Annotated in this window: 43 protein-coding genes, 1 tRNA gene and 1 pseudogene; 32 read left to right on the forward strand and 13 right to left on the reverse strand. The window is 60.3% G+C overall.

Annotated elements, in window-relative coordinates; translation table 11 throughout:
* Positions 1 to 192: 192 nt before the first annotated feature.
* Complete coding sequence (locus AC5RTT_RS08975; protein WP_009358190.1) at positions 193 to 798, reverse strand: ANTAR domain-containing response regulator; 606 nt, start codon at positions 796 to 798, stop codon at positions 193 to 195.
* A 202-nt stretch (positions 799 to 1,000) separates the two neighbouring features.
* Between AC5RTT_RS08975 and AC5RTT_RS08980 the strand changes: the two genes are divergently transcribed.
* The 10 genes from AC5RTT_RS08980 (at position 1,001) to AC5RTT_RS09025 (ending at position 8,125) form a co-directional block, all read left to right on the forward strand.
* Positions 1,001 to 1,082 (forward strand) — tRNA-Leu (locus AC5RTT_RS08980).
* An 87-nt stretch (positions 1,083 to 1,169) separates the two neighbouring features.
* On the forward strand, positions 1,170 to 2,057 hold the full coding sequence (locus AC5RTT_RS08985; protein ID WP_494144896.1) for a tyrosine-type recombinase/integrase: 888 nt from the start codon (positions 1,170 to 1,172) through the stop codon (positions 2,055 to 2,057).
* Positions 2,058 to 2,060: 3 nt separating this feature from the next.
* Positions 2,061 to 2,300 carry a tyrosine-type recombinase/integrase gene (locus tag AC5RTT_RS08990; protein WP_494144932.1) on the forward strand — a complete coding sequence of 80 codons (240 nt, stop codon included), beginning with the start codon at positions 2,061 to 2,063 and terminating at the stop codon, positions 2,298 to 2,300.
* 76 nt (positions 2,301 to 2,376) lie between these two features.
* The gene (locus tag AC5RTT_RS08995) at positions 2,377 to 2,649 is read left to right on the forward strand and encodes a hypothetical protein (RefSeq protein ID WP_494144897.1); all 273 of its coding nucleotides are present in this window, start codon (positions 2,377 to 2,379) and stop codon (positions 2,647 to 2,649) included.
* A gap of 179 nt (positions 2,650 to 2,828) precedes the next feature.
* On the forward strand, positions 2,829 to 3,542 hold the full coding sequence (locus tag AC5RTT_RS09000; protein ID WP_494144898.1) for an HNH endonuclease family protein: 714 nt from the start codon (positions 2,829 to 2,831) through the stop codon (positions 3,540 to 3,542).
* A gap of 193 nt (positions 3,543 to 3,735) precedes the next feature.
* The gene (locus AC5RTT_RS09005; protein WP_494144899.1) at positions 3,736 to 4,461 is read left to right on the forward strand and encodes a hypothetical protein; all 726 of its coding nucleotides are present in this window, start codon (positions 3,736 to 3,738) and stop codon (positions 4,459 to 4,461) included.
* 546 nt (positions 4,462 to 5,007) lie between these two features.
* Entirely contained in the window at positions 5,008 to 5,496 is a 489-nt protein-coding gene (locus tag AC5RTT_RS09010; RefSeq protein ID WP_494144900.1) for a hypothetical protein, read from the forward strand.
* Positions 5,493 to 6,530, forward strand: a complete 1,038-nt coding sequence (locus AC5RTT_RS09015) for a hypothetical protein (protein ID WP_494144901.1) — start codon at positions 5,493 to 5,495, stop codon at positions 6,528 to 6,530. Before AC5RTT_RS09010 ends, AC5RTT_RS09015 begins: the two co-directional genes overlap by 4 nt.
* A complete protein-coding gene (locus AC5RTT_RS09020; RefSeq protein ID WP_494144902.1) occupies positions 6,520 to 6,963 on the forward strand; it encodes a hypothetical protein in 444 nt (147 codons plus the stop codon). The genes AC5RTT_RS09015 and AC5RTT_RS09020 overlap by 11 nt, the downstream gene beginning before the upstream one ends.
* Positions 6,950 to 8,125 carry an alpha/beta hydrolase family protein gene (locus AC5RTT_RS09025; protein WP_494144903.1) on the forward strand — a complete coding sequence of 392 codons (1,176 nt, stop codon included), beginning with the start codon at positions 6,950 to 6,952 and terminating at the stop codon, positions 8,123 to 8,125. Before AC5RTT_RS09020 ends, AC5RTT_RS09025 begins: the two co-directional genes overlap by 14 nt.
* Here the strand turns inward: AC5RTT_RS09025 and AC5RTT_RS09030 are convergent.
* Positions 8,017 to 8,355, reverse strand: a complete 339-nt coding sequence (locus tag AC5RTT_RS09030) for a winged helix-turn-helix domain-containing protein (protein ID WP_494144904.1) — start codon at positions 8,353 to 8,355, stop codon at positions 8,017 to 8,019. The genes AC5RTT_RS09025 and AC5RTT_RS09030 overlap by 109 nt on opposite strands.
* A 190-nt stretch (positions 8,356 to 8,545) precedes the next feature.
* Here AC5RTT_RS09030 and AC5RTT_RS09035 point away from each other — a divergent pair, with 190 nt between their 5' ends.
* Positions 8,546 to 9,055, forward strand: a complete 510-nt coding sequence (locus AC5RTT_RS09035; RefSeq protein ID WP_494144905.1) for a hypothetical protein — start codon at positions 8,546 to 8,548, stop codon at positions 9,053 to 9,055.
* A 31-nt stretch (positions 9,056 to 9,086) separates the two neighbouring features.
* Here AC5RTT_RS09035 and AC5RTT_RS09040 read toward each other — a convergent pair whose 3' ends face one another.
* Positions 9,087 to 9,410, reverse strand: coding sequence for an ArsR/SmtB family transcription factor (locus AC5RTT_RS09040; protein ID WP_494144906.1), 324 nt, complete (start codon positions 9,408 to 9,410; stop codon positions 9,087 to 9,089).
* 153 nt (positions 9,411 to 9,563) lie between these two features.
* Positions 9,564 to 9,938, reverse strand: a complete 375-nt coding sequence (locus AC5RTT_RS09045; RefSeq protein ID WP_494144907.1) for a hypothetical protein — start codon at positions 9,936 to 9,938, stop codon at positions 9,564 to 9,566.
* Between the two features lie 1,006 nt (positions 9,939 to 10,944).
* Between AC5RTT_RS09045 and AC5RTT_RS09050 the strand changes: the two genes are divergently transcribed.
* The 3 genes from AC5RTT_RS09050 (at position 10,945) to AC5RTT_RS09060 (ending at position 13,541) form a co-directional block, all read left to right on the forward strand.
* Positions 10,945 to 11,238 (forward strand): hypothetical protein, encoded by a 294-nt coding sequence (locus AC5RTT_RS09050; RefSeq protein ID WP_494144908.1) that lies wholly within the window; start codon positions 10,945 to 10,947, stop codon positions 11,236 to 11,238.
* Between the two features lie 233 nt (positions 11,239 to 11,471).
* On the forward strand, positions 11,472 to 12,359 hold the full coding sequence (locus tag AC5RTT_RS09055; protein ID WP_494144909.1) for a C40 family peptidase: 888 nt from the start codon (positions 11,472 to 11,474) through the stop codon (positions 12,357 to 12,359).
* Between the two features lie 513 nt (positions 12,360 to 12,872).
* Complete coding sequence (locus AC5RTT_RS09060) at positions 12,873 to 13,541, forward strand: hypothetical protein (protein ID WP_494144910.1); 669 nt, start codon at positions 12,873 to 12,875, stop codon at positions 13,539 to 13,541.
* Here the strand turns inward: AC5RTT_RS09060 and AC5RTT_RS09065 are convergent.
* Positions 13,538 to 14,386 (reverse strand): hypothetical protein, encoded by an 849-nt coding sequence (locus tag AC5RTT_RS09065; RefSeq protein WP_494144911.1) that lies wholly within the window; start codon positions 14,384 to 14,386, stop codon positions 13,538 to 13,540. The two genes, AC5RTT_RS09060 and AC5RTT_RS09065, sit on opposite strands and share 4 nt — an antisense overlap.
* Positions 14,387 to 14,466: 80 nt before the next feature.
* Here AC5RTT_RS09065 and AC5RTT_RS09070 point away from each other — a divergent pair, with 80 nt between their 5' ends.
* From AC5RTT_RS09070 to AC5RTT_RS09110, 9 genes are all read left to right on the forward strand, one after another.
* Entirely contained in the window at positions 14,467 to 15,069 is a 603-nt protein-coding gene (locus AC5RTT_RS09070; RefSeq protein ID WP_494144912.1) for a hypothetical protein, read from the forward strand.
* Between the two features lie 1,046 nt (positions 15,070 to 16,115).
* On the forward strand, positions 16,116 to 16,403 hold the full coding sequence (locus AC5RTT_RS09075) for a hypothetical protein (protein WP_056084497.1): 288 nt from the start codon (positions 16,116 to 16,118) through the stop codon (positions 16,401 to 16,403).
* A gap of 3 nt (positions 16,404 to 16,406) precedes the next feature.
* On the forward strand, positions 16,407 to 17,777 hold the full coding sequence (locus tag AC5RTT_RS09080) for a type IV secretion system protein (RefSeq protein WP_494144913.1): 1,371 nt from the start codon (positions 16,407 to 16,409) through the stop codon (positions 17,775 to 17,777).
* Positions 17,770 to 19,266 (forward strand): SCO6880 family protein, encoded by a 1,497-nt coding sequence (locus AC5RTT_RS09085; RefSeq protein ID WP_494144914.1) that lies wholly within the window; start codon positions 17,770 to 17,772, stop codon positions 19,264 to 19,266. Before AC5RTT_RS09080 ends, AC5RTT_RS09085 begins: the two co-directional genes overlap by 8 nt.
* Positions 19,267 to 19,493: 227 nt before the next feature.
* Complete coding sequence (locus AC5RTT_RS09090) at positions 19,494 to 20,708, forward strand: putative type IV secretion/conjugal transfer ATPase (protein WP_494144915.1); 1,215 nt, start codon at positions 19,494 to 19,496, stop codon at positions 20,706 to 20,708.
* Between the two features lie 41 nt (positions 20,709 to 20,749).
* Positions 20,750 to 22,528 carry a type IV secretory system conjugative DNA transfer family protein gene (locus AC5RTT_RS09095; RefSeq protein WP_494144916.1) on the forward strand — a complete coding sequence of 593 codons (1,779 nt, stop codon included), beginning with the start codon at positions 20,750 to 20,752 and terminating at the stop codon, positions 22,526 to 22,528.
* Positions 22,515 to 23,027 (forward strand): hypothetical protein, encoded by a 513-nt coding sequence (locus AC5RTT_RS09100; RefSeq protein ID WP_066285540.1) that lies wholly within the window; start codon positions 22,515 to 22,517, stop codon positions 23,025 to 23,027. Before AC5RTT_RS09095 ends, AC5RTT_RS09100 begins: the two co-directional genes overlap by 14 nt.
* A gap of 117 nt (positions 23,028 to 23,144) precedes the next feature.
* Complete coding sequence (locus AC5RTT_RS09105; RefSeq protein WP_494144917.1) at positions 23,145 to 24,272, forward strand: ArdC-like ssDNA-binding domain-containing protein; 1,128 nt, start codon at positions 23,145 to 23,147, stop codon at positions 24,270 to 24,272.
* A 57-nt stretch (positions 24,273 to 24,329) separates the two neighbouring features.
* The gene (locus AC5RTT_RS09110) at positions 24,330 to 24,833 is read left to right on the forward strand and encodes a single-stranded DNA-binding protein (protein WP_494144918.1); all 504 of its coding nucleotides are present in this window, start codon (positions 24,330 to 24,332) and stop codon (positions 24,831 to 24,833) included.
* A 99-nt stretch (positions 24,834 to 24,932) separates the two neighbouring features.
* On the opposite strand, the gene AC5RTT_RS09115 is transcribed toward AC5RTT_RS09110, so the two are convergent.
* The 4 genes from AC5RTT_RS09115 to mobF all read right to left on the reverse strand — a co-directional run bounded on the left by AC5RTT_RS09115 (position 24,933) and on the right by mobF (position 29,676).
* On the reverse strand, positions 24,933 to 25,076 hold the full coding sequence (locus AC5RTT_RS09115; RefSeq protein ID WP_421093343.1) for a hypothetical protein: 144 nt from the start codon (positions 25,074 to 25,076) through the stop codon (positions 24,933 to 24,935).
* A 95-nt stretch (positions 25,077 to 25,171) separates the two neighbouring features.
* On the reverse strand, positions 25,172 to 25,456 hold the full coding sequence (locus AC5RTT_RS09120) for a hypothetical protein (RefSeq protein WP_494144919.1): 285 nt from the start codon (positions 25,454 to 25,456) through the stop codon (positions 25,172 to 25,174).
* A 65-nt stretch (positions 25,457 to 25,521) separates the two neighbouring features.
* On the reverse strand, positions 25,522 to 26,052 hold the full coding sequence (locus AC5RTT_RS09125) for a hypothetical protein (RefSeq protein WP_494144920.1): 531 nt from the start codon (positions 26,050 to 26,052) through the stop codon (positions 25,522 to 25,524).
* Positions 26,053 to 26,073: 21 nt separating this feature from the next.
* Positions 26,074 to 29,676, reverse strand: a complete 3,603-nt coding sequence (gene mobF / locus AC5RTT_RS09130; RefSeq protein WP_494144921.1) for a MobF family relaxase — start codon at positions 29,674 to 29,676, stop codon at positions 26,074 to 26,076.
* Between the two features lie 83 nt (positions 29,677 to 29,759).
* Here mobF and AC5RTT_RS09135 point away from each other — a divergent pair, with 83 nt between their 5' ends.
* The 8 genes from AC5RTT_RS09135 (at position 29,760) to AC5RTT_RS09170 (ending at position 39,269) form a co-directional block, all read left to right on the forward strand.
* Positions 29,760 to 30,083, forward strand: coding sequence for a hypothetical protein (locus AC5RTT_RS09135; protein WP_494144922.1), 324 nt, complete (start codon positions 29,760 to 29,762; stop codon positions 30,081 to 30,083).
* 1,077 nt (positions 30,084 to 31,160) lie between these two features.
* Positions 31,161 to 32,456 (forward strand): aminotransferase family protein, encoded by a 1,296-nt coding sequence (locus AC5RTT_RS09140; protein ID WP_494144923.1) that lies wholly within the window; start codon positions 31,161 to 31,163, stop codon positions 32,454 to 32,456.
* The gene (locus AC5RTT_RS09145) at positions 32,453 to 33,943 is read left to right on the forward strand and encodes an NAD-dependent succinate-semialdehyde dehydrogenase (RefSeq protein WP_494144924.1); all 1,491 of its coding nucleotides are present in this window, start codon (positions 32,453 to 32,455) and stop codon (positions 33,941 to 33,943) included. The genes AC5RTT_RS09140 and AC5RTT_RS09145 overlap by 4 nt, the downstream gene beginning before the upstream one ends.
* 17 nt (positions 33,944 to 33,960) lie before the next feature.
* Positions 33,961 to 35,079, forward strand: coding sequence for an alanine dehydrogenase (ald, locus tag AC5RTT_RS09150; RefSeq protein WP_494144925.1), 1,119 nt, complete (start codon positions 33,961 to 33,963; stop codon positions 35,077 to 35,079).
* An 892-nt stretch (positions 35,080 to 35,971) separates the two neighbouring features.
* On the forward strand, positions 35,972 to 36,853 hold the full coding sequence (locus tag AC5RTT_RS09155; RefSeq protein ID WP_494144926.1) for a LysR family transcriptional regulator: 882 nt from the start codon (positions 35,972 to 35,974) through the stop codon (positions 36,851 to 36,853).
* Between the two features lie 751 nt (positions 36,854 to 37,604).
* Positions 37,605 to 38,171, forward strand: coding sequence for an SDR family NAD(P)-dependent oxidoreductase (locus AC5RTT_RS09160; protein WP_494144927.1), 567 nt, complete (start codon positions 37,605 to 37,607; stop codon positions 38,169 to 38,171).
* A 64-nt stretch (positions 38,172 to 38,235) separates the two neighbouring features.
* A complete protein-coding gene (locus AC5RTT_RS09165) occupies positions 38,236 to 38,451 on the forward strand; it encodes a hypothetical protein (protein WP_494144928.1) in 216 nt (71 codons plus the stop codon).
* A complete protein-coding gene (locus AC5RTT_RS09170) occupies positions 38,448 to 39,269 on the forward strand; it encodes an LLM class flavin-dependent oxidoreductase (RefSeq protein WP_494144929.1) in 822 nt (273 codons plus the stop codon). Before AC5RTT_RS09165 ends, AC5RTT_RS09170 begins: the two co-directional genes overlap by 4 nt.
* A gap of 478 nt (positions 39,270 to 39,747) precedes the next feature.
* On the opposite strand, the gene AC5RTT_RS09175 is transcribed toward AC5RTT_RS09170, so the two are convergent.
* Positions 39,748 to 40,020, reverse strand: coding sequence for a substrate-binding domain-containing protein (locus tag AC5RTT_RS09175; RefSeq protein WP_494144930.1), 273 nt, complete (start codon positions 40,018 to 40,020; stop codon positions 39,748 to 39,750).
* A 327-nt stretch (positions 40,021 to 40,347) separates the two neighbouring features.
* On the opposite strand from AC5RTT_RS09175, the pseudogene AC5RTT_RS09180 reads away from it, so the two are divergent.
* A pseudogene (locus AC5RTT_RS09180) lies at positions 40,348 to 40,554 on the forward strand (hypothetical protein); the annotation flags it as partial.
* On the opposite strand, the gene AC5RTT_RS09185 reads toward AC5RTT_RS09180, so the two are convergent.
* The 3 genes from AC5RTT_RS09185 to AC5RTT_RS09195 form a co-directional block, all read right to left on the reverse strand.
* A complete protein-coding gene (locus tag AC5RTT_RS09185) occupies positions 40,471 to 40,818 on the reverse strand; it encodes a hypothetical protein (protein ID WP_494144933.1) in 348 nt (115 codons plus the stop codon). The pseudogene AC5RTT_RS09180 and the gene AC5RTT_RS09185 sit on opposite strands and share 84 nt — an antisense overlap.
* A gap of 217 nt (positions 40,819 to 41,035) precedes the next feature.
* Positions 41,036 to 41,227 (reverse strand): hypothetical protein, encoded by a 192-nt coding sequence (locus AC5RTT_RS09190; RefSeq protein WP_494144934.1) that lies wholly within the window; start codon positions 41,225 to 41,227, stop codon positions 41,036 to 41,038.
* A 410-nt stretch (positions 41,228 to 41,637) separates the two neighbouring features.
* Positions 41,638 to 42,168, reverse strand: a complete 531-nt coding sequence (locus AC5RTT_RS09195; protein WP_494144931.1) for a flavin reductase family protein — start codon at positions 42,166 to 42,168, stop codon at positions 41,638 to 41,640.
* Positions 42,169 to 42,336 lie beyond the last annotated feature (168 nt).

Raw genomic sequence — 42,336 nt, forward strand, 5'->3', positions numbered from 1 at the left:
TCACGCTGATCCTCGGACAACGAACTATCTACACGCAAAAACTGCTCCCCGGGAGTTAGAACTGAATTTCTCAGTCCAACTTCCGGGGAGCAGTTCAGTTGGCAGGGGTCCTTTTCGTTGGGCTGCGGGGTGATGCCGGGTGGCAGGAACCCGGCAGGCCGCCGTCGTGCGTTACCTGCCGGGATGCCGAGGTTAGTTGACCTGGTTGATGATGGTCTCGGCCACTTCGCGCATGCTCAGGCGGCGGTCCATGGAGGTCTTCTGGATCCAGCGGAACGCTTCGGGCTCGGTGAGGCCCATCTTGGTGGTGAGGAGGCTCTTGGCGCGCTCCACGAGCTTGCGGGTGGCGAACTGCTCCTGCAGGTCCGAAACTTCGCTTTCGAGGGCCTTGATTTCCTCGTGCCGGGAGAGTGCGATCTCCAGTGCCGGGATGAGGTCGGCCGGGGTGAAGGGCTTCACCACGTAGGCCATGGCGCCGGCGTCGCGGGCCCGCTCCACGAGTTCCTTTTGGCTGAAGGCGGTCAGAAGTACCACGGGGGCGATCCGGGCCTTGACGATTTTTTCTGCTGCGGAGATGCCGTCCATGACGGGCATCTTGACGTCCATCAGGACCAGGTCCGGCTTGAGTTCCTCAGCGAGCTGGACGGCCTTCTCGCCGTTGTCCGCCTCGCCCACGACGTCGTAACCTTCGCCCCGCAGGATCTCAATGATGTCGAGGCGGATGAGGGTCTCATCCTCGGCAACAATGACGCGGCGCGCCGGCTGGGACGTGGGCTTGGACTCCGTCTGTTCAGTCACGGGATCTCCTTGAAAAGGTACGGCGGGACATCACTATCTTAGGTGCCACCGCGGCTGTACTTGGCTTGCATGGTCATCCGCGGCGTCGGCGGCGCGATTCTGGGATTCAGCCTATCTGCATGTAGAGTAATTCCGCGTACGTGAAGCGATCGCGTTGCTCACAGTCAGCTGTGGGCGTACCTTGTTGCTCAACGTATTCCGCGCCCGAGTGGCGGAATTGGCAGACGCGCCGCACTCAAAATGCGGTATCGAAAGGTGTGTGGGTTCGAGTCCCACCTCGGGCACAGTGTTTTCGCAGGTCAGCGGCCACTTTGGACTTTGAGTGTTGACAAAAGCCCCCAAAGTGTTGACAGCGGCGTACCGTTTTTGATGTGGCAAGCATCCGCAAACGCACCAAAAAGGACGGCACGGCGTCCTACATGGTGTTGTGGCGGGACCCGAAGAGCCGCGAGCAGCAGGGCCTGACAGTTGCCAGCCTCCCGGAGGCGGAGACACTCAAACGACTTCTGGACGCCAACGGACAGTCCTTCGAAATCGCGCAGCACGCGATCCTGACGAACGAAAAACGCACGCCGACTGTGGCCGATGTTATCCAGGAGCACATTGATCTTCTGATCCGTCCGTCGACCGGAACCATAAGGACGTACCAGACGATGCTCGAGCTGCACATCCGGCCGGTGATTGGCCATGTTCCCGTGGACAAGCTGGATTATCGGGTGATCGCGCACTGGGTGAAGTCGATGATGGCGAAGGGCAAGGCGCCGAAGACCATCCACAACATTCATGGCCTAATTTCCGCCGCGATGAATACCGCGGAGATGCTCGGCTACATTGCCCGTAACCCGTGCCGTGGTGTGCAGCTGCCGAACATCGAGAAGGCCGAGGATGAGGCCATGTTCCTGACTCACGCCGAGTACAGGCTCATCATGGAGGGGATGGGGGAGCGGTACAAGGCGTTCACCGACTTCCTGGTCATGACCGGAACGCGCTTCGGAGAAGCCACAGCATTGACCGTCGCCGACGTGGACCTGCTCTCGAAACCCCCCACTGCCCGAATCAACAAGGCTTGGAAGCGGGATGGGCAGAACCAGTTCTACGTCGGCGCGACAAAGACGGGTGCCGGCAAAAGAACCATCGGGTTGAATCCCGCCCTGGTGGAGCTGCTGATTCCACTCGTGGCCAGCAGGCCAGGCAAGGATCTGGTGTTCACGACGCCGAAGGGCGGCCGGATCGTCCACAAGCTCTACTGGGACGATTAATGGATACCAGCCGTTCGCACGGCCCAACTTCTTGGGCTTACGAAGACGCCAAGGATCCACGACCTTCGGCACACCCACGCGTCCTGGTTGATCCAAGACGGCGTGCCCCTCTTCACCATCTCGCGCCGCCTCGGGCACGCCTCGACGAGGACCACAGAGCAGGTCTACGGACACTTGATGCCGGAGGCGCTCCAGGCGGGTGCTGACGCCACGGAGAGGTCGGTGACAGCCTTCGATCGGTGAGGCCTCGCCCGTCATGTCGGCAGGTCTTTGTCCTGGCATGAGAGTGGAAACCAACTCGTTCCTCTCGGAGGTTTCCATGGACATCGAATTCTTTGAGCCGGCCGAAGCTGCCGCCCTCATGCGTTGTACAGAGTCGTGGCTGCGCGACGGCGCGACGAGTGGACGCTTTCCCCACGCGTGCTGGGGAAAGGGCAAGATCATCTTCACCTCGGAACACATCCTGGAAATCGCCAGGTTGAGTGAGATCCTCCCCGGCAGCACTGGTTCCTCGCTCTCCGGCACAGGGCCTGTGACGAAGGAAAGGCTCATCGGGACTCGGACCAAAGTCAGACTGGCTACGGCGCGTTGAGTAAGCGTGACGTTTCCCGTGAGGGCGATGGTTCGAACAGTTGAGGCAACCAGTGCACCCGTAGCGGACTCCTCAGAGTACTAATGGCGCGGACGTGTGGCAGGCACCACGGACCCGGTTACCTGCGGCAGGTGGTGGTCAAAGCTAGCGTTGAACAACGACCTGTAACCAGAAGGACCATGAAGACCATCTGTTCTCCCGCCAAAGCCCTGACCGCGATAACCGCGATGATGCTGGCTGGGTCATTAGCAGGTTGTGACGCCGCATCTAACGCTTCCGAACTCATCAAGGCTGCTCCAGACGTCGCCGCCGACGCGCCGGCCCCTGCCGGTGACGCCGCCAAGGCCCTTGTACAGCTGGAGAGCGTTCCGGTGAAGGGTCGCGCCCCGAAGACCGGCTACACCCGGGATGAGTTTGGACCGGCTTGGGCCGATACGGACCGCAACGGCTGCGATACCCGCAACGACATCCTTGCCCGCGACCTGACGAACGAAACGTTCAAGCAAGGCACCAACAACTGTGTAGTCGCTACAGGAACCCTTGCCGACAAGTACACCGGCACTACTATCAAGTTCACCCGCGGCCAGGACACCAGCTCTGATGTCCAGATCGACCACGTCGTCGCGCTCAGCGACGCGTGGCAAAAGGGCGCACAGCAGCTCAGTGTCGACCAGCGTAAGGAACTAGCCAATGACCCGTTGAACTTAATGGCAGCCGATGGCCCCATGAACAGTGCCAAAGGCGACAAAGACGCGGCCTCATGGCTGCCACCGAACAAAGCCTTCCGATGCGAGTACGTCGGCCGCCAAACTGCAGTCAAGGCAAAATACCGCCTCTGGGTCACTCAAGCCGAGCACGACGCAATCAACGGCATATTGAAGGGTTGTGTTTAGGGCTGGCGACAGGGGGCCTCGGAGCCGCCCAAGATCCCAGCCAACAAAAAGCCGGGGCAGTCCACAGCGACAGGAGGAGTTGCCGCTCTACCCATAAGGCCATTGCTAGGATCAGCCCATGCCCATTTATAGATCCCGGTCCAAAGTCGGCCACAAAACGAGGAGTGTAGATAGGAAGAAAACTCCTAGCAGAATGGACTTCCTGCGTATATTGATTCGCAGGTACTCCAGCCGCGAGCAACTAGAAGTGAAAGTCAGGCACGAGAAACGGCGACTCGTTCTACAGAACGTCGGCGAAGGCCTGTTCAAGATTACAGACGTGATCACTCTCCACGGCGGGCGTAACAAGGAGTTTGTTAGTTACGCACCTGGGTCCGCGCACGTTTATCTTTCCGGCAACGACGGACTTCAAGCCCTGAAAGCCACCAAAGAGGTTATCAATTACTTTGACTGGCTCGGCTATTCGAGCGTACGCCTGCTCGAAACTGAACGCGGATCATGGTGGATCCGGTTCAAAGCCTATTGGAGCGGCGAAGAAAGCCAGCAAGTAAGGGCGGCCAGCAAGGAGAAGGCGAACGAGGCGTACCAGTACGCCGAGCAATGGGCCAAGGATGCCTTCGTGAATAGGCAGCAGGCAGAGGTGGCAGCCGTCAATGTGGGCAATATAGTCAACCTCATGGCAACCATTGACGCCGAGGAAGAGGCCGTCTATCACCTCGAGAATTTGCTCATTATCAAGTACATGGAGCCTGGCGGTCGGGCTCGGAAAATTGTGCGTCAACTCAACAAGCTTGAGCAGCGGGCCCTCGAGTCCAACAGCGGCATTTTGAGAGAACCGAAAAACACTATCGCTGATCTGGCACTCTTGGTTTCAGGAGGCAACCCTCTATCAGCGCCTGAGCCGGCCAGTCCTGAGTGACAATCCCGTCGAGAGCGATAGGAAGACCCGCCCCGTATCGGGAGAGGCCTTTCTGTAGGCAGCATTAGAGAATCGACTTCAACTCGTAATGGCTGGATCGAGTGTTCTGCACACCCGCGGCGCTTGGGCAAAGCGCTGCACCGCCAAGGTCATAACCCATTAATTGAGTTAATTGAGTGAAAACACCTGTGCGATCGGATCACTAATAGTAGAGAAGTCAGAGGCTCCCTTTCATCGCTGTCGGCCGACGGCGTCGCTTCGCTTGCTGGGCCTTCTTCAGCCACCACATAAGGGGCGAAAACTAGGCCGAGGGGCTCGGAGGCGCGCCATCTGGGTTTTTCGCGTGTTTTGCTGCGCAGGTGCAGCTCAGAGACTCGACGTGTCTGCGACCAGTCAGGGCCCCACGACACGCAAGGCTTGGGTTCCTAGTGCTCTGGACATGTCCAGAGCAGAGGCGTTGAATTGAAACTGTGGCGCCTGACGCGGCTGCGGTGGCCGCCGTCAATGGCAGTCACAACTTGCTGTCCGCTGCGAGAAGGGGCCGGTATGGACCAGCAAAAATCGCAAGAATATGGGCCAGCTCAGGTGGCGGCCGAGGCATTCGTATCACTGCGGCTACCGAGCCACCTGACTCTAGAGAGGCTCATCGCAATCGTGGCCGCCCGACGACGGCGTCGAATCGAGATCGAAGCCACGCCGATCCTCAACGGGACTTCTGTCTGCGGTCTCTGGCTGTCGACGGATACCCGGGAAATCATTTTGCACGCCGTCACGGACTCAGCACTCCATAGGCAGCAGTTCATCCTTCATGAACTTGGGCATATGATCCTGCGCCATGACGAATTGGGCGTTTCCTCGGACTATGCAGCCAGCCTCTTCCCAAATCTTGATGGGGAGATGGTGTCACGAGCTTTGGCACGGAGCAGCTTCGTCGACGATCTGGAGGCCGCAGCTGAGACTCTCGCGGATCTTCTGGCCGGCGCTATCCGTGACAGCACCTTGGAGCCAAGGTCATTTGAACAGGTTTTCGGGTGATCCAGGCAGCCGCCGCCGCGGTCATTTGGGGCCTCGTGGCGTGCCTCCTACCTGGCGCGCGTACCAGGAAAAACCACAGCATCCTTGTCGCAGCCGTGGCAATCGCAACCGCGCTTTCCTTGAATATCGATGAGATCTACCGCGCAGGCGATCAAGCCCTCGGCGGACGCAATTTCCTGGACCTTTGCGCGAACATCTTGATGGTCGTCGGAATCTACTTCCTTTCCCAGGCAATACTGCGGGCGGCAGAGCTGAACGATGCACCCGTGCGCAGGGACAGCCGTGGCCTCCTACTTCTGGGTTCGGTCTCCGTGGGGCTGGTCCTTGCATTCCTCCGCATTGAAGCACCGGCGTCCTCAACCAAATTCATGTTGGATTACGGGGACCAGCCTGCTGCCGCCCTCTATTCCGCGATCCAGTTTGTTTACATCGGGGTGGTCGTCGGCGTCACCGGGTACGTGTGCTTTAGATTCCGACGGCGGATGGCGGCTTCCCACTTTCGCGTCGCCTTCACCCTCATCGGTATTGGGTGCTTCTTGGCTCTCGTCGTAGTGTTCTCAGTCTTGGGAATGGACCTAGCCCATCTTCTCGGAGACCAGTCGACCATGCAGCAGTTGGCGGCTATCTACGACGCGAGTTTTGTCGGGGCGATGTTGTTCCTGTGTGCTGGACTGGCCCTTCCACCAGTAGCGCGCCGGATCGTTCAACGAACGCAACGGAGGACTCAGGCTGACTTACTCGAAGACCTCACATCCACTTGGGAGAAAGCGACAGCTACCCGCAAGGATGGACGCCTGGCGACGCCCGCTGGAGTCATCGAGCGGGGAGACCCAGAGACGCGGAGGCTTCATCGGATGCTAGTCGAGATCGAGGATGCTCTCCTGATGGATCCGGGTGCTGCTAAGTTGCTGGATGAAGCTGATTTTCAAACTTTGACTCGAACAGAGAATTACCTCGCTTCCCACGGGGACAGGCAGGGTGGTCGATTGGGCATGGCGCGATGGGGGAGGGGGAAGGACCCAAGTGGCAGATGATGCCGTAGAACCCTCAGAATCGCCGCAGACCAGGCTCGCTCGCAAGATCAATCTCTTGCTGGATTTGTATGAGTCCAGAGGTACAGGGCCCTTGTCCTACAGGGAAGTCAGCGAAGCAATGTCTCAACAGGGCACGCCGTTGTCGCGGTCAAGGTGGGCCTACATGCGAAGCGGTGATAGCTCCCTGGCTATGGACCAGGATCTGCTGCAGAACCTCGCGGCATTCTTCGGCGTGGATCGCCGATACCTTCTGGATGACTCAACAGAGATACCCGAACTCGTGGAAGCTCAGCTCAACCTCCTTAGGTCGATGCGTGAAGCTCGCGTCAAGAATTTCGCAGCAAGGCAATTGCAGGACTTGTCTCCCGAGACGCTGGCGCGACTTAAGGAGGTCATTGACAAGCATGTCAGGAGCGAAGATGAAGGCTCCTAAAATGCTGGGCCCTCTCACCATTGCAGCCGTATGCACGTCTTCAGCGACGTTCTTGGGAGCCGCCTACTTTGCGCGCCGGGTGGTGGTGCCGAGCACCACACGACGGGAGGATCTTTCCATCAGGCAAGTCTTTTCCGGCGAGGATGGATCCCTGAGGATTGAACTGCCAGCGACCCCATTAACGAGAGCGCCAGGCCGCTACAGCTTGTGGTTCGGCAACGGCAAGGGCCACGCCTGCATCGGTCCTGTCGTCGACGAAGAGACGAATATGGGAACAGTGATTCGTCTCGTGGAACGGGTCGATTCCGGTGATTTGCACTCTGCCACCGCCGGCATCTGGAGCGGGTACGCGTACTCCAAACCAGAGCAACTGGGCCTGCCTTTTGAGGACGTGGAGATTCAGGTCGACGGCGGCATGGCGCCTGCATGGAAATTCGCGCCCACGTCCGCCGGTCTGATGCCTTCGACATGGGCCATCCACGCGCATGGAATGGGTGGAAAACGCGCCGGCGCCCTTCGCGGTGTTCCTGTTGCGAGCAGACTTGGCTGTACATCGCTGGTCGTGTCCTTCCGGAACGACGGCGAAGCGCCGCCGTCGAACGATTCCCGGTATTCGTTGGGCCAGAATGAGTGGCTGGATGTCGAAGCGGCTATTAGGTACGCCGTGGACCATGGCGCAGAGCGGCTCGTATTGTTTGGATGGTCTCTTGGCGGTTCCATGGCTCTGCGTGCAGCAAACCTCTCAGCCCATTCTGATCGGATCATCGGCCTGGTGCTCGTGGCTCCCGTCCTGGATTGGGCCGAGACTCTGACGTCAAACGGGAGTGCCAGTGGATTGCCCAAAGCTATCGCCAGGGCTGGGCTGAGCATGTTGGGTTCGAATGCGGGCCGCTGGGTCACGGGTCTCACGCAATCCATTGACCTCTCTGCGCTGGACTGGGTTACCCGCGCTGGTGACCTCAAGACGCCGACCCTCATATTGCATGGGATCGACGACAAATCAACACCGGTCGCAGCCTCTGAACGATTTGCAGAGCTACGACCCGACCTCGTTCAGTTGGTTCGCTTCGATGTTCCGGGGCATTCACTCGAGTGGAACGCTGATACCGAGAAGTGGGAGTCGTCCGTTACTCGGTTCCTAAAGTCGCAGCCCGCTGACTGAAACGTGGCCGCAAGGTCCGCAAGCTCCCTTTCGACCATATCCAGCCGCGCTTTATACGTTCCCGAACCCAGGATGACGATGCCTGCCTCGCATAGAAGACTGAGGTGTTTGCGGACAGAGGAAGCAGAAATGGTGAGGGCTGCAGCGACCTCACTGCAGGTCGCCGGGCCATGGGTGATCAAATAGCGAATGAGGCGGCTTCGCGTCCGGTTCATCAAGATGTTCGCCATGGAGACCACCAGGTGACGAGGGAATCTCTTGCAGCCCGCTGTAGACGGGTCTACAGCAGAACGATACGCTCATTTACATACGGATGGAAGGACGAAGCCGCGCTTATTGCATGTGGACTTGGCCAAGGCAATACTGGGCAACAATTAGTGACTCGCTGACGATAGTCATGTCTGGTCTGGGAGGTGAAGCGTGGCTGGAGACGAAGAAGATCACAAAGGCGTGGAACTGTCTCCCCAAGCCGAACTTGCACGCCGCCTAAACCTGCTGCTCGACGTCGTCGTTGCAGAGCGAGGACAACCCGTCACATTTCGCGAAGTTCAGCAAAAGCTGGCGGAGAAGGGCATTAAGCTTTCCAGAGCCCGCTGGTTTTACATGAAGGACGGCACAGGCAGGCTGGTGAGCGATCCGGCGCTACTGGGCGCCCTGTGCGACATCTTCAATGTGGATCCGGCTTATTTGATGGGCAGCGACGCCGGAGATCTGCCCGAGCGAATTGATTCCCAGCTTGAGTTTGTGAAATCTCTCCGCGCTGCGAGGGTGAAGACGTTCGCGGCTCGGACTCTTGGTGACGTGTCGCCCGAGACGCTTCGGGCGATCACAGAGTACTTGAATAAGGACATCAGCCGCCAGCCAGAAGGGGAGAGGGCCGAGGCCAGTCCACAGTTGGACTCGGATGAGGCGCCGGAGCGCGAGGACTAAACGTCGGGTTCATCTTTCCAACCCACTGCGGCTACTTTTCCAGCAGGTACTTAAGGTGAGCGTCGAGCAGTTCCTTGATCCGGACAGGGTTCGCCGTATACCGCGGTGACCGTCCGTGCCTACGTCCAGGCTCGACGTCGACCATCACCACGCCTGCCTCTTCGAGCGCCGCCAGGTGCTTTGCCACGCTAGGATCGCCCGCGCTGACAGCAGCGACGATATCCCCGCGTGTCGCCGGCCCACTGGAACTGAGGAACCGAAGAATCTCGTTTCGCGCCCGGTTGCCGAAGGTTGCGACGGCAGCCTCGACGTCGGCCGACCATGCGGCGTCGTGAGGCTGCGTAATTCTCGGCATAAGGTCATTCTTCCCGAAGGCAGTGCAAAAAGTAAGAACCGCACTCTTGACGATACTTTAATTATCTTCGACAATAATTCCTGTAGCTTCTTCTGGTCGTTGTTGGATCTCCGCATCCACTAACTGGGGTGGCCGTTTGTGCAACTCTGCGAACTAATCGATCTGAACAGTCAAAGCGGTGAAGCCATGGAAATTGAAGCCAAGGCGTATCAATCTACAAAGGGACCAGAGACGGTCGTTGACGTTGATGTCTCCTTGCGAAGCGCACCTCCGCCGGGAGAACCCGTCATCCAGATCGACCGGATCATGGTCGCGGTTGATGGGGTGCACCGTTACGTCACTTCTCGGCTCGCGCGGATCGGGCGATCCTGCGATGTGGACGATGTCATGCAGGACATCCGGGTCGCCGTTTGGGACGGGGTTGCGCGTGGACGCTACCGGGAGCTGCCCGGCATCCCGTTTGAAGCGTGGGTCCAAGGTGTCTGCAATAAGATCTGCGCTGCCCATATCCGGCGCGAGCTTAGCCATCAAACGTTGCCCTTGCTTGTTGACTTCACGACGACGGAAAGCTCACCGGAGCTTCTTGCTGTCGTCCATGCCGGTGCGGCAGGAAACGACGTCGAGAACTATGTTGATCAGGCCTGGGCACACGCCATGCTGGGCCTGGTCCAGCGCAGCGTCAGTAAGGAAACTTGGAGGCTTGCCGTATCCAGCCTTACGGGGCCGAGGCATTACGGACCTCCGTCTCCCAAGGATCGGCGTCGGTGGCATGCCGTAACGGTCGTCGGCAGACGGCCAAAACGATCAACACGGCATTGAACTGCCACCCCGAACCCGGAGTAGGCGTCGACGATCTCTGCCGCTGCGCTGCAAACTGCCTTCCCACAAACGTCCTCCGAAGCGTCGCGGAGACCATAGTCCGTCCGGGGCTGCGAGGACTGGATAGGTCCGTTCAGATGGCTGCTCTTGCCTCTGAGCTCGGCGTCACCGAAAGGTACATTGCGGTCAATATCGGATTCGCCCGGCAGTTGTATCAGGCAGCTTGGCGCGTCCTTCAGCACGAAGTGCATCGACCGGCTCTGTAGGTCTTGGGTTTCAGACATCGGTTTGGACGATGAATTGGTTCCGTAGATTTGGCCGCCGGGAGTTGCTGGCGGCAGGGCTGGTTGCCCTGCTCATGATTGGTGCAGTCTTTCTATCTTGGCCTGCCGAGAGCCCCAGCAGACGGGTCCCACCGACCATTTCCGCAACCGCGCCTTCAAGGGCTCAGCCATCAGGCGCTGCCACTGCACCAGGCAGTACGTCCGGTGTTCTCGACGAGCCGGTCATTACGGCGGAGGCAACGCCGGATGCTTTGCCACGTACCCGCGATTACCGGGCGCTCGCTGTAGCGGCAGCAAAGGGAATCTATAGCTGGGACAGCCGTTCGTCGTCGTACTCGGATATATATGCCAGGGTGCGGTCCTGGTGGGAGTTGCTGCCTGATGGATCCAATCCCTTATCTGTGCTGGTTCGAGAGTTTGAAGGGACAGGCGTGACAGCGGGGACGTTCACCACCCTGGCAGACCGGTCCGCTCGCCGAAGCGGCACCGCTGAATCCCTGCGCTGCGATCTCGAGTTGGCCAAAGTTCAGGAGTATCCGGCCCCGTGGGAAGGCCTTCACGTGTGCACGGTGACGGTGCAAGTTGTGGACGAGTCCAGCAACGGCAGAAGTGCCTATGCGGCACCCGTTACGGTGATGGTCAACTGTCCTCCTGCCACCACCGCTCCATCTGGGCGGTGCGCCATGGTTGCCTTCTACGCAACCGCAGAGAGAATCGTCTACTAGTGGCTGCACTGGTGGCCGTCACAGGCCTCATACGGCGCCGTGCATTGATGAAGGTCGTATCGGCGGCCGCTTTCCTCGCTCTGCTTGTTGGAGCCATGGCATTTGCCGGAGGCGTGGCGGCGCTAACTGGTATGGCGCGCCAATCTGCAGTTGCCTGTATACCAGCGAGATCCGAGGTGGCCCCTGCCCCTAACGTCACTGGTGCCGGCTTGGAAATTCGGAACGCTGGGCGCTTGCTTTACGAGCTGACGCCTCGGCAGGAGAGCGTCGCACGGACATACATCGCGGTCGGCAAGCAGCTTGGAATACCACGCTCCGGGCAGATCATCGCCATCATGATGGCGCTGCAGGAGTCGAGTCTGCGCATGCTCGCGAACCACAGCGTGCCTGCTTCCTTGCATTTCCCGAATGACGGCGTTGGACATGACCACGACTCGATCGGTTCAGCCCAACAGCGTCCGGCGGCGGGCTGGGGGACCGTTGAGCAACTAATGGATGCCTCCTATAACGCGCGTGCCTTCTTCGGCGGGCCGTCGGGACCGAATCGCGGCAGTCCTCGCGGACTGCTGGACGTTCCCGGTTGGCAGACGATGGACAAAGGTCTGGCGGCCCAAGCAGTGCAGGTGTCTGCTTTTCCTGAACTGTATGCACGTTGGGAGCTGGCCGCTACGGCAATCGTGGCTGCTCTTGAGGGTGGCACCGCTCCTGCCTCCTGTACAGATTCCACGCCAGCGCCGCGTCAAGGGGGATCTTCCCGTAACTTGAGCCAGCAGCGTCAGGACATTCTGAGGTTCACGCAGGAAGGTTTAGGGGGCAGATATGTGTGGGGAGGCACTGCCTTTAAAGCCTGGGATTGCTCCGGCTATGTGCAGTGGATCTACAGGCAAGCCGGAATCGAGCTGCCACGAGTAGAACAGTGGCGAGTTGGTGTCCGAACGGAGAACCCCCAGCCAGGAGACCTGGTTGTTCAAAATCCGCAGGGACCCGACAACTGGGGCCACGTCGGCATCTACGCCGGCGACGGCATGATGTGGAGCGCGCTAAACCCCGCAGTGGGAACATTGTTGCATCCGGTGAGCTGGAACCCTGGTGCGGCCTACTTTGACCTATTGAAGGGCTGACGAACTCGTTTCGATTGGCGAGACGCCAAGGCAGGCGGCCTCCGGACGTTCAACCCCTTGCCGCCTGCAGCGCCGTCTTTGGCAGCGCCGCAGGCGGTTTTTGTTGCGCGACTACTGCATTGACGTTCAGATCGAGCGTACGGAGTCTACGTGATGGTAGAGATTCCGAGCCCTGCCGAGCTGGTGGCGTTGGCAGTGAGCGCAGGGGAAAGCACAACGGGCGCTTTGGACATGGTCAGCCTGAGCGCCAAGGACGAGCTTACGAAGGAGTGCTCGAAGGTCCTTCCTGAAGCTAGGAAGGGAAATCCACCGGTCCAGGGGCTTTAGCAGTCTCGGCCCAGAAGTCCTGGCACTTCGAGTCCGGTTTATTGATGGCATAGTCGTTGCGGTGGAGCGTCTGCAACGGTTACTCACCTGCGCGTTGTGCCGTGACGGCGCCCGGTCTGGCCTAACATGAGGAGTCAGCTTTCGGGGGCTCATACGGCGGGCGCCTGCACCGTGAATGAAAGACTTATGATCGATAACTTCAGGCAAGCAATTGAGATCAGATACCAGACGGACAAGACGTGGCAGGTCCTGAAGGCTATCTACAACGAAGTCCAAGACTGCTACGAGAGCATCGAAGGTGCCGAGGTTGGTGAAGAAATCGATTTTCGTGGGCTGAGCCGGGACAACAAGCACTTCAGAAGGAAATCGCTGGAGGAGCTCGAAACTGCATTCCGTGAAAACCATGCGGACATGGTCAGCGTAAATTCGACGATGTACGGCGATCAAATCCGGATCTCTGCAGACTCATATCATCGGGCTGATGGCTCTGTAGTGGTGGAAGTGGCAGTTAAGAGTCACAGTCGGATGCTCACCGAGCGCACCGCAAAGGATTTGTTGCCGAAAATCGTAGAGGCAAGACTACTCAAAAAGTTGGTTCCTGATGCTCACGTGTCCCTGGGCGACATGGAAGTAAGTTCCTCCGATAACGGATACCATCAAGCAGCCTCAAACGCCCAGGGCCAGGCTGTAAAGGGTTTGTCGCCGGCCCCGGCAGCTACAGAACAGCCCACTGCCACGAAAGTCTGGCTGCAAAACAAGTGGCGCGATCATACAGTCAGTTTTCTTATTACGGTTGTCGGGGGCGTCCTCGCCGTGGCCGCGGCGGCATGGCTCGGCTTCGGCGGCGGTGGCTAAGGCGTATTGGCACCACGTCTCAGGTCGCGGATAGCCGCCTCGGCGAGCTTTGAAAATCCAAGATAGACGTGGGTGAGCGAAATCTGAATGGAGTGGAACCGGAACTCCAGAATGGCGCTCAGGGCTGGGTTGCGCTGAATCGCCGAATGGAGTTCCCGGTGATCCCCCCAGTGGATGTACTCGCCATATTGATACAGCTCAATTAACTCCGAGGGCGTAAACAGGTCCTCTGACTGAGGGACGGCTGCGCCAGGGGGCAATTCGGCCTTGAGGACCTTAGTTTGCACTATTTCGTCGAGGGTGAATTTCAACAATTCCGCGCGGGCCCGCTTCCACTGTCGGATTTGGTTTCCTCCGGCTATGGAAAGCGGTGGTCCTTCACGTCCCAAAGCACGGCTGATGATGTTCTTGACCTTTGTATAGCTGGCGAGGTCGTCTGAGTGCAGTTGCCGAAAGCGGACGGCGAAGCCGAGAACTACTTCTTTCGGCGGCATGGTGAAGGAAACTTGGGTTTCCTGCCCTATCCCGCCGCTGAGATTAAGGGTTCTGCCCGCGACAAGCATGCTGAAGCTGGCAAGCTCGCGACAAGTCGCAATGTAGCGGTTGATCGCCGAAAGGTCATCGCTCGTCAGGGGATGAGTCAGCGGTGGAAAGGAAGATGGATCTGGTAACGCGAACGCGTAGTTCAGATTTTTCCATTGCTGCTCGAATACCTCTGGACTCCCGGATAGCTCGGCGTAGGGCGCAGGGAAGGCGAGCTTCAACTCCGATTCACTGGGCGCCACCGATTCAGCTTGGATCGTGTACTTACGCCCACGGCCAGAGGAAGATGTGCTTTGCGACATATGTTGATCGTACCGGCGACTACCTGGGGCCAACGCGCTCAATCCCCGCTGGCAGGGGCCGAACCGTCTAGTCTTGACAGGTGAATATTGGGGCACTTTTTACATCGCCGGATTGGGGTACAGTGCCGGATTGGTTGGCGGCGCTGGGTACCATCTCTGCTGTTTTGCTGGCGCTGCACTTGGCGCGGCGTGATGGCGCGAGACTGGAGACTGAACGCAAAGAAGCCATGGCCGACCGTGAGCTGTTTCGACAGCAGCAAGTGGCTGAGGCTGAAGCAAGAAAAAGAAGTCTGGCCGCTAAAGTCACGGTCGTGGTGAGAAGGACGCCGTCGGGCTTTCATCCCTCAATGGGGGAACCACGGCAGTTTATCGATTGGAGCGTTCACAACAACGGGGACGAGCCGATCTCGATGGTGTCTATCGTGCAGAGGCTGCGTCCGGAGGCCCCGGGCGCAGACAAGGCCGCGACCGAGGTCTGCCATACATGGTCGATGATTGAGCCCGGCGCCCTCCGCGAGTTGCGTAGTAACATCTACCGGGATCCTCAGGACTTTGAGTATCAGCGAGAGGTTCAGTTCACGGATGGAACCGGCCAGAGATGGCAACGTAAGGAGTTTGGAGCGCTGCGACCCATTGAACCGGACGACAACGAAGCGTTGAAAATGGTCATGTTCCCCGCCTGATCTTTTCAGTCCTTTGTGCGCCAAGGGCAACGCAAAGCCCCTCCGCTGAGCCACTGGGGGAGGGCGGGTGAAGGGGCTTTATAGCGCGCCTTTGTGCAAGGCTCGACCCACATCAACGGTTGCGTGAAATCGCCGGCGGAATCATATCAGCATTTGATCCCCAGTATCCACCATCAGCCTCGCCTCACAGAACCTCGCCTCCGGTAGCAACTATGCGGGGAACTAACTTTCTGGTCCGGGGTCTAGACGGTGCCTGGGCCGATACTGTCGGAAACAGCCACCTGAAGCCGGCGCTGCAAAACCCGACGGATCTAGACAGTGATCACGGCCGCCGATTCGCTGTCCGCTCGAGGAAGCCTCCCGGCGGGTATTCCTCTCCCGCTTCAGTGGTTCGTGATGCGGCAGTGCGCTCGTACGTTCAGGCCTACAAATCTGCACCGGCATCCATGATGTGCCCCATTTGAGGGCTGGGCAGATATCTTGACCTCCAAGGCACGCCCATGTAGTGGCCACTCTTCCTCCGGTCCTAGGGTGCGGAGCTCAGACTGAGGAACCGTGTGGTGATCGAATTCATCACTCTCGCCGGGGGCCTTCAGGGCCAAGTATGCGATCGCGACCACCATCGGCACTCATTCTTCGAGCACGAGCGTAGTCTTCGGGCCAGTGGGCCCTTGAGGTAGCGGAAAGACTTCAATGTCCGCGCTTATGGTTGAGGCACTGCAGGAGGCTTCGCCGAGTTGGAAGGTCGCTCGGTTCACCCCACGGGCACTAGCCGGTCCTTCCTCAATGATGCGCTACCTTGCGAAACCTTTTCCAAAAGGTCGCCGGGTGAGACTCTCGCTCACCCCAACCATCAACAAACGAGCGCTCTTACATTTGTGGCGAAAACGATCGGTTGTGAGATTTTCGGGTACTGATCCGTCTCGACGTCGTGACCAAGGCTCAGCCGACAGTTATGCAAAGAAGTCATGTCGTTCGGACTCGCCGTTTCCATGAACCCGTGAGCTCATCTGCTCACTCCATGGAATACAACGGACGGAGCACCAATGTTTTTCGCAGCGGTGGACCCGGGGATTACCCCGAACGCGAGCTTTCCCTTCCTGGAATCGCTCAAACAGATCGGCGGCGGGATCCTCGTCGGCGCCTTCATCATCATCGCCATCGTGGCCATCATCGGTGCCGCGATGCTGCTGGCCGGCAAGCTTAGCCAGTCGTCACGCCTTGCCTCAGGCGGGGGCGTGATCCTCCTTTGGACCGGCCCAGTGGCAGCCATTCTCGGCGGCATCAACGGCTACATCCTCTGGTCGCAGACTGCCTTCCCGCTTGGGTTCTAGCTCATGCCTGTTGAGTGCGACCTCAATGGATGGTGGCCGCCCGGCTGCGGTTTGGTCTCACAAGCGAACGACAACGCCCTGGGCGCAGTCACGTCTCTCTTCGCCAACATCCTCCAGAACATGGCGTCCTGGCTCTGGGCCTTCATTACCGGCGCCTTCTCAGTGTCGGATGTCGACGACTCCCAGTGGCTGTCCATTGAGGGGCTGACGAGCTGGTGGGTGGTCGTCATGATGACGCCGCTCGTCGTCGTGATGATTCTTCAGGTCCTGTCGGGCCTGGTGAGCCAGCAGCCGAGACGCATCGGCCGCGCCATGCTTGGTGGCGCTGCGGCCATTCCACTCGTCGGGGCTGCCGTGTACCTCGTCCGGCAACTGACGCGGGCTAGCGATTTAGCCTCGGCCGCCTTGCTCGAATCGATCGGTTCGGACCCATACCTCGTGTTCATGAGGCTTTTCGGATTTGAACGGGCACCAGAAGGAAGTGGTCGGGAATGGAACTTGGTCTCGCTGGCACCTGGGACGACAGGGGGCCCAGCTGGTGCCGTCGTCGTTACAGTGATGGCAGTTATTGTCGTATGGATCCTCGCCTTCATCCTGATGTGCTCGATGATCTTCCGCTCCTTTGCACTCGTCGTCTTGGCGGCCGTCGCGCCGGTGGCGCTGATGCTTCTGCCCTGGGACAAGACAAAGTCCTGGGCACGCCGCTGGTGCGAGGTGGTCATTGCCCTGGTGTTGGCCAAACCGTTGGCCGCAACAGTTTTGGCCGTAGCGGTCAAGCTTTTTGCCGAGTCCAAGTCTTTTGCGGGCTTGGCCGCAGGAACCGTGGGCATGGCGCTTGCCTGCGGTGCACCTCTCATGGCTCTTCGCTTGGTTAGCTTCGCGGGCGGGGAACTGGCGGCAGCAGCCCAAACGGCCGGTGGCGGCCACGTCCTTTCCAGGAGCAGCAGTGTGGCGGCTCGCCAGATCAGTCGGCAGACAGGTGGTCGCCTGACGCTTGCGGGCCTAGTAAATCGATCCGCCATGACCCGGCCAATCAGCTCAAGCCGCAGCCTCTTCCCCACACAAGTGTTGGCACCCGCTGTACGGTCCGGGATGCCGTCGGCCCACGGTGACAGTGGCCAGTTGGCGTTGAGAACCTGGCCATCAACAGGAGCTCCGAACACCGTGCAGGTGCCCGAGTCGCAGCAGGGCTTGATGCGTATAGATCCTCAAGAACAGGGCGTCACTGCCCCACCCGCTCGGCAGGCCGCACTCGGAGATACAGAACCGCGAGCGCATCCCAACGCAAGCGCACCGGCACCCTCGGGGGTTCGGCCTCCCAAACCCCAACCACCAAGAATCAACTCTCCAAACCTAGGAAACCCACATGTCTGAAGACGCGCGCGCCCTTGAGGCCGTGAAATTCCCGCGGTACGAGCGCCGCGGGTTCTTCCTTGGCCTCAAGTGGTACCAGTTGTTGATAGTCGCAGGGGGCGGCGCGGTTGCCATAGTGGCTTCTGCCAGCAGTGGGCCGGTTGGCCTTTTTTCCTCCGGACCCCTCTGGCTTGGGCTTATGCTGCTCGGGCTCCTCCAGTATTCGCGCATTCCTTATCCCGTATGGGCGAAACAGCTCGCTGTGTTCTTCTACCGGGCGGCGGCAGGACAAACACGGTTCCTTGCAAAGCCCGAAGCTGCGCAATTGGCTGGTCGGCTCGCTCTTCCGGGCGGTCTCGGCAATCTGGAGATCCGAATAACGGCAAGCGGTGAATGCTTCATGGTCGACCGTCACGGCAGGGAGGCAATCGCGGTGTTGCGCTGCAGTACGCGATCCTTTGCACTTCTGGATGCAGATGATAAAGCGTGGGCGGTGCAAGCCTGGTCACGTGTGCAAGCCGGCATGGCTCAACGGCCAGGCGTGGCCAGGATTGCCGTCCAGGATTACACAGTGCCCTATCCGTCGTCGGCGCTCTGGGAGTTCTACAAAGGCAACGCTATACCGGCCCAGGGCGGTGAAAAGGCTGCATGGGGACAACGCGCGTATGAGGACTTGCTCGGTGCAGCCGGATCAACTATGAGCCATGAACTCCTCGTGGCAGTTGTCCTGGATACAAGCAAGGCTCGACGGCGGATCAAGGAGTCGGGCGGGGGACTGCTAGGTCTGGAACACGTCCTGCGGCTGGAAGTTGAGGCGATGAAAACGTCGCTCGGTACTCACAGCGTGAAGGTGGAAGAGTGGATTGGGGAACCGGGACTGCTAGGGATCATCCGTGGCGCATTCGATCCCGCTGCTTTGCCGGCTGCCAAAGCGCCGGTGGCGGCAGCCCCGCCGTCGGACGAGCCGCCAACTAAGGAGATGGATGCCGTCTACCAACACGGCCCCATGGCCGTAGAGGAGCACTGGACCTACCTGCGGACCGACACCGGATTTCACCAGACTTTCTGGATCGCCGAATGGCCGCGCCAGAAAGTCTTCCCCGGCTTCCTGCATCCCCTGATCTATGTGGGCGAATTCCGGCACACGTTCACGGAAGTCATACGGGCAGTGCCTACCGCTGAAGCCCTCCGTGATATCCGCTCCGCTCAGGAGGCCCATGAAACCCGCCGCCGCATCAACGCCCGCTTCGACAGGCCTCTCACCCGTGAGCAAAAGGCCGAGGAAGAAGAAGTGATACAGAGGGAGGAAGAGATCGTCGCCGGCCATGGGGACGTCCGCCCGGCCGCCTACATCACCGTCACGGCGACCTCGCTGGAGGACCTGGCACGGCATCGCCAGGAACTTGAGTCCGCAGCCGCCGGAGCATTCGTTGAACTCCGGCTTCTCTACGGGCAGCAATGGGCCGCGTTTGTCGCCGGCGGCCTGCCGCTTGGAAGGGGACTGCGTTGAATCAGGCATTGAAAAGCTTCGAGTATCTGCCGTCGGGAAAGAACCGAGCGGAACGGAAAGCGCGACGGCGGCCAACGCCGCCCGCTGAAGGGTGGGCGACTGCATTGGTAGGGGACAAGCGGCGCGACCTCCATGGGGTGCGCTTCGCGGGTGACTGGGGGAGCAACGAGCCGAACTCCCTGCGTGGTCCTCATCGGCTGCGGCCCGCGCCCCACCGTGCATCGACTATGACGTTTGCGGCCGCCTACCCGTTCCTTACGGAGTCGGGGCTGGGGCACGAGGGAACCTACATCGGTACCGATGTGTTCGGGTCCGGGGCTTTCTCGTATGACCCTTGGATCCTTTATGACAAGGGGATCATCAGCGGCCCTTCCATTGTTGTTATTGGGACAGTTGGCACCGGCAAGTCCATGTGTGGCAATTCGCTCGTGACGCGGTCCATCACCCTAGGGCGAAAGGCGGCCGTCGCGTCTGATCCCAAGGGGGAGTGGGTTGCTGTAGCGGAGGCTGTTGGCGGCAAGGTCATTTCCATTGGCCCGGGCCGACCCGCGAGGGTGAATCCCCTCGACGCCGGTCCCCGCTCCACTGCCCTTACCGAGGCGCAGTGGCAAGCGGTAGTGAGGCAACGGCGTCGGTATCTCCTTGGGGCCTTGGTCTCGCTCATGCGGCAGGGCACGCCCCTTCGCCCCGTGGAGCACACCGCCTTGGACATCGCCCTCATGGAAACCATGGCCGAGAACTCAAACCCGACGCTGCCTATGGTGCTGGACCACCTCCTCAAGCCGTCGAAGGAAATGACGGCCTTGGTCGGTTCAGATGGAGCAACCGCCGTGAGCCATTCACTGAGGCGTACCGTGTCAGGTGACCTCGAAGGGATGTTCGATGCGCCATCCACGGTGGCCTTCGACGCTGACGCCCCGATGATGGTGATGGATACCTCGGCGCTGATCGGGGCGTCGGATCAGGCCCTCTCGCTAGCCGCGGCCTGCGGCGCCACGTGGCTGGAAGCCGCCATCACCAATCCCGACGGCGGGAAGCGGCTTGTGGTGTACGACGGGGGGTGGCGGATGCTCGCAGATCCGTACATGTTGGCAAAGATGAGCGAGCAGTGGCGGCTCGCCAGAACCTACGGCATCGCAAACCTGCTCATCATGCACAAGGTCGCTGACCTCAACGAGATCGGCGACAGCACCAGCGGACACCGGCAGAAAGCTTTGGGTCTGCTGACCGAGGCTGACACCAGGATCATTTACCGTCAGAAGCATGACGCGATGCGCATGACCAAGGAAGCGCTCGGCCTGACCGAAGCTGAGTGCGAGCATGTGGAGAACCTTCCGAAGGGCGTCGGGCTCTGGAAGGTGGGGAACCGCTCCTTCATCGTGGCAAACCGCGTGACCACGGACGAGCTTGCCGTGTTCGGCACGGATGACAGGATGCTGTGAGGAGGCTGGGCAGCTCGCGGGCTGCAAGCGACAACCCCCTGGTGACCGCTGGCCTCATTGGTGCGGCGGCCTATGTCTGCCTGTGCGCTGTCGTCCAGGCTGCCGGGCACGTGGTGGTCTCCTGGCGGTGCGGCACGGCACTGCCGTCGCCCTTCAACCCGGCGGCCGCCGTCGGACTTCTCGCCAACCGCATGGACTGGATAGTGGCGCCACGCTCCGGTTGTGTGATTGATACGGACACTGTCTGGTGGGTCCTGGTCCCGGCGCTGCTTCTGGTGGGTGCGCTCGCCGCTGGTGCCCTTGTCTCGTGGCGGCGGTGGAAGCAGTCCGGCGGCTGGCTGCGGCAGGACATCCTGAACCGCGACGGCGTTGCCCGCCGTGCCGAGATTCTTCACGACTTCGGGGCGAGGGCTGTGCGGAAACGGGGGAAGTTCACCCGACCCGGACTTGTGAACCCTACTGTGCAGGACGTGTCGTGGACGCTGGGCCGCTCCCGCGGCGTCACCGTTCATGTCTCTACGGAGGAGTCGATGGTGATCCAGGGTGCGCCTCGATCCGGCAAGGGCTTGTACGTCGTCATCAACGCCATTCTTGATGCGCCGGGGGCAGTCGTCACAACATCCACGCGTGCGGACAACCTGGTGGTGACGATGAAGGCACGGGCCTCCGGTGGGCGACCGGTGACAGTCTTTGACCCGCAGGGCATGTCGGGGATCCCGTCATCGTTGCGCTGGTCGCCGGTACGCGGATGTGAGGACCCGGACATCGCTACCCGGCGCGCGCTGGTCATCACGGCGGACACCGAGATGAAGGGCGAGAACGCTGCGTGGCAAAAGCGCTCGCTGATAGTTCTTCAGTGCCTGCTCCATGCTGCGGCGCTGTGTGGCGAGGGAGTGACAGCTTTCCGACGCTGGTCTTCCAGTCCGGTACTGGCGCGCGAAGCTCTCGAGGTGCTGGGCCAGCCGGGGGCGGCGCTGGGTTGGCAGGCCGACCTGATGGGCATCCTGGAGGACGACCCGCGGAATACGTCGAACTCGTGGATTGGGGTTTCGGCTGCGGTGGCACCTCTGTCCTCGCCAAAGGTGCTGGCCGCGCTGAATCCGCAGGACGCGTCTGAAGAGTTAGATCCGAAAGCCTTCATCCGGGAGCGGGGAACCCTGTACCTGATTGGCACTCGGGCTGGAGCCGCTGCCGCAGGGCCGTACTTGTCCGCTCTGATCGACGACATCGATAACGCAGCGCGGGAGATGGCCTTCGTATCGCCAGGAGGACGGCTGGAGCCACCTCTTTCCTTGATCCTGGACGAGATCGCCAACCTCGCCCCTTGGCCCGGGCTGCCTGTGGCGCTGTCCGACGGCGGCGGTATCGGGATCTCAACGCTCGTCGTTTTGCAGTCGTTGTCCCAGGCCCGATCAGGCTGGTCCATCGATGAGGCATCGACCATCTGGGACTCGGCGATCATCAAAGTGATCTTTGGCGGTGGATCCGACGAGAGAGACCTGCGCTCGCTTGCGGGTTTGCTGGGGGAGAGGAGCCTCACCCTCACCACGCGGTCCTGGTCTTCCGCTGGCAGGCAGGACGGGGAGCAGATACGCGAAAGTCCTGTGATTGCTCTGGACGAGATTCGACGCCTGCCCGCAGGCACCGCGCTCATGCTCGGGCGGCGGACTCGACCGATCCTGCTCGACCTACTCGAGTGGCACAGGCGTAAGGACGCCGGGGAGCTGCGCCGCTTGAAGGCGGAGATGGAGCGCATCTTGGCCGACGGGCACAGGGAGCGTCAGCAAAAGACAGAAGGGGCGCCGGATGCGCAGCCATGACGAGACCGAGGAGTTCGATGTCCCGTCTGCTGGTTCCTTCGGGGACGACGAGATCACTGCGCAGTTGTTTCGATCCGCTTTTGGTGCTTCAGCGGCTTCGAAGAGCGTGACCCGCCGTTGGCGGGAAATGACTCCGGAGCAGTCCCAGGAGGTCTGGGGTGCCCTTTTCTCATGGGTGCGATGGCTTGTCGCGACCTATCAGCTGACGACGTCGGTCATTCCTGACTGCTGGTGGCGCCACCCCGAGATTGTGGCTGAGTTGTATGCGCTTCACCGCGCTGAGCTTGCCTCCTACACTCAAGATGACCCGGGCTTCGGCCCGCTTGCCTTTCACGAAAGGCTCCCGCACGCCGTCGAACGCTTGCGGATGCACACCAGGACCGCCGGGTGTGTAGGGCTGCAGGCGCACAAGGAGCCTGCGCCCCGAATCCTGTCTGGTGATGACCCTGACTTTGTTGAGTGGCGGAAGGCTGCTCATCAACTGGTTGCTGACTTCTGAGTCATGTCGCTCTTGAGGTGCTTAACCATGAACGGGTGTCTGCGCAGCGATGCTGCGGTCCAAGAAGCATGAAGGGTGGCTGTCGTGGCCGCTACACCTGAAGTTCCACCTAGCATTTTGCCTGACCAGAACTCTCCGGGAGCCAGCGTCGGCGCTCGCCGCAAGGTGCCCGAGGAACGAATCGCCTCATTGATGGATGGCCTGCACTCGATCCTGGAGGAGGCGGTCGAGTCACCTTCACATTGGCAGGTTCTGCTCGACGCCTCAGCCAATTTGTGGCGGTACTCCGGCGGCAACGTCGCCTTGCTCATGATGCAGATGGCGCAGCGGGGTACGGACGAGCCGACGCTCGTCGCAGGGTACAAGGAATGGGAACGACACGGCCGCACTGTCCTTCGGGGCGAGCATGCCCTGTGGGTTATTGCTCCTCGGACTGCCCGTGTGCAGCAGATGCTGCTGCCCGACGGTACGCGCCAGCGCATTCCTCTGGGCGACAAACTTCCCAAGGGTGCTATCGACGAGGGGAAGAAAACCCTCATCACGGGTTGGCGCGGACAGGCAGTCTTCGACGTTTCGCAGACCCAGGGGGCTCCGCTGCTGGTTCCCCGGCTGAGTGATGCCCCGGCCTTCGACGCGCCGCACCTATGGGAGTCGCTGGCTCGTGTTGCCCGCACGCATGGCTTCTCGATCGAGGTCGCCGATGCGCAGTTCGGGCTGACGAGCGGTTTCACCGACTTCGCGCAGCATGAGATTCAAGTAGGGGGCTGGCTGAATGCGGAGGAGCGGGTCGCCGTCCTGGCGCACGAGCTCGGTCATGTTTTGCTGCATGGGCCGGATGACAAGGTGGGAAAGCTGTACGGGAGCAGTGTGGACCACCGCGGCCTCGCCGAAGTCGAGGCCGAGTCTGTGGCGTACACGATCCTCAAGGCTCATGGCATCGACCGGGGTCCGCAGTCTGCAAGCTACCTGGCCGGCTGGGCTGATGCAGTGATTGAAGCGGAGCACTCAACCGCTGTGAACAACTCGTCTGCGAAGCAACCCGCCTCGCGGGTGGATATTGCGAAGTCAGTTTTAGGCCGCGTCACGGCGGCAAGCAAGGACATCCTCGAATCCACGAATCCGCCGGGTTTTGGCGGGAAGGTTCCCACTGCTGAAGTCTCGCCCCGGGTCCAGGGCCAGGACTCGTACGTTGGCCTGCAGCAGCCCGGCGGACCATCCCGAGGGTTGGAGATTTCCGGCCCGTAGGGCGACCGCGAAGTGTTGGACGGGAGAGACCCGTCTGCGAAAGAAAGGGCAGAAGATATGAGTACCAAGATTCCGGTCAACATTGCCGGAAACCTCGTCGCGGACCCTGAGCTCACCTACGGTGAGTCCGGGGTAGCGCATACCAAACTGCGCGTAGCGGTGAACCAGCGGATTCAGGGAGCAGACGGAAGCTGGCACGACGGAGACCCGGTCTTCCACAACGTCTCCGCGTTCCGGGCGCTCGCAGAGAACGCTTCGAACTCCCTCAAGAAGGGGGACCCGGTAACAGTGTCGGGTGAACTCGAGTTCCGCGCGTTCGAAAAGGATGGTGAGCGGCGGGAAGCCCGTCGGATTGTTGCTGAAACGATCGGGCCTGACCTTCGGTTCGGCACGGCTACGTATCAGCGCTCTCCGCGGGCGGCAGCCGGTCCGGACGCTGCTGTCGAGGCGGGTCTTCAAGCGGCACCCGAAGCTGCCCAGCCTGCTTACAGCATCGCTACGAAAGGGCCGGTGGCCGCGCCCCCTTTAGGCGGGCCGGCGCGGGCTGACATAAGCATGTAGCAGACTGCTGCGGGCAGTGTGATGGCCTGATCCTCACTGGACCAGGCCATCACCTTGTCAACGCTCCACATGTACGCTCAGACGCTTTCGGCCGCCGCTTCAAGACAGTCGGCGGAATTGTCCAGGCTTCACCTGCACCAGGATCGGCAGCGCGAGCTGGACCGGTGCTGCGCCGACCGGCTTGTCGAGAAGATCGTTGATCGATGTCTGTCCTCTCAGCTCCCCTGAGGGATCTCTTTCCATGCCCACGACCCTAGGCACGACCGCGAGCCTTGCGTTTCTTCGACACGCGCGGCGCTACCCGATGATTACCTGAGCGTCGCCGGGATGGCTGCCAACTAGAGCGCACTACTGCCCTTCCACTCATCAGGCTTGACACGCCTGATGCTCGAGGAATGCGCCCAACCCATGTGGTATTTGCCGGAAGTATCCAGCCACTCGATGAGGCCGTACTTCTGGGTCCACCCGACGGCTTTGCCGTAAATTCCACTGACGTACACGAGCGGACGCCCATATTTCGGGAAATCCCGGATGGGTGCCGGGTCGTCTATTGGCCGGCTTGCTTCGGCGTCCAGACGCATCATCATTCGCTCGACATCTTCAGGGGAGCCGGACTTGATCATGAAGCTATTTTAGAACATATGTTCGAATGTGTGTATCGCCGGAGCGTCCTAACAGGAGATGCCGCTTAGGGGTGCCGGCCCTCAGCGGGTGCCCAAGCTAGGCAGTCGGCGGCTCGAATGAAGTACGTCTCTGGCCACGGTGTGCTGGGCATTACCTGGGCGGGGTCGGGGGCGATGAGCAGGACGGATCCTGGCCATAGTGGTTCGGGTAGTGCCTCTATCCAAGCACGCTGTACGTGGTTGAAGCGGTTCCACATGATGGTGACCCACGCGCCGGTGGGTTGCACCGCGTCGACGCTGAGGAGGGTCACCTCTGTCGTGGTCCCGCTGGCCAGCTGAGCGTTGTCAAAGGATCGCCATCTGTTTGCTGCGTTGGCCAGCCAGGTCCGCCGCCGGACGGATCTTTTCCCCCATAACAGCGCCACCACTAGAACACTTGCCAGCAAAAAGCTGCCAACGATGACCTTCATGACGAGAGGAAGTTCCGTGGCGGCCAAGGCTATGAAAGAGAGGGCAAAGACTATGAAGACAACCGCGGTGGCTAACACTAGTCCGGTTGTCGCTACCTTGGGTCTTACCGCCGGATTGACGACCATTCGCATTACCTCCTTACCAGATTAGAGCTGCCAGCCGGCACTTGTAAGGACGACTTGCTGAGAAAGGGCTGAATCCACAGGTGAGTCATCTAGCTGAGCGGCGCCACGGCGACGAGCATTGTTGATTGCTGCATTGATTCGTTCACGCTGGCCCCGTTGCTCCCATTCGTAATCCGCCGGAGACGGGCCCAGGGGGAGGGGAGAGTCCGGCAGCGCCCACCTGTCGCGAAAGACGGCAACGTCACGGACCAGCTGCCAGGTTTGCCCGCTGGTGCTATCTCCGACGACTTCGAGCAAAGCACGTTTCCACTCAGGATCGGCTGTCAGCGCTGCCATGCTCACGGTCTCCGTCCTTTGGGAGATACGTTCCCTGACCTGCTGAATCATCGCCGCTAAGTCAGGGCGCCGAATGGTGAGCTTTTCAACCAGAGGTTCCTCAACCGCCGTCGTCCTTCCTTTCATGAACCGGCGAAAGCGCATGCTGAGGACAGCGCAGCGATCATTGGCACTGCTAGTTTCCTGGCAGAACTGGCTCAGCATGCGTTCGGTACGCTGCCGGCTGACGGCTGTGGCTTTCCGCCAGGCCGCGACAGCTGCGCCCCACGACGGAGATTGTTCGAATTTCGGCGAGGCGCCAGGGACATTTTCGTCCAGCCACTGTTTCAGATCCAGCCCTGCCGCGATCTGCGCGAGATAGTCATACTCCGCGTAAAGCCGCTCAAGGCTGTCCGCCTTCCTCCGCTCCGCGTCGCGCATCTCGTGGGCGGTCCGCTCAGCGCCTTCCGCAGCGAGTACCTCGCCGAGGATGCCCTGCCATGAGAGCTGCAGTGATGGATCGACTGCCGGATGGTCGGCGTCGTCACCTTCGCTGACGTAGGCAAAGTTGCCGGAACGGCCACGCGTCATGCTCACATACAGCAGCTCGCGAGTGAGCCGGCCCTGTGTGACTACCGTGTGGCCGGTGTCCACGGTAATGCCCTGGGAACGGTGGGCTGTTGTTGCGTAGCCAAGCTCCACGGATGACTCCAGATACGCCCGGGGGAGTAAGACGCTCGCGCCTGTGTCCCGCCGCCGCGCGAGCAGGGAACCGTCACGCCGACTGATGCCTTCGACGTCGAATAGCGTTCCGTTCCTCACGAAATTACCGTCACTGTCCACTAGCTTTCGGTTATTTCCGCGGGCGATGACCGTGTCACCGGAACCCGCTCGTAGGCCATCGCTGAGCAGCACCGTCTGATCGGGATCAACTTCACCCCGTGCCACTCGGTCCGCCTGCGCCCGTTCGTTGAGCATGCCAACCGTTTCATTGTCGGCGGCGATGAGCATGGAGGACTTTCCTGCCCGGGTATCTGCCTGCCACGCGAGGTATGCCGTGTCAGCCATATCCAGGTAGCTGCCGTGCCGGATCCTTCCATGGTGTGCGTAGTCGGCGATGGCTGAGTACTCACCCTTCCGGAGCTTGAGCGACGACGCACGCTCCCACTCCTCATGGAATCTCCAGATCGTGCTCAGCCGTGTTGCCTTCCCTTGCCGGTCCAGCCAGCCAAGTACACCGCCGGCGTCGATGGCGTCCAGCTGTCCCGGGTCGCCGACCAGGAGGATCTTTGCGCTGGCTTCCTGCGCCTGCTGGACGAGAGCCGCCAGTTGGAAAGTCGAGACCATCGAAGCCTCATCGATGATGACCAGCTGGTTCGTATGGAAGCACCAGCTTTGCTGGGTGGCAGCGAGCCGCGCAGCCTCCTGCGCTAGCTTGATGCCCCGGCGCTCGCCGACGGGAGCCGTGGTCAGTTGCGCCTGCACATCGAAGAAGCGCCAGGCCCTTGAACTAGCCCCCTGGCCGGCCGACTCGTGCAGCCACTTCGTGACGTTCTCCGTTGCCATAGCGAGTTCGTGGCCCAGCACTTCGGCGCTGGCAGCTGCCGGGGCGAGTCCTACAACGCTGCCGGCGCCGTACTCCGCTTCCCATACTGCCTTCACTGCACTCAACGTTGTCGTCTTTCCCGTGCCCGCTGGCCCCACGATGGCGTCGAGCCGGTTGCCGCTCAGGACTATGTCGGCAACCGCGGCACGCTGGTCGGAGTGAAGCACTCGGCTCTCCGGCTGTTGGACTCGGTCAAGCAGATCCATGATGACGTCGGCGCGGACTGCCGGGCCGCCGTCGTCGTTCCTTGCTGCCATGACCGCGTCCTCACAGGCGAGCGTGGACGTATCGGTGTAGAGGCGCGATCCGTGAAAGTCGAAGACGCTTCGTGGTCCATGCCGGACGTCTGCCGCGGCGTCGGCAGAGACGGTGTAGCGGTAATCATTCAGAGGCACGGACTGCTGTTCGGCTCCGGTGGCGACGGCATCCATGAGCGTGCTCCTGTCCACCGCCGTCCGGCAACGCACCTGGGCGCAGACGCGTTCCGCTTCCGCAAGGAGATTCCAGCGGTTCCAGGTTGAGCGTTTGTGAGCGACCCGCTCACGTGTCAGAGTTGCCAAGGCGCAGATCCAGTCAGAGGTGAAGTCAGGGAAGCCAAATGGGGCAATTCTGGAGCGGTTGATCGTTGCCGCGATAACGTCGTTCGGTGGGAATCCTTTGGCGGTGGCGCGTGCCTTCCATTCTCTCGATAGCTCGTGCAGGGGCGTGGGGAGCTCGGACTTGGGGACGCGTGTGGCCAGGGTCGCTTGCTGCCGCAGCTTGATGATGGTTGCTGTGCTTGGCGGGTGGCCGTGTTCCGTTGTCCACTCCGCGACGAGGCGGTCTGTTTCCACGTTGATCAGCCGGGACCGGTTCGAGAACTCGCGGATGAAGTCCTCGTCGATCCCGGTGAGCTGCTGGCTGGGATTGCCCGTATTGACAACGGGGACGCGGATGTCCGTGTCGCTGCCAAGGCGGCAGTGAAGGGCGTCGAATAAGAGACCGTTGTAGTGTTCGCTGGCAGCAACGGCGGCCTTGTAGAGCGTGCGGGAATCGATGGTAACCCAGGCGCCGTCGGTGATGCGCTGAAGGCGGTTGGCGATAACCAGGTGCGTGTGAAGTTGCGGGTCGCCGGTGCGGGATTCCCAGTGGTCGAAGGCGGCGGCGATGGCGCCCCTTGTGCCGACGTGGGCGACGCCGTTTCGTCCGGCGCGGGTGTGGATGACCTGCTCTTCCAACCAGGCAAGTGTTGCCTCCACTGCATGGTGATGGGTGCGCAGGATTTGCTCTTGCATGCTGCGAGGGCTGAGCGCCCAAAGGACTGACACTGACTTCGGCACGCTGAAGGTCAGGTCGAAGCCAACGACGGCGTGCCTCACCCTTGGTGGGCCGGTTTTGTTTTCGACGGCGGTGGGTTGGCTGTGCGGGCGGCCCAGGGGCGTGTTGGTGTCAGGATGTACGGCTAAGTCGAACACTGCTTTCGCGTCTGTTTCTGTGACGACGTCGCCGGCAACTCTGTTGATGCCTGGTAGTCCGCTGCCGATCCACCGGCCTTCCGGCGTCCCGGCCTTCATGTAGTAGGTGGTGGCGTCCGGGGGAGTAGTGGTGAGGTCATCCATCATCGTGGTCTTGAACAGATAGCGCAGACCTGATTGTGCCGAGAGGCGCGCGATGGACATCGTCATGGCCGCGCCGCTCTTGCCTGGCGCTTGGATGGATGCCATCCGCGGCGGTTCAGGATGTCCAGCGTTGCGGGGTCCAGGGCGACACCTTTTGCGTTCGCAAGCGAGACCAACCATGCTGCGAGATGCGCGAGGTCCTGCACGTTGGTTCTCTGGGCGCGCTTCAGCCGGGCTACTTCAAGCTGGAGGACATTGTTGCTCCGACGCTGCTCGGAGTTCTCGGCCTCAAGCCGGTCAATCTCACAGGACTGGGAGCGGAGCTTGGACTGAAGAATCTCGACACGGCGCTGATAGATCCTTGTCCTAGTTGCCAGCTGGCGCTGCAAAGCCTTCAACTCGTCCTGGGGAACTGGGGCGCCGGCGTCAGCCTCGTCAGCCTCTACCGGCAGCGCAGGACGATGGGCAGTTCGACGCATCCGGTCCCGCTTCCTGTTGCCGCAGCGGATTGAACAGAAGCGCTGACTCTTGCGGGAAGGCTCGAAGCTGCCCGCGCACTCTTCGCAAATCTTGACGGTCACGAACGTTCATAAGATCGAGGTCCGGTTTCGACATGACCAGACGTGAGCTGTCCTCACGCTGATGACCTTGAATGCCAGAGGTGTGGGCAGTTGATTCGAGTTGGGCGGGTAGGACAGGAACGACACGTAAGGGCACTGATCACTACTCTTGCGTGCGTGCTGAAGGTTCTTGCCTTCTGAGGCAACTGCGGTGCGGCGAAAGTGCAGCGGGCCGGTGCACTTGTCAGGCAAGTCGCTCAATCGACCGGTTGTCAGGTGCGCATGCGACTATTCTGTTCAGGCCCATGAGAGTGTCAGTGAGCAGCGTTCCATTGCATTTTGGTAAGTAGGGGACTCGCGGCCATGGCGACAAGGGACGCGTGGAAAGCTATGCCGGCTGTAGACATAGCTTCCCGGTCGTCGGCCAGCCTGGCCTTATCCATTTCCCCCACGCCTTCCAGAAGTCCCCGTCCTGAGTGCATAAAATCTATGGCGAGAAGGACGCCCGCTGCGGTTTTCTCGATGGCGGTGCCCGCTTGTAGATGTCAGCAGGCCTCAGGTCATGCGCTGGATGGCTTCACGTACTGGCCCCTGCTGACACCACGCTTGCCCATCATGTCCATCTCAACCAGTTGCGCTCCGGGCTGCATTGAACCTTGGGGCAGAGGGTGTGTGCCGGGCGCGGAGCCCATGCCCAACTCCTCTCAGTCGCTCAAATTTTTCGTGAATGTGCAAATGCGATTTCGGCGCTGGCAATCTGCTCGTCCCTCCACGCGCGCGGCTGTCCTCCTAGCCGTCGACCTACCTGGAGCAAGGCAACGCCCCCGTATTCGTGCAACCAGCCGGTGACGTCGGTTCCCCAGAGGCGCTCCCAAGGAAACAACCTGTAAGTCTTTCAAACAGGTTACTGTTAGAAACGTTCGCTTTTCATGAAGACTGCGGGTACATAAGCTGGGTTTATCAAACCGCCGTGAGGTGCAGAGCACCTTGAATGGACTCAACCTCCCTTAGTTCGTAAGGAGCGAAATCATGACGCTCACCAGCTCGTCGGCAAGCTTCGCGCCGTCAATTCTCGATGGACCTGCACTATGGCCTGCTCAGGCCCACAACCCAACTGTTCTCGGTCGGCAGTTGGTCATTAATCGGGGCGAAGGCTCCTACGTTTACACGACCGAGGGCCAGCGGCTTTTCGATGGAACAGCAGGACTCTGGCATGCCAACGTTGGCCACTCGCACCCTGAACTCGCCCAGGCGGCTTTTGAGCAGATGAAACGCTTGGAGACGTACCACATCTTCGCCCGCTTCACGAATGACAGGGCGATGACACTGGGTGAACGGCTGGCTGCCCTGGCGCCCATCGAGCGGGCGAAGGTCATTCTCAATTCAGGTGGGTCTGACGCAGTTGACGTGGCTTGCAAGTTGGCAAGGCGTCACTGGCAGCGTGAAGGCCGTTCGACGAAGAAAATCATCCTGAGCCGGGAGTTTGCGTATCACGGCCTCCACGCCTATGGCACCAGCATCGCCGGACTGGAGTTCAACCGTGAGGGCTACGGGACTGAATCCCTGGTTCCTGAGACAGCTCGGTTCCCACTGCACGACGCAGAAGAAGTTGCCCGAGTTGTGGCCGAAATCGGCGCCGAGAACATCGCGGCGGTTATCACCGAGCCGATCCAGGGAACGGGTGGGGTTAACCCACCCGCGCCAGGATACCTGGAAGCACTCCAGAAGATCTGCCGTGAGAACGACATCTTGTTGGTTCTTGATGAAGTCATCACTGGGTTCGGCCGCACGGGGACCATGTTCGCTGCTGAGCGCTACGGTGTTGAACCGGATCTAGTGACTTTTGCCAAGGGCATCACCTCGGGGTACGCCCCGCTGGGTGGAGTTCTCGTGGCCCCGCGTATCTGGGAGCCATTCTACGTTGACTCCCCTCAAACGCCGATTTTCCGTCACGGAGCTACGTACGCGGGCCACGCAACGGCTGCGGCAGTTGCGTTGGCGCACCTGGATATCCTGGAACGGGACAATCTGATCCCGCGCGTTAAAGAACTCGAAGTTCTCTTGGACTCCTCGCTCAAATCCTTGGCGAAGCGGCAAAGCGCCGTGGTGGATGTACGCGTGGCAGGACTTTTGGGCGGTGTTTCGCTGGCAAACGACCTTTCTGCTGAAAAGATCGCCGACGACCTCATTGAACTAGGATTCATCTCCCGCCCATTGCGGGGCAACACTTTGCAGATCAGCCCTCCGTTCATCATCAGCAATGACGAGTTGACCTCCTTTGTCAGCGCTATCGAGGAAGCTATCTACGCGGCGGTGACCCGATGAACTTTCTCGCAACGGCCGGCCTTCCGGAACTGATCGCGCCCGACGCGCAGGCATCAGCCAAGGCCGATGCGGTCATTGCTGATCTTCACCTGCCCGCCGAGGGCATCGCTGTGCATGATCCGGCCACAGGTGAATTTCTGGGTAATGTTCCGGACGCGGACGTTACCGCCGCACTGGAGGCCGTTCGAATTGCAGATGATGCCGGCACTGCTTGGGCCAGGACGACACCGCGGCAGCGGGCAGACGTGCTGCTTTCCTGGTGGAAACTCATGGTGGAGCATACCGAGGAGCTCGCCCACCTCATCACCCGTGAAATGGGCAAGCCCTTGAGCGAAGCACGGGGCGAGGTTAAGTACGGTACTGATTTTGTTCGTTGGTATGCCGAGGAAGCCGTCAGAACCGAGGGCTCATTCCGGGAAGCACCCGATGGCGGATCCCGCTTCTTTGTGCGCCGGGCCCCGGTGGGCCTCGCCGTTTTGATCACACCATGGAACTTTCCGCTGGCCATGGCCACACGCAAGATCGCGCCGGCACTTGCTGCAGGTTGCGGCGCTGTTATAAAGCCCGCAACGCTCACCCCACTGACGACTATCTACGCGGTGAAGCTCGCCATCGAAGCCGGGGTTCCGGAGGGACTTCTCCAGGTCATTACGACATCCAAGTCAGGGGACTTCAGTAATGCGGTACTCCGAGACCCGAGGATCCGGAAGATCTCATTCACCGGTTCCACGGGCGTCGGGCAACAACTGCTGAAAATTGCCGGTGAGGGGGTGCTGCGCACATCCATGGAGCTCGGTGGCAACGCCCCACTCATCGTGTTCAACGATGCTGATTTTGAACGTGCTGTCGAGGGAACATATGCAGCGAAAATGCGGAATGGAGGACAGTCATGCATTGCCGCCAACCGCATTTACGTCCAGGATGGCATAGCCGATGCTTTCGTCGAGGCGTTGACCGAACGTTTGGCTGCCGCTCCCGTGGGAAACGGTTTCGGCCACGGCACAGTTCTTGGGGCACTCATTGATGACCGCGCGGTGAACCAGATGCTCGCCTTCACTGAAGACGCAATATCCAATGGAGCTGAACTGCGCACGGGCGGTACTGCATACAACACCGTCGGGCACTTCTTCGCACCGACCCTTCTCGACCGCGTCCCGGCTGAGGCGAAGATCGCCAACAGTGAGATCTTCGGTCCAATCGCTGCTGTCCAACGCTTTTCAACAGAAGCAGAAGCCATCTCGCGTGCCAACGACACAGAATTCGGTCTCGCCGGATATGTCTTCACAGAAAACCTCGATCGAGCCTTCAACGTCGCGGACCGCCTGGAAACCGGAATCGTCGGCATTAATCAAGGCGTCCCCTCCAACGCCACCGCCCCCTTCGGAGGCGTCAAGCAATCCGGGGTAGGACGAGAAGGAAGCGCAGAAGGTCTGGAGGAGTACCAGAACATCCGCTTCTACAACGTCGCCCGCCGCGAGACCCACTAAGCAACAGGAAAAACAACATGCGAATTTCAGTAGTAAAAGAAATCAAGCCCCAGGAAGCCCGGGTCGGCTTGACCCCCGCCGGAGCGGCTGACCTTGTCCGCCGTGGACACACCGTCTATGTGGAGACCGGAGCAGGTATTGCAGCAGGGTACCCTGACGAACAGTACGTCATCGCAGGCGCCCAGCTCACCACTCAAGCCGGAGCTTGGGATAACGCCGAGCTCTTGGTCAAAGTCAAGGAACCAATTAGGTCCGAGTACAAGTTCCTGCGCGACGACCTGACTCTCTTCACCTACCTGCATCTGGCAGCCGACCGTCCTCTGACAGAGGCATTGCTGGAAGCAAGCACCTTGGGTATTGCCTACGAGACTGTACAGGACGAAACTGGCCTGCCGCTGCTGGCCCCCATGAGTGAAATCGCCGGCCGCTTGGCGGCGCACGCAGCCGCCTCTCACTTGGGTCGGCATGGTGAAGGACCTGGAAAGTTGCTCGGCGGTTCTCCTGGAGTCGCTCCCTGCCGCGTCCTTGTCATCGGCGGCGGCGCGGTTGGCACCCAGGCGGCCCTGCTCGCTCTGGGCATGCAAGCGGAAGTGACCGTTCTTGACATGTCGGGAACCCGTATCCGTCAGCTTGACGCTTTGTTCGGCGGCCGGGCACGGGTCTTGATGTCCAACGCAGCAACGGTCGACGCCGAACTCCGGCAGGCTGACGTAGTCATTGGCGCGGTCCTCGTACCCGGGCGTGCAGCACCAAAGGTCGTGACACGAGAGCAGTTGAGTATCTTGAAGCCCGACGCGCTCCTGATCGACGTGGCTATCGATCAGGGCGGCGCATTCGAAACGTCACGCCCAACAACGTATGAGTCACCCATCATCGTTGTGGACGGCATCCGGCACTATTGTGTCGCCAATATGCCAGGCGACGTGCCCCACACCTCCACGCTTGCCCTGACGAATGCTACAGCTGCATACATCCGGCAAATTGCCGACCTTGGTGTGGAGAAGGCTCTCGCGGCAAGCCCCGCCCTGGCGCGTGGTGTCAACACCCGCGATGGTCGTATTGAGTACGCCGGTGTCGCTGAAGCTTTCCCGGACCTGCCTCAGCTTGTCAACGCTACGGAAGCTGTCTCTGCCTAGGCCAGAAACGACATTCCCTGAATCAGGAAGTGATACGGACACGGAGTTCCCGGCTCCATGTCAATACTTGATTGTGAACGGCTGTTTAACCGGGCAAGTAAAGTCGCGGGCACCAAGAAGCCTCCCTGTTTCATAAGGAGACTTCGTTGGAGGCAGTACCATTGGTGCTGCCTCCAACCACCGCGCATGGTCGAAGCGCTCATGGCCACCGTCACGAGCCATCGGGGGCCACGTTGGTTGTGCTCCAGGTTCCACGCCACCTTAATTGCCAGGAACGAATGCTGACGCTTGGGCCAGACTTGACGGGTAAGGCTGCACCCCCGCGAATTGAGGTCGGAGACAGTTTCGTCGATGTCGCCACACCCAGGCCCCCGTAGCCGGAAGAAGAAAGCAATCATGTTCAGAACTAGCGGAGTCGTTTCAAGCAAGTCAAAAAAAGCCTTCGCAAAGCCAGGAGCGTATAGCGTGGCCTGAGATCACCGCGGGGGATTCGGTGGAAGTCATTACCCGAGGACGAATCGTCTCAAACCCGTCGCCTGCATCATGCCGGACGGGTTCATATGTTGGTTGTGGCGTAGCGACGGCTCCGTAAAGATGACCGTATGGGAAGTCGATCGACCCGCTGACTATATCCGGATTTGCAGTCACTCCGACTCATCACCAAGAGGATGATCCTCGCTCAAGTTCAGCCATCGGGCCCATCATGCGTGTTACGAAAGTGACATGATTCCCGGCCAAAAACGACTCGCTTTTCGGCTCCACCGTGGAAGCGGCAGACAGAACGATCCGGGAAGCACCTTCCTCTGCTTTCAACCAGGTTGGACTAGCCCATATAGACGCTCATCTTCCGCGCAATTCCCATGGAGCTGTGTGCAAAGAATAGAGTCATTCTATGCTCGATCTTCATCGCCTTGTCCTTCTCAGGGAACTGAAACTCCGCGGAAGCATGAGTGCCGCTGGCAAGGAGTTGTCCTATAGTCATTCGGCTATTTCCCAGCAGCTGTCGCTTCTGGAAAAGGAATGCGGTGTGCCTTTACTTGAACGTGTTGGGCGCAACGTTCAGCTGACAGCCGCGGGGGAGGAGCTTGTCCGAAACACCGAATCAATTTTGGCGGCCGTTGAAAGGGCCGAGGCCGACTTGGAATCGTTCCATGGTCGGCCGCACGGTACGGTGCGGGTAGCTGCCTTCGCTACTATCAGTCGCACAATCCTGCCTGAAGCACTGGCCACTTTGGCTGAAAGTTATCCTGACCTCGACGTTAGGTTGCAACTCGCAGATCCGGAAACGGCAGCAGTCCGGCTGACGTCGCGACAAGTAGATGTTGTTCTCACAGATGCCTATCCGGGAACGAAGGAGGTGGCCTCGAACGGAGTGCACGTAACCACCTTGGGACAGGACGCAGTACGCGGTTACCTCCCGCGCCCCGATGTTGATGCAAACCTGGATACAGTCCGCACCATCCCATGGGTGATGGAGCCACCTACTACAGCCTCGACGCAGTGGGCTCTTCGGGTTTGCCGCGAACGCGGCTTCGAACCGGTTGTGGCACACGAATCCACAGACCTTCTTTTCCACCTGCGTCTGGTCGAAAAAGGTATAGCTGCCGCTTTCTTGCCGGACATGGTCCTACGGGAATCGGGAAGCAAACTGCAGCCCAGTTCGTGGCTGCCGACCGATCAGCACCGGAACATCCACTTTCTCGTACGTGACGGCTCTCAGTCCCGGCCTGCGATTGTAGCCATTCGAGATGTTGTTCGGGCAGCATTCGACTAGCTCGGACAACATCCGCCGCAGCAGCACGGCGAGGCTCCTTGAACAGTGCGCGCACGCCTCCTGGATCACCATCGCAAAGACGCCTGACAGGACGGTCCCGTGCTGCCCGTTCGTCCCTGCCTCGTTGAGGTCCGGTCCGGCCCCTCCAAAAGCTGCCAGACAAATTTTGATAAGGGATCGGGCCTCCTGAGCTCGATCCCTCACCCGTCCCCGGCGCCATAATCTGCATAAAGAAGCAACCGCTCAGGTCGGAGTTGTTCCCCCTCCAAACGGCCTTTGCCGCTCACTCAGGAAGAGTACCTCACCTCGGCGGGACATAGACCGCTGCCACTTGACAGAGTGATCTGTGTCATGGATAAGTCTAATAATATCCTGGGCGGTTGATCAGGTTATGGATGGTTCAAACCGACAAAGGTCAGTCCACCAGCGGTGCTTGAGCCTCAGATGCACACGATCACCAGAGTCTCGGCGAGTCTTCGAACGAACACAAAAGCGTCCCTGCTCGTCACGCACCCACCGGTAATAAGTCCCCGCCTAGAGCTTCGTGGACCAAAAACAACAGGGAGGAAAACCCTCACATGACCACGACACCTACAGTCGTAGTAACCGGCGCAGCGAACGGAATGGGAGCCGCGACGGCCGAGTTGCTTGTCAAGGACGGCTACACCGTCGTCGGCTTGGATCTGGAGCCAATTTCAGTTGAAGGCGTGCACGGCTACCGATTCGATGTAACTGACATCGATGGCCACAAGTGCTTCTTGATGAGATTGAAGAAAAGCACGGAAACATCGAGGGGCTCGCCAATGTTGCCGGCGCCTATAGCTATACGGCTGTTGCTGACCTGACCGTGGAAATGTTCCGCAAGCAGCTTGCTGTGTTCCTTGAGGGTGCCGTCTTCTTGGCACGTGAAGCTGGTCTGCGCATGGCGGCCAGGGGGGGGGCGGGACGCATTGTGAATGTCAGCTCCACTGCTGCCTTCCAGGCGATGCCCAACTCCTTCGCTTACACGGCGGGCAAGGGCGGACTGGACGCCGCAACCCGTGCCCTCGCTTTGGATCTCGCGTCAAGCAACGTATTGGTCAATATTGTTGCTCCAGGCTTCGTCAAGACACGGATGTCCAATGACCCGGAGACTGGCATCAACGAAGCCGACACCGACTACTTCCAGTCGCTGGTGGAAAATCGCCACCTCCCGATCAGCCGGACATCGGCTCCTGAAGAAATCGCCGGCCCCATCGTCTTCCTTCTCTCGGACCGAAACACCTACATCAGCGGGGCAACCCTCGTCGTTGATGGTGGCCTCACCACCGCTCTCTAACCTGCAACCACAGAACTCTTTGCCACAGGGCGCATGCCCTATCTCTTCTAGAAGGATTTTGGATATGACTAAGACCATTGATGCCGGTGTGTTCATCCCGGTTGGGAAGAACGGCTGGATCCACTCGGTCAATACCCCTGAAACGCCGGGCACGTTCGAGCACGTGCTCAAGGTCGTCCAGGGCGCCGAGGACCTCGGGTTCGATTTGTGCTCAGCCCCGCCATCTGGCGCGGCCGGATGGGCCCGTCCGAGCACTGGATGGTCTCCCTTGAGTCCATGACCACCACCGCGGCGCTGCTGCAGGCCACCAGTCGGGTCAACGTGTTCGGCACCATCCACATGACCGTCTACCCGCCGGCAGTCATCGCCAAGATGATCTCCACCCTGGACCAGATCGGACCGGGCCGGGTAGGCCTGAACCTCGTTACCGGCTCCAGCTACCTGGACCTGCACCACGTCGGTCTCTGGGACGACACCATGGACCACGACGGCCGGTACGACATGGCCGATGAATGGGTCCAGCTCGCCAAGCGGTACTGGACCGAGAAGGTCATCGACCACCACGGCAAGTACTTCGAAGCCAACGAAGCAACCATGGGGCCAAAGCCCTCGAAGCTGCCGCCACTGGTCAACGCCGGAGCTTCCCCCCGGGGCCTGAAGTTCGCAGCCGAAAACTGCAACATCGCCTTCATCATGGCCAGCGACAACGAAAAGTCCTTCCAGACCGGCCGCCAGGTCAAGCAAATCGCCCGCGAAGCCGGCGACCCGGACCTGAAGACCTACGGCCTGATCACCGTCATCCCCGCGACACCGACGAAGAAGCGCAGGCCCGCATGGACCACTTCAACGCCGGCATTGACAAGGAAGCTCTGGCCGACATCGCTGCCGGCTACGAACAGAACAAGAGCTACAAGGAACTCAGCGACTCCTCCAAATCCCTCATCGGCGGAGACAAGCAGCAAAGCAGCGTCATGCCCGGAGAGCTCGTTGGATCCTACGAAACCCTCGCCCGGCGACTGGCCACCACCGTCCTGGAAAGCGAACTCGACGGCATCTTGCTCGTCGTCCCCGACTACATCGAGGACCTCGCAGCCGTAGCCCAGAAAACACTGCCCCTCATGGCCAAAATACGGCGTCGAATGCCACATCGGCACCAACACCCCCGCCCCAGCCTAAAGTGTGCATTACGGCGGTGTCCCTGCGTGCGATAGCTGCAGGGGCGCCGCCGTTGTTGCGTCCGGAGCTTTCAATCCCCCGGCTGGCATTTACTCCAGATCCCGTACCGATGTCGCCTCTATGAGGAACGAGGAGGCTTTCAAGGATCCCGAATGGTACTTTCATGGCGTGTCGGAATTAGCGTACGTGGCATTACGGTGTAGATAACGGGCCCAGATAGATGTTGACCTGTAAACGTCACGCGGGTGGGGAAGCCCAGGCGAGGAAGCATCTCGCGCTTCTTCGGGTAGGCGACGTTCAATCAAATCACTGGGTGCCGGTCCCAATCGGCAGGGCGGTAATCCAGGAACCGTCTCAATGCGGCATCGTCGAACCCCGGGGCGCCAGGCTTCTACTAAATTCATAGGAGGTACGGGGAAGGTCTTCTCCGCTGATTAGACGAAACAGCAACTCCACGGCCAGTCGGTCCCATTGCCTCATCCGGCTGTTGCACGGCGGTCGACTGCGGGTCGATTAGGACCGCAGCCTTCTCATCATCAAAACCAACTGGTGCAACGTCCTCAGGCACCTGTAAGCCACGCATCCTGAGGGTTCGCAAAGCAGGTGGCGCCATCACGTCGGCCAGGCAGACGATGTCATCCAGATCGTCCCGGCTGTCGACGTGGGCATCCAATTCCGTAAGTCCTTCGCGCGACTCTTCGAAAGCGTCCCGGCAGTGGAGGTTCCTCTTCTCTTGGAAGGGAAGCCTCGCCCCTTTAGAGCATCACGATATCCGGCGATCCTCTCGGGGAGGACGTGCCCTTCGCCACTCTCCGCGAGACCAGACGACGGCGCGGCGGTGAGGACCATGATCGCGCGGCAGCCTTGCTCAATCATGTGTCGGACTGCCAGACGCGCCCCTTCGCGATTGTCTGCAGAGATGGTGGGAAACCGGAGAAGAGTACTTGTGTCGCGTACACAATATTCGCGCCCTCAGGCGTCAGGGCGATCGCGGCGGTCGATGGCGTCCACATCACCGTTGCTGTCCAAAACAGTGGCGAACGGGCAGGCCGGGAGGTCATCCAGGTTCGTGTCGGAGTTTCTGGTTCGCGAGTGCAGCGGGCTCCGCAAGAACGTGAGGGCTTCACTCCCGTCGATCTTGAACCCGGAGAGCCAGACAGTCGTAATTCATGTGAGCAGAGAGGATCCGGCTTATTATGCCCGCGTCGGACGCTGGGTCGTCGAAGACGCGGTCTATTGGTTTATGGTCGGGTCCTCCAGCCGCGACGTGCGTGGCGGAACCCGCATCCAGATTCAGGAGGAAGACATCCAACTCCGTTACACACTGGGCTCCATCGTCGGCGAACTGCTTCAGCACCCGAACGTCGCCGCCTCCCTCTCGCGGATTCTTACGGAGCTCATGAGCGACGGCAACGCTCGCCCAGATGCCACGCCGGCCGACGTGGATGAGATGGTGGGCGTCGTGTCCCATTGGACGGTTGATCAACTCCCCGGACGTCCCACCTACACGCGAAGAGGCACAGCGTCTTGTTTCGCGAGCGAACAATTGCGTCGAAACCATCGCCTGACCGTAGGCGATTGGATAAGGAAGCAGCCACGGCCGCTTCACCTTCGGATGCAGCACACGCAGTCGAAAATGCTGACTCCCGCGAAGCGGCTACGACACGGCCGAAGGCTGTGGTGGGGTGTTAGTGCCGTGCTGCGGGTACGGGCAGTTCGGGCTGCCTGTTGGTGGGCTCTGTGGGGCTTGCCTGGTCATCGAGGTAGAGACCTTCCCAAGCGAAGCAGCAAAGGTCTGCGTTTTCAACGGCCGGGGAAATGTGGCGTGGGTGCCTTAAAGGGGTGAAGCGGGGCTTGGTGCTCCAGGAAAACAGCGTCATTGCTTTTCCTTTCTCAGAAGGATGCGTTGTGGAACGATGCGGGAAACTGATGCTGGCAGCTGCGAGATACGTCAGTGTCAGGGACGAGGAGGAAGTTCAGAGCCTGTGCCACCAGTCCGTGACTGATGCGCGTGTCCCGGGCGATCTGGGTCCGGTTCGAAGGGCCCAGGATGCGCAGATACCGGAGGATTTCCAGCCGGACCTCTTGGCCGAAGGCAGCGCGTGCGGCGTCGAGATCGGCGCGTCCATGTGGCGTCTCATCTGTCAGTTGCGGACAGGGGAGAGTAGATGCAGAAACCAAGGGGTGCTCCTGGAGGTATAAGGCGACCGGGTCAACCTGTATTTAGAGGTTGACGTTTGGCGCCTGCAAAGCAGGCGCCAAACCGGGTTCTTCCGACCTTCTCAGATGTTCAGTCGGTGGTGGGGAGGAGGTGGCGGTATTGGCCTTTGAAGTAGAGCAGGGGGTGGCCGGTGTGCCATTCCGGGGTGCTCATTTCGTTGACGCGGCCGATGACGATGTAGTGGTCCCCGGCTTCGTATTCGGCGAAGATGTCGCAGTCGAGCCACATGAGGGTGTCTGCGATCACGGGGTTCTGGTTCCGGGTGGGGTTCCAGTCGATGCCGGCCCATTTGTCGGTGCCTTTGCGGGCGAACTGGTTGGAGATTTCGTGCTGGGCGTGTGAGAGGACGTTCACGGAGAATTTCCCGGTTTCGCGGATCCGCGGGTAGGTCGTGGAGTTCAGCATGACGCTGAAGGACACCAGGGGAGGCTCGGTTGAGACGCTGTAAAACGACTGGCAGGTGAACCCGATGGGTTCGTCCCCGGCAAGCCCGGCGATGATGGTGATGCCGGAGGCGTAGTGGCCGAGTGTGTTCCGGAAGGACCGGGGGTCGATTTGGTCGCCGGTGACGATGTCCTGGATGTTCTGTACGGTTTGCATTGGTGTGTCTCCTAGTTGTGAGGGATCAACACGGTTAAGCGGAAGGGATGCTGACGCGCAGGGCGGTGGCGACGTTGCCGAGCCGGGCCAGGTTCGCGGCGTATTCGTCGGCGGCGTTCTGGACGACCTCGTCGAGGTGGTCCATCTGGCCGGTGACGAAGTAGAACC

The sequence above is a fragment of the Arthrobacter sp. Y3221157 genome (assembly GCF_059089865.1).

Excerpts from the sequence above, each read along its gene's own strand:
- AC5RTT_RS09190 (WP_494144934.1), bottom strand. The coding sequence starts at position 41,227 with ATGACGCTGTTTTCCTGGAGCACCAAGCCCCGCTTCACCCCTTTAAGG.
- AC5RTT_RS09165 (WP_494144928.1), top strand. The coding sequence starts at position 38,236 with ATGACTAAGACCATTGATGCCGGTGTGTTCATCCCGGTTGGGAAGAAC.
- AC5RTT_RS09090 (WP_494144915.1), top strand. The coding sequence starts at position 19,494 with ATGACGTTTGCGGCCGCCTACCCGTTCCTTACGGAGTCGGGGCTGGGG.
- AC5RTT_RS09170 (WP_494144929.1), top strand. The coding sequence starts at position 38,448 with ATGACCACCACCGCGGCGCTGCTGCAGGCCACCAGTCGGGTCAACGTG.
- AC5RTT_RS08995 (WP_494144897.1), top strand. The coding sequence starts at position 2,377 with ATGGACATCGAATTCTTTGAGCCGGCCGAAGCTGCCGCCCTCATGCGT.
- AC5RTT_RS09125 (WP_494144920.1), bottom strand. The coding sequence starts at position 26,052 with ATGGTCGTCAATCCGGCGGTAAGACCCAAGGTAGCGACAACCGGACTA.
- AC5RTT_RS09155 (WP_494144926.1), top strand. The coding sequence starts at position 35,972 with ATGCTCGATCTTCATCGCCTTGTCCTTCTCAGGGAACTGAAACTCCGC.
- AC5RTT_RS09115 (WP_421093343.1), bottom strand. The coding sequence starts at position 25,076 with ATGGAAAGAGATCCCTCAGGGGAGCTGAGAGGACAGACATCGATCAAC.
- AC5RTT_RS09060 (WP_494144910.1), top strand. The coding sequence starts at position 12,873 with ATGATCGATAACTTCAGGCAAGCAATTGAGATCAGATACCAGACGGAC.
- mobF (WP_494144921.1), bottom strand. The coding sequence starts at position 29,676 with ATGGCATCCATCCAAGCGCCAGGCAAGAGCGGCGCGGCCATGACGATG.
- AC5RTT_RS09195 (WP_494144931.1), bottom strand. The coding sequence starts at position 42,168 with ATGCAAACCGTACAGAACATCCAGGACATCGTCACCGGCGACCAAATC.
- AC5RTT_RS09120 (WP_494144919.1), bottom strand. The coding sequence starts at position 25,456 with ATGATCAAGTCCGGCTCCCCTGAAGATGTCGAGCGAATGATGATGCGT.
- AC5RTT_RS09005 (WP_494144899.1), top strand. The coding sequence starts at position 3,736 with ATGGACTTCCTGCGTATATTGATTCGCAGGTACTCCAGCCGCGAGCAA.
- AC5RTT_RS09140 (WP_494144923.1), top strand. The coding sequence starts at position 31,161 with ATGACGCTCACCAGCTCGTCGGCAAGCTTCGCGCCGTCAATTCTCGAT.
- AC5RTT_RS09040 (WP_494144906.1), bottom strand. The coding sequence starts at position 9,410 with ATGCCGAGAATTACGCAGCCTCACGACGCCGCATGGTCGGCCGACGTC.
- AC5RTT_RS09110 (WP_494144918.1), top strand. The coding sequence starts at position 24,330 with ATGAGTACCAAGATTCCGGTCAACATTGCCGGAAACCTCGTCGCGGAC.
- AC5RTT_RS09145 (WP_494144924.1), top strand. The coding sequence starts at position 32,453 with ATGAACTTTCTCGCAACGGCCGGCCTTCCGGAACTGATCGCGCCCGAC.
- ald (WP_494144925.1), top strand. The coding sequence starts at position 33,961 with ATGCGAATTTCAGTAGTAAAAGAAATCAAGCCCCAGGAAGCCCGGGTC.
- AC5RTT_RS09135 (WP_494144922.1), top strand. The coding sequence starts at position 29,760 with ATGCGCGAGGTCCTGCACGTTGGTTCTCTGGGCGCGCTTCAGCCGGGC.
- AC5RTT_RS09080 (WP_494144913.1), top strand. The coding sequence starts at position 16,407 with ATGCCTGTTGAGTGCGACCTCAATGGATGGTGGCCGCCCGGCTGCGGT.
- AC5RTT_RS09010 (WP_494144900.1), top strand. The coding sequence starts at position 5,008 with ATGGACCAGCAAAAATCGCAAGAATATGGGCCAGCTCAGGTGGCGGCC.
- AC5RTT_RS09045 (WP_494144907.1), bottom strand. The coding sequence starts at position 9,938 with ATGGCTAAGCTCGCGCCGGATATGGGCAGCGCAGATCTTATTGCAGAC.
- AC5RTT_RS09185 (WP_494144933.1), bottom strand. The coding sequence starts at position 40,818 with ATGGGACACGACGCCCACCATCTCATCCACGTCGGCCGGCGTGGCATC.
- AC5RTT_RS09025 (WP_494144903.1), top strand. The coding sequence starts at position 6,950 with ATGAAGGCTCCTAAAATGCTGGGCCCTCTCACCATTGCAGCCGTATGC.
- AC5RTT_RS09000 (WP_494144898.1), top strand. The coding sequence starts at position 2,829 with ATGAAGACCATCTGTTCTCCCGCCAAAGCCCTGACCGCGATAACCGCG.
- AC5RTT_RS09065 (WP_494144911.1), bottom strand. The coding sequence starts at position 14,386 with ATGTCGCAAAGCACATCTTCCTCTGGCCGTGGGCGTAAGTACACGATC.
- AC5RTT_RS09085 (WP_494144914.1), top strand. The coding sequence starts at position 17,770 with ATGTCTGAAGACGCGCGCGCCCTTGAGGCCGTGAAATTCCCGCGGTAC.
- AC5RTT_RS09100 (WP_066285540.1), top strand. The coding sequence starts at position 22,515 with ATGCGCAGCCATGACGAGACCGAGGAGTTCGATGTCCCGTCTGCTGGT.
- AC5RTT_RS09075 (WP_056084497.1), top strand. The coding sequence starts at position 16,116 with ATGTTTTTCGCAGCGGTGGACCCGGGGATTACCCCGAACGCGAGCTTT.
- AC5RTT_RS09030 (WP_494144904.1), bottom strand. The coding sequence starts at position 8,355 with ATGGCGAACATCTTGATGAACCGGACGCGAAGCCGCCTCATTCGCTAT.